This is a genomic window from Mycobacterium sp. NPDC049093 (assembly GCF_040704635.1).
GTDB lineage: Bacteria > Actinomycetota > Actinomycetes > Mycobacteriales > Mycobacteriaceae > Mycobacterium.
Genome location: NZ_JBEZJS010000004.1, coordinates 1 through 56,878 on the forward strand (window position 1 = coordinate 1; position 56,878 = coordinate 56,878).

At 66.0% G+C, this 56,878-nt stretch carries 57 protein-coding genes, 1 other RNA gene and 1 pseudogene (1 of these 59 cut by a window edge); 34 read left to right on the forward strand and 25 right to left on the reverse strand.

Translation table 11 applies throughout. The features are described 5' to 3' along the window. Window positions 1-406 precede the first annotated feature (406 nt). The 6 genes and pseudogenes from AB0876_RS15515 to AB0876_RS15540 all read right to left on the reverse strand — a co-directional run bounded on the left by AB0876_RS15515 (window position 407) and on the right by AB0876_RS15540 (window position 5,341). A complete protein-coding gene (locus AB0876_RS15515) occupies window positions 407-814 on the reverse strand; it encodes a hypothetical protein (protein ID WP_526042358.1) in 408 nt (135 codons plus the stop codon). A 116-nt stretch (window positions 815-930) separates the two neighbouring features. Continuing rightward, window positions 931-1,500 (reverse strand): annotated as a pseudogene (locus AB0876_RS15520) (hypothetical protein); the annotation flags it as partial. Between the two features lie 74 nt (window positions 1,501-1,574). Continuing rightward, a complete protein-coding gene (locus AB0876_RS15525) occupies window positions 1,575-2,129 on the reverse strand; it encodes a chorismate mutase (protein ID WP_526042359.1) in 555 nt (184 codons plus the stop codon). Further along, window positions 2,129-3,169: an LmeA family phospholipid-binding protein gene (locus AB0876_RS15530; protein WP_526042360.1), complete on the reverse strand. Its 1,041-nt coding sequence runs from the start codon at window positions 3,167-3,169 to the stop codon at window positions 2,129-2,131. The genes AB0876_RS15525 and AB0876_RS15530 overlap by 1 nt, the downstream gene beginning before the upstream one ends. A 62-nt stretch (window positions 3,170-3,231) precedes the next feature. Beyond that, window positions 3,232-4,398 (reverse strand): hypothetical protein, encoded by a 1,167-nt coding sequence (locus AB0876_RS15535; RefSeq protein WP_491838369.1) that lies wholly within the window; start codon window positions 4,396-4,398, stop codon window positions 3,232-3,234. After that, window positions 4,391-5,341 carry a metal-dependent hydrolase gene (locus AB0876_RS15540; protein WP_491838368.1) on the reverse strand — a complete coding sequence of 317 codons (951 nt, stop codon included), beginning with the start codon at window positions 5,339-5,341 and terminating at the stop codon, window positions 4,391-4,393. The genes AB0876_RS15535 and AB0876_RS15540 overlap by 8 nt, the downstream gene beginning before the upstream one ends. Window positions 5,342-5,474: 133 nt before the next feature. Between AB0876_RS15540 and AB0876_RS15545 the strand changes: the two genes are divergently transcribed. After that, the gene (locus AB0876_RS15545; RefSeq protein ID WP_526042361.1) at window positions 5,475-6,092 is read left to right on the forward strand and encodes a TetR/AcrR family transcriptional regulator; all 618 of its coding nucleotides are present in this window, start codon (window positions 5,475-5,477) and stop codon (window positions 6,090-6,092) included. Here AB0876_RS15545 and AB0876_RS15550 read toward each other — a convergent pair. Together AB0876_RS15550 and AB0876_RS15555 are read right to left on the reverse strand one after the other, a co-directional pair. Next, window positions 6,037-7,050: an alpha/beta fold hydrolase gene (locus AB0876_RS15550; protein WP_526042362.1), complete on the reverse strand. Its 1,014-nt coding sequence runs from the start codon at window positions 7,048-7,050 to the stop codon at window positions 6,037-6,039. The two genes, AB0876_RS15545 and AB0876_RS15550, sit on opposite strands and share 56 nt — an antisense overlap. 18 nt (window positions 7,051-7,068) lie before the next feature. Continuing rightward, a complete protein-coding gene (locus AB0876_RS15555; protein WP_526042363.1) occupies window positions 7,069-8,829 on the reverse strand; it encodes an N-acyl-D-amino-acid deacylase family protein in 1,761 nt (586 codons plus the stop codon). 98 nt (window positions 8,830-8,927) lie between these two features. On the opposite strand from AB0876_RS15555, the gene AB0876_RS15560 reads away from it, so the two are divergent. Further along, window positions 8,928-10,259 (forward strand): aromatic ring-hydroxylating oxygenase subunit alpha, encoded by a 1,332-nt coding sequence (locus AB0876_RS15560; protein WP_526042364.1) that lies wholly within the window; start codon window positions 8,928-8,930, stop codon window positions 10,257-10,259. Beyond that, complete coding sequence (locus AB0876_RS15565) at window positions 10,256-10,909, forward strand: TetR/AcrR family transcriptional regulator (protein WP_526042365.1); 654 nt, start codon at window positions 10,256-10,258, stop codon at window positions 10,907-10,909. Before AB0876_RS15560 ends, AB0876_RS15565 begins: the two co-directional genes overlap by 4 nt. On the opposite strand, the gene AB0876_RS15570 is transcribed toward AB0876_RS15565, so the two are convergent. The 12 genes from AB0876_RS15570 to prfB all read right to left on the reverse strand — a co-directional run bounded on the left by AB0876_RS15570 (window position 10,881) and on the right by prfB (window position 23,319). Next, window positions 10,881-12,290: a glycoside hydrolase family 183 protein gene (locus AB0876_RS15570; RefSeq protein ID WP_491838362.1), complete on the reverse strand. Its 1,410-nt coding sequence runs from the start codon at window positions 12,288-12,290 to the stop codon at window positions 10,881-10,883. The genes AB0876_RS15565 and AB0876_RS15570 overlap by 29 nt on opposite strands. Window positions 12,291-12,753: 463 nt before the next feature. Next, the gene (locus AB0876_RS15575; protein ID WP_491838361.1) at window positions 12,754-13,026 is read right to left on the reverse strand and encodes a hypothetical protein; all 273 of its coding nucleotides are present in this window, start codon (window positions 13,024-13,026) and stop codon (window positions 12,754-12,756) included. Between the two features lie 110 nt (window positions 13,027-13,136). Beyond that, window positions 13,137-16,010, reverse strand: a complete 2,874-nt coding sequence (locus AB0876_RS15580; protein WP_526042366.1) for an MMPL/RND family transporter — start codon at window positions 16,008-16,010, stop codon at window positions 13,137-13,139. Between the two features lie 132 nt (window positions 16,011-16,142). Then, a complete protein-coding gene (locus AB0876_RS15585) occupies window positions 16,143-16,877 on the reverse strand; it encodes a YwaF family protein (RefSeq protein WP_526042753.1) in 735 nt (244 codons plus the stop codon). Window positions 16,878-16,998: 121 nt separating this feature from the next. Then, complete coding sequence (locus AB0876_RS15590; protein ID WP_491838359.1) at window positions 16,999-17,973, reverse strand: cutinase family protein; 975 nt, start codon at window positions 17,971-17,973, stop codon at window positions 16,999-17,001. 129 nt (window positions 17,974-18,102) lie between these two features. Next, window positions 18,103-18,471, reverse strand: a transfer-messenger RNA (tmRNA) gene (gene ssrA, locus AB0876_RS15595). 102 nt (window positions 18,472-18,573) lie between these two features. Next, window positions 18,574-19,065, reverse strand: coding sequence for an SsrA-binding protein SmpB (gene smpB / locus AB0876_RS15600; protein WP_448442783.1), 492 nt, complete (start codon window positions 19,063-19,065; stop codon window positions 18,574-18,576). A 10-nt stretch (window positions 19,066-19,075) separates the two neighbouring features. Next, window positions 19,076-19,972 (reverse strand): permease-like cell division protein FtsX, encoded by an 897-nt coding sequence (ftsX, locus tag AB0876_RS15605; protein ID WP_064878993.1) that lies wholly within the window; start codon window positions 19,970-19,972, stop codon window positions 19,076-19,078. Beyond that, window positions 19,973-20,662, reverse strand: coding sequence for a cell division ATP-binding protein FtsE (gene ftsE / locus AB0876_RS15610; RefSeq protein ID WP_055112280.1), 690 nt, complete (start codon window positions 20,660-20,662; stop codon window positions 19,973-19,975). It abuts the gene before it with no gap. Window positions 20,663-20,707: 45 nt separating this feature from the next. Then, window positions 20,708-21,232, reverse strand: coding sequence for an Rv3103c family proline-rich protein (locus AB0876_RS15615; RefSeq protein ID WP_526042367.1), 525 nt, complete (start codon window positions 21,230-21,232; stop codon window positions 20,708-20,710). Further along, the gene (locus AB0876_RS15620) at window positions 21,229-22,203 is read right to left on the reverse strand and encodes a mechanosensitive ion channel family protein (RefSeq protein ID WP_491838358.1); all 975 of its coding nucleotides are present in this window, start codon (window positions 22,201-22,203) and stop codon (window positions 21,229-21,231) included. Before AB0876_RS15620 ends, AB0876_RS15615 begins: the two co-directional genes overlap by 4 nt. 6 nt (window positions 22,204-22,209) lie before the next feature. Further along, complete coding sequence (prfB, locus tag AB0876_RS15625; protein ID WP_418020089.1) at window positions 22,210-23,319, reverse strand: peptide chain release factor 2; 1,110 nt, start codon at window positions 23,317-23,319, stop codon at window positions 22,210-22,212. Window positions 23,320-23,469: 150 nt separating this feature from the next. Between prfB and AB0876_RS15630 the strand changes: the two genes are divergently transcribed. After that, a complete protein-coding gene (locus AB0876_RS15630) occupies window positions 23,470-24,840 on the forward strand; it encodes an FAD-dependent oxidoreductase (RefSeq protein WP_526042368.1) in 1,371 nt (456 codons plus the stop codon). Here AB0876_RS15630 and AB0876_RS15635 read toward each other — a convergent pair whose 3' ends face one another. Further along, window positions 24,841-25,173, reverse strand: coding sequence for a hypothetical protein (locus AB0876_RS15635; protein WP_064878978.1), 333 nt, complete (start codon window positions 25,171-25,173; stop codon window positions 24,841-24,843). Between the two features lie 23 nt (window positions 25,174-25,196). On the opposite strand from AB0876_RS15635, the gene hisN reads away from it, so the two are divergent. Beyond that, the gene (hisN, locus tag AB0876_RS15640) at window positions 25,197-25,979 is read left to right on the forward strand and encodes a histidinol-phosphatase (protein WP_526042369.1); all 783 of its coding nucleotides are present in this window, start codon (window positions 25,197-25,199) and stop codon (window positions 25,977-25,979) included. Between the two features lies 1 nt (window position 25,980). On the opposite strand, the gene AB0876_RS15645 is transcribed toward hisN, so the two are convergent. Next, complete coding sequence (locus AB0876_RS15645; RefSeq protein WP_526042370.1) at window positions 25,981-26,895, reverse strand: NADP-dependent oxidoreductase; 915 nt, start codon at window positions 26,893-26,895, stop codon at window positions 25,981-25,983. A gap of 124 nt (window positions 26,896-27,019) precedes the next feature. Between AB0876_RS15645 and AB0876_RS15650 the strand changes: the two genes are divergently transcribed. From AB0876_RS15650 to AB0876_RS15660, 3 genes are all read left to right on the forward strand, one after another. Then, window positions 27,020-27,469 (forward strand): winged helix-turn-helix transcriptional regulator, encoded by a 450-nt coding sequence (locus AB0876_RS15650; RefSeq protein WP_526042371.1) that lies wholly within the window; start codon window positions 27,020-27,022, stop codon window positions 27,467-27,469. 94 nt (window positions 27,470-27,563) lie between these two features. Further along, window positions 27,564-28,961 carry an acyl-CoA dehydrogenase family protein gene (locus AB0876_RS15655; protein ID WP_526042372.1) on the forward strand — a complete coding sequence of 466 codons (1,398 nt, stop codon included), beginning with the start codon at window positions 27,564-27,566 and terminating at the stop codon, window positions 28,959-28,961. Window positions 28,962-29,001: 40 nt separating this feature from the next. Further along, window positions 29,002-30,222 (forward strand): acyl-CoA dehydrogenase family protein, encoded by a 1,221-nt coding sequence (locus AB0876_RS15660; protein WP_491838351.1) that lies wholly within the window; start codon window positions 29,002-29,004, stop codon window positions 30,220-30,222. 168 nt (window positions 30,223-30,390) lie between these two features. On the opposite strand, the gene AB0876_RS15665 is transcribed toward AB0876_RS15660, so the two are convergent. After that, entirely contained in the window at window positions 30,391-31,368 is a 978-nt protein-coding gene (locus tag AB0876_RS15665; protein WP_491838350.1) for an esterase family protein, read from the reverse strand. Window positions 31,369-31,830: 462 nt separating this feature from the next. On the opposite strand from AB0876_RS15665, the gene AB0876_RS15670 reads away from it, so the two are divergent. Both AB0876_RS15670 and AB0876_RS15675 read left to right on the forward strand, forming a co-directional pair. Next, window positions 31,831-32,997, forward strand: a complete 1,167-nt coding sequence (locus AB0876_RS15670) for an acyl-CoA dehydrogenase family protein (RefSeq protein ID WP_491838349.1) — start codon at window positions 31,831-31,833, stop codon at window positions 32,995-32,997. A gap of 13 nt (window positions 32,998-33,010) precedes the next feature. Then, window positions 33,011-33,634 (forward strand): NAD(P)H-dependent oxidoreductase, encoded by a 624-nt coding sequence (locus AB0876_RS15675; protein WP_491838348.1) that lies wholly within the window; start codon window positions 33,011-33,013, stop codon window positions 33,632-33,634. Between the two features lie 7 nt (window positions 33,635-33,641). Here the strand turns inward: AB0876_RS15675 and AB0876_RS15680 are convergent, their stop codons facing one another. Then, window positions 33,642-34,199: a type 1 glutamine amidotransferase domain-containing protein gene (locus AB0876_RS15680; protein ID WP_491838347.1), complete on the reverse strand. Its 558-nt coding sequence runs from the start codon at window positions 34,197-34,199 to the stop codon at window positions 33,642-33,644. Window positions 34,200-34,373: 174 nt separating this feature from the next. Between AB0876_RS15680 and AB0876_RS15685 the strand changes: the two genes are divergently transcribed. Genes AB0876_RS15685 through AB0876_RS15720 form a run of 8 tightly spaced genes read left to right on the forward strand, consistent with a single transcriptional unit; the run spans window position 34,374 to window position 42,047 of the window. After that, the gene (locus AB0876_RS15685; protein ID WP_491838346.1) at window positions 34,374-35,465 is read left to right on the forward strand and encodes a homogentisate 1,2-dioxygenase; all 1,092 of its coding nucleotides are present in this window, start codon (window positions 34,374-34,376) and stop codon (window positions 35,463-35,465) included. 2 nt (window positions 35,466-35,467) lie between these two features. Then, window positions 35,468-36,727, forward strand: coding sequence for an alpha/beta hydrolase family protein (locus tag AB0876_RS15690; protein WP_526042373.1), 1,260 nt, complete (start codon window positions 35,468-35,470; stop codon window positions 36,725-36,727). Continuing rightward, window positions 36,724-37,926 (forward strand): CaiB/BaiF CoA transferase family protein, encoded by a 1,203-nt coding sequence (locus tag AB0876_RS15695; RefSeq protein WP_526042374.1) that lies wholly within the window; start codon window positions 36,724-36,726, stop codon window positions 37,924-37,926. Before AB0876_RS15690 ends, AB0876_RS15695 begins: the two co-directional genes overlap by 4 nt. Before the next feature lies 1 nt (window position 37,927). After that, a complete protein-coding gene (locus AB0876_RS15700; protein ID WP_526042375.1) occupies window positions 37,928-38,830 on the forward strand; it encodes a hydroxymethylglutaryl-CoA lyase in 903 nt (300 codons plus the stop codon). 7 nt (window positions 38,831-38,837) lie between these two features. Then, a complete protein-coding gene (locus AB0876_RS15705; protein WP_491838342.1) occupies window positions 38,838-39,449 on the forward strand; it encodes a TetR/AcrR family transcriptional regulator in 612 nt (203 codons plus the stop codon). Window positions 39,450-39,469: 20 nt separating this feature from the next. Continuing rightward, window positions 39,470-40,714 carry an acyl-CoA dehydrogenase family protein gene (locus tag AB0876_RS15710; protein WP_491838341.1) on the forward strand — a complete coding sequence of 415 codons (1,245 nt, stop codon included), beginning with the start codon at window positions 39,470-39,472 and terminating at the stop codon, window positions 40,712-40,714. After that, window positions 40,711-41,703, forward strand: coding sequence for a phosphotransferase family protein (locus AB0876_RS15715; RefSeq protein WP_491838340.1), 993 nt, complete (start codon window positions 40,711-40,713; stop codon window positions 41,701-41,703). Before AB0876_RS15710 ends, AB0876_RS15715 begins: the two co-directional genes overlap by 4 nt. Further along, window positions 41,700-42,047, forward strand: a complete 348-nt coding sequence (locus tag AB0876_RS15720) for a DUF6285 domain-containing protein (protein ID WP_526042376.1) — start codon at window positions 41,700-41,702, stop codon at window positions 42,045-42,047. The genes AB0876_RS15715 and AB0876_RS15720 overlap by 4 nt, the downstream gene beginning before the upstream one ends. Window positions 42,048-42,052: 5 nt before the next feature. Here the strand turns inward: AB0876_RS15720 and AB0876_RS15725 are convergent, their stop codons facing one another. Further along, entirely contained in the window at window positions 42,053-42,688 is a 636-nt protein-coding gene (locus AB0876_RS15725; protein ID WP_491838338.1) for a class I SAM-dependent methyltransferase, read from the reverse strand. Window positions 42,689-42,746: 58 nt separating this feature from the next. Here AB0876_RS15725 and AB0876_RS15730 point away from each other — a divergent pair, with 58 nt between their 5' ends. The 16 genes from AB0876_RS15730 to AB0876_RS15805 all read left to right on the forward strand — a co-directional run. Further along, the gene (locus AB0876_RS15730; RefSeq protein ID WP_491838337.1) at window positions 42,747-43,136 is read left to right on the forward strand and encodes a nuclear transport factor 2 family protein; all 390 of its coding nucleotides are present in this window, start codon (window positions 42,747-42,749) and stop codon (window positions 43,134-43,136) included. Between the two features lie 40 nt (window positions 43,137-43,176). After that, the gene (locus AB0876_RS15735) at window positions 43,177-43,692 is read left to right on the forward strand and encodes a YceI family protein (RefSeq protein ID WP_491838336.1); all 516 of its coding nucleotides are present in this window, start codon (window positions 43,177-43,179) and stop codon (window positions 43,690-43,692) included. A gap of 64 nt (window positions 43,693-43,756) precedes the next feature. Further along, entirely contained in the window at window positions 43,757-44,155 is a 399-nt protein-coding gene (locus AB0876_RS15740) for an Rv3143 family two-component system response regulator (RefSeq protein WP_491838335.1), read from the forward strand. 173 nt (window positions 44,156-44,328) lie between these two features. Continuing rightward, on the forward strand, window positions 44,329-44,697 hold the full coding sequence (locus tag AB0876_RS15745) for an NADH-quinone oxidoreductase subunit A (protein ID WP_003881436.1): 369 nt from the start codon (window positions 44,329-44,331) through the stop codon (window positions 44,695-44,697). Next, window positions 44,688-45,242, forward strand: coding sequence for a NuoB/complex I 20 kDa subunit family protein (locus tag AB0876_RS15750; protein WP_029106617.1), 555 nt, complete (start codon window positions 44,688-44,690; stop codon window positions 45,240-45,242). The genes AB0876_RS15745 and AB0876_RS15750 overlap by 10 nt, the downstream gene beginning before the upstream one ends. Further along, on the forward strand, window positions 45,239-45,928 hold the full coding sequence (locus AB0876_RS15755; RefSeq protein ID WP_491838334.1) for an NADH-quinone oxidoreductase subunit C: 690 nt from the start codon (window positions 45,239-45,241) through the stop codon (window positions 45,926-45,928). The genes AB0876_RS15750 and AB0876_RS15755 overlap by 4 nt, the downstream gene beginning before the upstream one ends. After that, window positions 45,928-47,232 carry an NADH dehydrogenase (quinone) subunit D gene (gene nuoD / locus AB0876_RS15760; protein WP_491838333.1) on the forward strand — a complete coding sequence of 435 codons (1,305 nt, stop codon included), beginning with the start codon at window positions 45,928-45,930 and terminating at the stop codon, window positions 47,230-47,232. The genes AB0876_RS15755 and nuoD overlap by 1 nt, the downstream gene beginning before the upstream one ends. A gap of 28 nt (window positions 47,233-47,260) precedes the next feature. Next, window positions 47,261-47,992, forward strand: a complete 732-nt coding sequence (gene nuoE / locus AB0876_RS15765; RefSeq protein WP_491838332.1) for an NADH-quinone oxidoreductase subunit NuoE — start codon at window positions 47,261-47,263, stop codon at window positions 47,990-47,992. After that, window positions 47,989-49,305, forward strand: a complete 1,317-nt coding sequence (nuoF, locus tag AB0876_RS15770) for an NADH-quinone oxidoreductase subunit NuoF (RefSeq protein WP_526042377.1) — start codon at window positions 47,989-47,991, stop codon at window positions 49,303-49,305. Before nuoE ends, nuoF begins: the two co-directional genes overlap by 4 nt. Before the next feature lie 32 nt (window positions 49,306-49,337). After that, window positions 49,338-51,725 carry an NADH-quinone oxidoreductase subunit G gene (locus AB0876_RS15775; protein ID WP_526042378.1) on the forward strand — a complete coding sequence of 796 codons (2,388 nt, stop codon included), beginning with the start codon at window positions 49,338-49,340 and terminating at the stop codon, window positions 51,723-51,725. Then, complete coding sequence (nuoH, locus tag AB0876_RS15780; RefSeq protein WP_418020110.1) at window positions 51,722-52,945, forward strand: NADH-quinone oxidoreductase subunit NuoH; 1,224 nt, start codon at window positions 51,722-51,724, stop codon at window positions 52,943-52,945. The genes AB0876_RS15775 and nuoH overlap by 4 nt, the downstream gene beginning before the upstream one ends. Further along, window positions 52,938-53,471, forward strand: coding sequence for an NADH-quinone oxidoreductase subunit NuoI (gene nuoI / locus AB0876_RS15785; protein WP_526042379.1), 534 nt, complete (start codon window positions 52,938-52,940; stop codon window positions 53,469-53,471). Before nuoH ends, nuoI begins: the two co-directional genes overlap by 8 nt. A gap of 14 nt (window positions 53,472-53,485) precedes the next feature. After that, on the forward strand, window positions 53,486-54,229 hold the full coding sequence (locus tag AB0876_RS15790; RefSeq protein ID WP_418022648.1) for an NADH-quinone oxidoreductase subunit J: 744 nt from the start codon (window positions 53,486-53,488) through the stop codon (window positions 54,227-54,229). 4 nt (window positions 54,230-54,233) lie between these two features. Beyond that, the gene (gene nuoK / locus AB0876_RS15795; protein WP_064878910.1) at window positions 54,234-54,533 is read left to right on the forward strand and encodes an NADH-quinone oxidoreductase subunit NuoK; all 300 of its coding nucleotides are present in this window, start codon (window positions 54,234-54,236) and stop codon (window positions 54,531-54,533) included. Window positions 54,534-54,540: 7 nt separating this feature from the next. Further along, window positions 54,541-56,421 (forward strand): NADH-quinone oxidoreductase subunit L, encoded by a 1,881-nt coding sequence (gene nuoL / locus AB0876_RS15800; RefSeq protein WP_526042380.1) that lies wholly within the window; start codon window positions 54,541-54,543, stop codon window positions 56,419-56,421. Next, window positions 56,415-56,878: the 5' end (the start) of an NADH-quinone oxidoreductase subunit M gene (locus AB0876_RS15805; protein WP_526042381.1), read on the forward strand. Its footprint extends 1,132 nt past the window's final position; 464 of the gene's 1,596 nt are visible here — the first part of the coding sequence; it begins with the start codon at window positions 56,415-56,417; the stop codon falls past the right edge of the window. The genes nuoL and AB0876_RS15805 overlap by 7 nt, the downstream gene beginning before the upstream one ends.

Below are 56,878 nucleotides of genomic sequence, written 5' to 3' on the forward strand. Positions count from 1 at the left end.
CTTGTTCGATGTCATGTCGTCGTCGATTCTTCCTGCCCGAACACTCGGGCAACAGAGTCCCACAACGACTGGACCACTACAGGGGGCTCACCTCACAGTCCGCAAACCGTGCAACCTGCCGGCCCAGATCCTGGCGTTGATCATGTGAAGACACCCGCGCATAGACGACTGTGCGACCGGCCTGCCCATTCTCTGGCGCATCGACCCAAATAGTCCCCGACTCCAACCGGCGAGCCGGCACCGGCATCCGGTCCTCACGAAACCACCGATACGCCGTCTGCGGATGCACACCATTCGCGCGCGCCCACTCAGACAACTTCACATACTCAATGAATCACACATTCGATCACGTTTACTCACACAACACCGAACAGGTCGCACCCTCAGTCCGTGGCCCTCCGGCACCTCACACCGACAACAGCCGGTTGAAGAAATCGCGGTAACGCGTCAGCGCCACGCGGAGATCCTCGGTGGAGGCCTCCTCGCCGCGAGACCACTGCGCCTCGAGTCGCGACCGGGTGTCGGCGAAGCTCGCGGTGAGCTCCTCGACGACTTCCGCCACAAGGTTGTCCGCTTTCTGCACACACTCTTTCGGATCGTCGACGAACGCCGCCTGAACATCATTCCAGCGCGAATGCAATCCGGACCGATGCTCGTCGGCGAACAACAGCGTGTTGTCGTCGTCCACCGGCTCGGCCTGGGCAGGCCTTGAATCTGGCTCGGGAGCGGGGCGCGCCGTACCGGCGTCACGGGTCTCGGGTACCTCCGCGTCCCGCGGCGGGGCGGTTGTCGTTTGTTCGTCGTGAGTGGTCATGCTCGCGCCTCCTTTGTCGAATCCGTGCCGGCTTGGTTCGTGCCGGTTTCACCCTCGGCTGGGGCGCCGCGCTCGCTCTGGGTCACGTGTTCGGCGGCCCGGGTATCGCGCCTGGTCCGCGTTTCGGGCCCCGCATGCGATTCCGGTGCATTGCCGACCAACTGCTCGAAGAGCGCGCGATAGTGCACGAGAGCCTCACGTTGCGCCTCGGTACCGATCTCCCCCTGCTCTTGAGCGAGGTGCAGGATGTGGGCGGAGCGGTAGTGCTCGACGACCTTGGGATGGTCGACCGAGATGTCAGCAGCACGCTGCTCGAAATCGTCTATCGGATAACCGCGTTCGCGCATCACCTCGGTCACCAGGCGATCTGCGTCGCCGACTGACTTCGCCGGATCGTCGACGAACCCGGCCTGGGTAACCCCCCACGCTTCGACGTACCGGGTCCGGGATTCGGGTGTCAACTCGTTGATCTTCAGTTTGTTGTGTTTGCGTTCGCGCGCAATCAGTTCCCGCTCCGCTGCGCGTTGACCGCCCGCTTTTTCGACGGCGTGCTCATACTCCGGCCCGAACTGTTCCCTGAGCCGCTCACTGCGCTTCTGACGCATCATCGACGCGCCCACGACCACCGCGAGCAACACGATGACCACGACGACTGCGGCGATGACGATCCAACTCCATGTAGGCATTTCCTGAACCTCCTGCGGCCAGGGATACCCGCCCACGGTCTACAGAAACGTCAATAGTGGGCTGTGCGCGGTAGTCAGCGGCAATAAGACCTGGTTGCGTGATCCAGCGCGCGCCGATACAACGGATCGAAATTTCGCGCTGTGGCCACGCTGTCGACAGCGCTCGCCAGGTCTGCCCGGCAGGCTGGTGAGTGCAAGGCCGGCCACTGGTCGGCGATCTCGTCGACCATCGTGTGGTTGAGCCCGTCGATCGTCGTCCTCGAGGCGGCCAGGTCGGGTGCGGTCACCGGCGCGGTCACCGGATCCAGTTTCCATTGCGAGAACAGGCCGTACTCCACGGCGACGGTCGCATCGATCTGATCCCGGAACACGTCCCGCACGTAGGCCGGGTCGAGGTGACGGCTGCCGGCCTCGGCGGTCGTGGCCTCGATGACCTGTTGTTCGCGTTTGGGGTCCTCGATCGGTCCACCGGTGCGGAACTTGTTGGCGGCCACCGGATCCGCCGTCTGCAGTCGCTGCGCGGCGGCATCGACGAGCGGCTGCAACGGGCTGGGCTCCTGCGCCCGGACCGGCGGCGCGGTGGACATGACTGCAAGTATCAGCGCTCCGGCCGCAGCGATTCGAAACATCAGAGCTTCGCGAAGCAGGCGTCGTCAGAACCGTCGTTGGGGATGGACGCGTTCTGGCTGGAGAACTTGCCGACCACGCCGGTGTCGGTCACCGAGACGCTGTCGGCGTGGATCCCCAGCGGGTAGGCGTCGTTGAGCTTCGTCATCAGGGCGTCGAGCGCCGTCTGCACGGTTTCCTTCTCGAACGGACCACTGACGTCGATGATCTGCAGGTCGAGGTTTCCGTCGTTCACCACCGGCTTGGCCGTCACCTTGGTATCCCCCACGGCCTCCATGGTGATGGTGCCCGCGGCCGGGTCCGTGCTCACGTCGGTCACCAAAGAGCCGACGCCCGGCAGGTTCTCGGCCACCGTGTCCTTGATCCCGGCCGCCGTCCAGGTCAAGGTGGCGCTCAACGATCCGATGGTGCCCTTGGAGTCCGCGGTGCCCTGCAACCTGATGTCGGACAGAGCCACGTCCGCGGTCATCCCCTTGGCAGCCTGCACCTGTTTGCCCCCGGTCTCCACCGAGATGTTGGTGTAGTGCCCGGTGATGTGCTGCCACAGGAACGGCGGGTTCACCCCGAAGGAAACCGAGGCGTTGTCCTCCACCACACATTCGGCGACGGCGACGAGCAGGGAGCTTGCCTTATGGCGGGCGAACAGTTCGCCGCCGGTCAGCCCGATCACCACAAGCGACACCGCGATGACGACGGCGAGGATGATCGCCTGCGGGCTACGCCATTGCGACGAGCGTTTCACCGGCTCGGGCTGCGGCTTCTCCGGTGCAGCTGGCGGCTTGGTCGGCGGTGGTCCCCCCGGACGGCCCGCGGCCGGTGGACGGGGCTTGGCGATCTTCTCGGTCGCGACCTCGGCGGGCTGCGGGCGCGCCCGGATCTTCTCGGTCGCAGCTTCGGGCGGTTGAGGACGGGCCCGGATCTGCTCCGTCGGCGCCTCGGGCCGGCCGGGACGGGGCAGCCGCCGGGTGGCCGGGTCGGGCGGCGGCACAGGGCCCCTGCCTCGCCGGCCGGGTTCGCCGGGGCGTTGCGGCGGTGTCGGCATCACCGCAATTCTGCCTCATCACCCACTGCGTCAGACGTGTGGCACGCCTGTGGGTTCGCTCCTCATTCCTGGCTCACTGCCATCCCGGGCGCCACCTCGTCGGGCTGTTGTTGCAGGTCAGCAGGATTTGCAGTGGCCGCTGCCGCGATCGACAGACCCGCGGTCACCAGGCAGGCCACTGTGTACCAGAGGCTCCCGGTGGGGTCGCCGGCGGCGGTGAGGCCGTCGACGGCGCCGAAGTAGGCCGGCAGCGCGGTCAGCCAGAGGACGGTCATGATGGCCAGGTACACCGCCGCATAGCGCAGGATGAGCGGATTGGAGTAACGCACGGTCGCAGGGTCGCGGTCCTTGCGCAGGCTCGACCATTGACCGAACAGCACCGGGATCGCCACCAGGACGAGCACCACGAGTTCGGCGGCGTAGATGAACCCACCGACGGTGGTGCTCCCGGAGATCGACGTGCCCACGGTGGCTGGCAGGGGCAGCACCGCGGTTCCGATCGAAGCCAGGACGCCGACGACGATGGTGCGGCCCAGGATCTGCAGCCCGGTGAAGGTCTTGCCGTCCTGGACGTGCCGGCCGACGAACAGCTGCACACAGAACGCCAGCGACATCGGCCACAGCGCGGCGAACACCACGACGCTGGGCAGCGGTACCGAATCGAAGAACGGCTGGTTCATCGGATGGTCCAGCGTCCACTCCCACCACCGGAGCTGCGGCCCGATGTGGTCGAAGATCTCGTAGAACGCGTGGTGGACGAACCCGACGCAGATCGCACCGATGAGCACGCCGCGGCGGCGGAAGACTCCGAGGATCCGGACGATCTCGTAGGCCACCGTCGCCATCATCGGATAGATCGCGACGATGTAGAGCGGCAGCCGGCCCCACAGGAAGTCGACGGTGAACACGTTGTGCGCGAACATCGTGTCGACGTGCTCGGCGATCCCGAATGCGCCGGGGAAATACAGCGGCGGCTCGATGATCAGCAGGTACGCGATGGCGCCGAACCACAGCACCAGGTTGGTCGGATCGTTGTGCCGACGCAGCCGCACGATCGCGTACACCAGGGCCAGCACCGCCCCGACGATCACGGTGAGCTCGAGCACCGGCAGGGTCCAGTTCTCTAGCCCGAACGGGTTGCGGAACTCGACCAGACCGCCTGCGGTGTCACAGGAAAAGCCCAGGCGCTGCGCCAAACCCGAGAATGTCGGAGTACACAGATCAGACATCGGCGGTGCTCGCTTTCTGCGCCGTGGCATCACCTGCGGTGTACCACTGGGTGACCTCGTAGCCGTCCTCGTAGCGCTGGAACCACTCGTCGGCCAGTGCCGGCAGTTTCTCGTGGGCCGGATTGTGGCCCGGGACCTGGCTGCGCACGACACCGGTCAGGGCGGTCAGCATCTCGCGCACCGGCAGATGCGCGAACGCGTTCTCCACCGGTCCGTCATACGGGGTCTTGGTGAACGGAAGCTTTTGCAGCAGAGCTTTTCTCCGTGCCTGCATACCGAACATCGACACCGCGTCGATCTGGCGCTCTTCCAGCGGAACGTGCTTGTTGAAGCCTTCGGTGGCGATCTTGAGCACCGCCCAGACGTGTTTGAAGATAGATGGCGCGACCCGCATCCGGTACCACGGATCGTCGGCCACTGCGTCATAGATGATCAACGCCGAGCTGCGGTGCTCGACCTCTTCGACGAAGTGCCACAGGAACAATGACGCCACCCGGTCGTCCCCCGGAGCGAACAGCGTGTCGTCATGGTCGAGCATCAGCTTGAAGACCGGGGTGAACGTCGCCTCCAGGTCGGCGGTGTAGGCCAACCGGTACTTCAGTGGTGTCTCGGCGGTGAGGTCGTCGTACGCCTTGACCACCTCGTCGAGGGTCTCCTTGAGACCCGGGTAGGTCTTGATCAGGCCCTTGGCGTGCTGGCGGTGGGCCATCGCGTGCTGGCCCTCCTGCCGCACGAAGGCCTGGGCCTCCTCGGCCACCTCCGGGTCGGTGATGAACGGCATGGCCTCGGTGATCATGTGGCCGATCATCTTCTCGAAGGCAATGGCCAGGAACGACACCGCGTTGGCCATCGACGAAAACGCCGGGTTGGCCTCGTTCCACAGGAAGGGGACGCGGTGGTCCGCGAACGCGAACCTCATCTTCCGCACGATCAGATCCGTCATCGGTGCCACCTCAGCTCATCCAAAGCAATCATACAAACAACGCGCTCTTTGTATGATTACTACACGCGGCCGCGGCCCGTCAACGGCGGGGGGCGATATCCTGCAGGAATGTTGCTGGCCAGGAATCCGGACCGTGGCGCGTAGACGCGGGTGGGACGGGCGACCGCCCGGCAGCGACGAAGAGGCTTCGGAACGCATCGTGGCCGCCGCCGTGCAACTGATCGCCGAGACGGGGACCGGGATCAGCATCGCCGACGTCGCGGCATCGCTCGGCGTCATCCGCCAGACCGTGTACCGCTACTTCCCCACCGCTGAAGCACTGATGCACGCGGCCGCGATCGCCGCGGTGGAAGGCTTTCTGGACCGGCTCGCCGAAAGCGTGCGAGGGATCACCGATCCCGCCGAGGCGATGACCGAGGGCGTCATGTTCACCCTGGAGGAAGTCACCCGGATACCGCACCTGCGGATCATGCTGTCCGGACCGCAGGCCGCCGCGAGTTCGGTCAACGTCGCCTCCGGCGAAGGTCAGGCCTTCGGCATGCGGATGATCACCCGGTTCGACGTCGACTGGGAGAAGTACGGATACGACGAATCCACGCTGCGCGAGCTGGTGGAATTCACCCTGCGCACGATGCTGTCGTTCTTCATCGCCCCCAACGAACCCGGCCGCAGCCGAGAAGAGCTGCGGCGCTTCCTCAGACGCTGGCTGGGCGGGGCAATTCTGGCTCAGCCGGCCGATGGCGCGCAATGACATCGCCGAACACCGCGGGGATCAGCCGGTTGAAGATATCGGCGCGCTCCCACTGCAGGAAGTGACCGGCACCCGGAACCACCAGCGGCCCAATGCGATTGAGAAACGCCCGCTCGGTGCGGGGTACAAAATCCTCTCCGACGACATGATCCTCGGGACCGTACAGCACCAGGGTGGGCACCTCGACCGCAGCCATCAGCGGGATCTCGGCCATGGCGCGGCCGTAGGCGAGTTGATACGACGCCCACCCCGCCCGTAGCCGCGCCTCGTCGGCAAAGGGCTCGGTCATGAAATCCACGTCGGACTGGGTGAACGCGTAGGCCGAGCCCCACAGCCGGTTGGTGTACATCGCCGCCACCCACTGTCTGCGCGCATCCGGAGTGGGCAGCATCTCTGCCAGTTCGTCAGGGAAGGCACCCTGCATCCAGCGGTAGTCCCCGGTGGGATCGGCTGCGCCGCCGACGAACCCCGGATGTTGCGTACCGATTCCCGAGTAGTCGACCCCCATGGGCGGCACGGTGTTGAAAACACAGAAGCGCGTGACGAATCCTGGATACCGGTGGATCAGGTCGGTGCTGACGACAGCACCGACATCGCTGGCCGCGATCAGGCAGGACTCGTGACCCAGATGTTCGTGGACCAACGCATACAGGTCGCGGGAGTACGTGACGATGTCGTGCTGATCGTCGGGCGGGATCGCACTGTCGCCCACGCCGCGCAGGTCCGGGACGATGACCTCGAAGCCGGCCGCGGCCAGTGCCTCGATGTTGCGCCACCAGATCCGCTTGGTTTCGGGGTATCCGTGTACCAGCAGGAGGGGCACACCGCCGATGCCCTCGCGGACGTACGCCAGCGAAACCCCTTCGGCGACAGCGGCAGTGTGGATCGTGAACGCGTCAGCGGCCGGCGCCGGAGGCTGGGCCGGACGCTGACGCGGGTCGTAACGGAAATCCGCCATGGCGAAAGACCCTACTGATCAGCGGGTCCCACGCACCAGACGACCCGGGCGGGCCCCGGTGTCCACTCCGTGCCGGCGGGTTACCGTGCCGCTGACGATCGTCGCCTCGTAACCGCTTGCCCCCTGCACCAACCGTTTTCCGCCGGCCGGCAGGTCATAGGCCATTCTCGGTGCATGCAAGGTCAGGCCATCCAGGTCGATCACGTTGACGTCGGCCTTCTTGCCCACACTGATCACGCCGCGGTCGGACATGCCGTAGAGCTGCGCGGTGTCGTGCGACTGCTTGCGGATCACGTACTCCAGCGGCAGCTTCTCGCCACGATGACGGTCACGAGCCCAGTGCGTCAGCAGGAACGTCGGGTAGGACGCATCACAGATCATGCTGCAGTGCGCGCCGCCGTCGGACAGACCCAGCACGCCGGCCGGATGCGTGAGCATCTCGCGGATCGCATCGTGATTGCCGTCGGAGTAGTTGAACATGGGGTACATCAACATGGCACCGGCATCGGCCTCGAGCATCAGGTCGTACATCGCGGCCAGCGGGTCCATGCCGCGCTGCTTGGCGATCGCCGCGACGGTGCGCTCGTCGGTCGGCTCATAGTCCGGCGGTTCACCGATGTGGTACAGGCGATTTGCCGCATTCTGCGCCAGCATGAACATGCCGTCGAACAGCTTGTTGGGATCGATCGGCAGGTCTTCTTCGGCCAGGATCGCCGCGCGTACCTTCGGGTCCGCGAGCCGCTCGGCGAGTTCCTCGCGCGTGCATTCGGCCTGCAGTCGCCGGTAGGTCGGGCGGTGGGTGAAGGCATGGTGACCGGGGAAGCCGAGCAGCATGCCGAACGGGCGCGCCGCCACCTGCGGGAACAGCCGGCTTCCCGCTTTGTGCGCCGCCGCCGACAGGTCGAGCTGCTCGCGCCACAGGTTGGGGTCGGCGTCGACCTGGATCAGGGCGAAGCTCAGCGCGCAGTCGATCTCCTCGCCGAGCCGACGCATCCAGTCCAGTTCCTTCTTGGGCGCGACGATGTCCTCGCCGGCGGCACCTTGGGGAGCCAGCTCGAAGACCGCGGCGCCACCGGCCGCGGTGGCCCGGCCCAGCGCGAACAACTCGTCCTCGGCGGCGAAGGTGCCGGGCACCGGCTCGCCGTCCATGGCAGTGTGCGCGATGGTGCGCGACGATGAAAACCCAAGCGCTCCAGCTTCGATGGCCTCCTGCACCAGTTTGGCCATGGCCTTGATGTCATCGGGTGTGGCCGCTTCGTTGCGGGCGCCGCGCTCCCCCATCGCGTAGGCCCGTATGGCACCGTGAGCGATCTGGGTGCCCATGTCGACGGCCAGTTCGCGCTTTCCGATCACGTCGAGGTATTCGCCGAAGGTTTCCCAACCCCAGGTGATGCCCTCGGTGAGCGCGGTGCCGGGGATGTCCTCGACACCCTCCATCAGGGAGATCAGCCATTCCTCCTGCCCGGGACGCACCGGCGCGAAGCCGACCCCGCAGTTGCCGGCCACCACGGTCGTGACGCCATGATTGCTGGACGGTTCGAGCACGGCGTCCCAGGAGACCTGGCCGTCATAGTGGGTGTGAATGTCGACGAAGCCGGGGGCGACGATCTTGCCTGTGGCGTCGATGGTTTCGGCGGCATCGCCGACCAGTGCCGGGTCGTCGGCGCCGCGCCGGTGCACCTCGACGATCTTTCCGTCCTTGATAGCAACGTCGGCGGTGAACCGGTCCGCACCGGTCCCGTCGACGACAGTACCGCCCGTGATTTTGAGATCGAACACGTTTTTGCTCCCTTGAGGCGTGGAGGCCGCTACGGTCGCAATGTAACACCGTTACATTGCGACGTCCCGAGATTCTCCTTCTCAGTGGGAGGTGCCCCATGACCCACAGCTCAACTGACACGCCCCGGCGGGCTGATGCGATCGGCGAACCGCCGGCGCGCCCCACCCGGGTCCCGGCCGAACGCTATACGTCGCCCGCGTTCGCGCGCCTCGAAGTGGAACGGATGTGGCCGCGGGTGTGGCAGCAGGCCTGCACGGTCGATCACGTGGCCGACCCCGGCGACTACTTCGAATACCGTTGCGGCCCCTACTCGGTGCTGATCGTCCGGGGGGACGACGGGGAGCTGCGCGCCTTCCAGAACGCCTGCCGGCACCGCGGCAACACCCTGTGTACCGGTGCCGGCTCCTCGCTGCGGGAACTGAAATGTGGGTATCACGGCTGGACGTGGGATCTGGCCGGGGCGCTCAAACGGATCCCGAACCGCAAAGGATTCGGGTCGGTGCACATGTCCGAGTTCCCACTGGCGCCGGTGCAGGTCGGCACCTGGGAACGGTTGGTCTTCGTCAACCTCGACCCTGCGGCGATGCCGCTGGCCGACTACCTGGAAGCGGTCCCCGGAGACATCGCCTGGTGCGGGCTCGGCGACTTCCGTTGCTACGCAACGATGACCATCGATGTCGAGGCCAACTGGAAGACCATCGCCGACGGCTACAGCGAGACGTACCACGTCCAGACCCTGCATCCCGAGCTGCACCGGTGCATGGACGACGTCTACGCACCCCAGACGATCTGGGGCCACACGGGCAAGTCCGAATCGTTGTACGGAGTGCCGAGTCCACGGCTGTCCGGCGCACTGAGTGACGAAGAGGTGTGGGACGCCTACGTGTACACCCAAGGTGCCCTGATGGGCGTCGCCGAGGGCACCCCGTTCCCGTCGGACCGGCAGTCCCCCGGGCAGTCGGTGGCCGACGTGATCGCCTCGCAGATCAGGGAATTCGCCGCCGGACGGGGCGTCGACATCAGCTGGGCCAGTACTGATCAGGTGATGTGCCTGCACCAGTACAACATCTTCCCCAACCTGACCCTGCTGGCCAGCGCCGACCATCTGACGGTGATGACGTCGTTACCCGGATCGGACCCCGACCGCGGGCAACTGGTGATGACGCTGATGGCCCGCATGCCGGCCCAGGCTCCGCGGGTGAACCCGACGGACGTCCGGATGGGTGCGGAGGAGGCGCACCCCGGCGTGGTGATGAGCCAGGACATCGCCGTGCTCACCGGCCTGCAGCGCGGATTGCACCAACCGGGCTTCACCGACCTGGTCCTGTCCGCTGAAGAGCGCAGAATCATCAACATGCACCGCAACCTTGAGCGCTACCTCGACCTACCCCGCTCCGAGCGCATCGCCGAGGCGGAAGCCGGCGAATGAGTCCGAAGCCGAAGCCGATCGACGCCGACATCATCCTCGATGCGGCGGCCGATCTCATCGAAAAAGATGGGGTGGAAGCGTTCTCGATGCGGGGGCTCGCCGAGCGCATCGGCGCGGCCGTCACGTCCATCTACTGGCACGTCGGGGGCCGTGACGCCCTGTTCGACAGCCTGGTCGACCGTCTGCTGACCGAGATGGCCGGCCTGCCCATGCACGGTGACCGCCCCGTGAATCGAATTGCCGCACTTGCCCGCAACCAGCGCAGCCTGCTGATCCGGCACCAGCATCTACTGGCGATCGCCCACGAGCGGGACCGCACCCCGACGTTGTTCCTGCCCGTACAACAGAGGCTCGCCGCCGAACTGGCTGAGATGGATGTGACCGGAACACGGGCCGCACTGGTGCTGCGGGCCGTGCAGGTGCACGTGATCTCCTCTGCGGTGATGCAGTTCTCGGCGGTGCGCGGCCCCCGGCATCAGGAGGAGGATCCGTCCCTGTGGACCGCCGACTGGCCGGATCAGGCGCTCGTCGCCGCCCTGCAGTCCCCCACCGACTACGACGCGGTGTTCGAGTACGGCCTCGACGCCCTGCTGGCGCCGCTGCGGCCGGTCAATGGCCGGGTCAGGGCAACACGGTCTTCATCAGCATGACGTTGTAGGCGGACCACAGCGACAGGTTGTAATACAGCTCCTTGCCCGTCGACCACGGATGCAGATACGGCGCGTAGATGCCGCCAGGGATCTGTGACGACGGCGCGATCAACTGCTCGGGCCCCCACGGGCCCTGCGGCGCCGGCGCGGTCCGCATCACCACGTCGTTCATCCCGTTGCCGTACAGCACCAGGTACTGCTTGAGATACGTGTTGTACTGGGCCGACATCTCGCTCACGGGACCCGGGATCACCGGCGTCGCCGCGGCCGGATTGCCCGGTACCCAGGCGTTGTTGTCCGCGTTCCAGTACTCGTACTTGGTGAGATCCGGGATGAGTCCCGGAGCCACCCGCGCGATGTAGGCCGACCCGCCGCGCCCGTTCGGCGTGCCGAACGTGTAGATGTACGGATCACCGGGGCCCGGTTTGAGGAACGCACCCATCTGGAAGTTCTCGTTACCTCCGCCGGGCGGCCGGATCGTCCCGGGGTACACGCCCCAGTTCTCACCGTTGTCCGGCGACATCGCGATCGCCGAGAAGTTGGTCGACCACGCACCGGGACTGTCCCAGTTCCGGATCGACATGAAGTTCAGATATTGATTGCGCCCGACCGAGATTCCCGCCGTCGGGATGATACCCGTCTCCTCGGGCGCCCGGCCGATGCTGTTGATGATCTGCTTGGAGATGCCCTGGCGCCACACCGGAGAACCGGAGTACTTGTTGGCCACCACACCATCGGGCACCGCGACGGTCTTCGACAGCGATCCGTCCTGACTGCGGAACAACGCGTTGTACCGCCACTGCTTTCCGGGAATCCCGCAGTAGCCGTTGGTGTCGCCGAAGGCCATCAGCACCTGACGGTTCACCGGATCCCCGTTGTCCCACATGATTCCGAGGTCAGTTCCGGTGATGGCGAAGCGTTTGATCGTCTGGTTGGGACTGTCGGGACCGGTCACCCAACCCACGATCGACGTGCCAGGAGGCGCACCCGGGGCCGGTTGGGCCGCCGGCGCCGGAGCCGGCTGAGGCGCCGCCGGAACCGGAGCAGGCTGAGCCGCATTCGGGACCGGCTGAGCACCACCAGGATTGGGTGCAGGCACGACGGCCGCTTTCTGCCTGACCTGTCCGGAGTTCGGCATCAGCGCCTTCAGCAGGGCCAGTGGCAACTGCCCGAGTTTGGGCAGGGGGGCCCGGTCGTTGGCCCCGGCGGGCATATGCCCGATCGGGCGGTTGAGCGGCGCGAGCCGGGACGGCTTCGGAATCTGGAAGGCCTGATTCGGGAGGGGTTGCGCGGCCGCAGCGGCGCCTTCGCAGGGTTCGGCCGATGCCGCCGGCGCCACCCCGACGGCGACGACAAGCCCGATTGCGGCCGCCGCTGCCATCGTCGAAGCACCTCGAGGACGTCGCGACATGTCACACCTTCCCAATGCAGGGACGTCGACATGACGTCACAGTTGGCTGATGTGACGTTAGTGATCAATGGTGTCGATGTGACCAGTGATGCACCGATAGGTATCGTCCCGTGACCGTGTCGCAACCGACGCGGCGTGTTGCCTTCGACCGGGAAATTCGATGTCAACCGCGTGGGACAGCTCAGCTCGCCCCACGAACGCTCCCCACGAACGAGCGTTCCGCACTACGGTGGGAAGTGGTGGAACTATCGAAACGAGCGAGAGGGATCACCATGGCAGGAACATTCGATCCGAAAAAGGGCGGCAAGTTCGAGCCGACCACGAAGGCCAAGCCGCCGCCACCTCCGCGGCCCGGCGGCAACAAGAAGTAATCTCCGCGAAACTGCCCACGTGCGAGCGTTTCAGCTCATACGTGGGCAGTTTCGTTTGCAGATCAGCTACAGACTTGCACCAACCGGAAAGGTCCGGTGGCACATACCGACGGCGGTCCGTATCCGCCATAACCCCAACCAGCCCCGTAGGAGGGAGGCGGGGGCGGCGGACCCCATGGGCCCGGGCCGTAACCCCAGCCGGGATGTTCGGCCCAACCAACTCCGGAGCCGACCACCGGCGACGGAGCAGCGTTAGCCACACCCGAGCCGATACCGAGGGCGGCCAATCCGAGCGCTCCGGCCGCTGCGGCGCTGATCGCGATGGACTTCAACATTTCGCAACACCTCTTGACTTGCAGAACCCACGACTGTGGATCGCCCCGTCGGTCCAGAGTCGGCGGAAGTGTTCGATTTCGACTTCCACCAATTATGTTAGATCTACTTATTAAGTCTGGGCTGTGTAGACGCTTTGTGTGTTTCGGTCCTGCTGCAGAGACGCCAGACGTCGCTTCGACGCAGCCGACTGGATGACCTGAGGCCACCAGAACCACCGGCCCAACAGAGCCGCGATCGCGGGGGTCATGAACGACCGCACGATCAGCGTGTCGAACAGCAGGCCGAGCGCGATCGTGGTGCCCACCTGCGCCATCACCTTGAGATCACTAAACGCGAATGACGCCATGGTGAAGGCGAACACCAGACCCGCCGAGGTCACCACCGAACCGGTGCCCGCCATCGCCCGGATGATGCCGGTCTTCAGGCCACCGGAGAGCTCTTCCTTGAAGCGGGACACCAGCAGCAGGTTGTAGTCGGACCCGACCGCCAGCAGCAGGATGACCGACATGGCCAACACCATCCAGTGCAATTCCAGGCCGAGGAGGTGCTGCCAAACGAGAACGGACAGGCCGAATGAGGCGCCGAGCGACAGCAGCACCGTGCCGACGATCACCGCTGCCGCCACCGCACTACGGGTGATCAGCAGCATGATGATGAAAATCAGTGACACCGCGGCGATTCCGGCGATCATCAGATCGTAGAACGACCCGTCCTTCATGTCTTTGTAGGTGGCCGCGGTACCCGCCAGATAGATCTTGGAACCTTCGAGCGGCGTGCCCTTGAGCGCTTCCTTGGCGGCCAGCTTGATCGGCTCCACATGGTTCACGCCCTCCGGCGTCGCGGGGTCGCCCTCGTGACTGATGATGAACCGCACCGACTTTCCGTCGGGTGAGATGAAGTTCTTCATGCCGCGCTTGAAGTCCTTGTTGTCGAAGGCTTCCGGCGGAAGATAGAACGTGTCGTCGTTGCGCGCCTCGTCGAAGGCCTTCCCCATCGCCGTCGAATTCTCTTGCATGGCAGCCATCTGATCCTGCTGACCGGCCTGGGTGGCCCGCTGCGTCAGCATCATGGTCTTCATGGACTTCATCGACTCGATCTGCTCTGGCATCAACGCGGCCAACTGCGGCATCAACGTGTCGAGGTGCTCCATGTCAGGCAGGAGTTCCTGAATGTCGTCGGTCAGAGGGTCGATCCCGTCGAGGGTGTCGAACATCGACCGGACCGACCAGCACAGCGGAACGCTGGCGCAGTGCGGTTCCCAGTAGAGGTAGTTGCGCAGTGGACGCAGCCAATCGTCGAAATCGCCCAGATGGTCCCGCAATTCGACGACGTCGAGAGTCATCGTCTTCATCTTGGTGACCATCGAATGGGTGATGTCGGCCATCTGCAGGGTCAGCTGCGACATCCGTTCCATCGTGTCGATGGTCTTCTGCATCTCGTCGGCCTGAACGAGCATGTCAGCCATCCGGTCCTGGTTGTACTTCCGGTTCATCGTGTTCGTCGTGCCCTGCCGGCTGAGCAGGAACGGGATCGACGTGTGCTCGATGGGCCGGCCGTTGGGCCGGGTGATGGCCTGCACGCGGGAGACTCCGGGGACCCGGACGATCCCCTTGGCGATCTTGTCGATGACGAGGAAGTCTGCGGGGTTTCGCAGGTCGCGGTCGGTCTCGATCATCAGCAGTTCCGGATTCATCCGCGCTGCGCTGAAATGCCGTTCGGCAGCCTGATATCCGACATTGGCGGCCAGATCTGACGGCAAATACTTGCGGGCGTCGTAATTGGTCTTGTAACCCGGCAGCGTGAGCAGGCCGATGAGGGCCAGGCCCAGCGTCGCGGCCAGAATCGGGCCGGGCCACCGGACCACCGCGATGCCGACCCGGCGCCAGCCGCGCGACCGGATACTGCGTTTGGGCTCGAAACGCCCGAACCGGCTGCCGATCACGATGACTGCCGGGCCCATCGTCAGCGCGGCGATGACCGCGACGAACGTGCCCACCGCGCATGGCACTCCCATGGTCTGGAAGTACGGCAGGCGGGTGAAGCTCAGACACAGCATCGCGCCGGCGATCGTCATGCCGGACCCGAGCACCACGTGGGAGGTACCGCGGAACATCGTGTAGTACGCGGTTTCCCGGTCTTCACCGGCACCGCGCGCCTCTTGATAGCGACCGATCGCGAAGATCGCATAGTCGGTTCCCGCGGCGATGACCATCAGCGTCAGGAGATTGACCGCGAAGGTGGACAAACCGATGATGTCGGTGTGCGCCAGGAAGGCCACGATGCCGCGCGCCGCACCGAGCTCCATGAACACCATCAGCAGCACCAGGATCATGGTGGCGATCGAGCGGTAGACGATCAGCAACATCACCGCGATCACGACGAGCGTGATGGCGGTGACCCGCGCGACGCTCTTGTCGCCCGCGTGGTGCTGATCGGAAACCAGTGGCGCCCCGCCGGTCACGTACACCTTGATCCCCGCCGGCGGCGACGACTGGTTGACGATGTCGCGCACCGCGGCCACCGAATCGTTGGCCAGCGTTTCGCCCTGGTTGCCCCGAAGGTAGACCTGGACGTAAGCCGACTTGCCGTCGTTGCTCTGTGCGCCCGAGGCCGTCAGCGGGTCGCCCCAGAAATCGGCCACGTGCTGCACGTGGGCGGTGTCAGCCTCGAGCTTGTCGACGATGCCGTCGTAGTAGTGGTGTGCGTCGTCACCCAGGGGTTGCTCGCCTTCCAGCACCACCATGGCGTTGCTGTCGGAGTCGAACTCCTGGAAGTCGCTGCCGATCTTGCGCATGGCGATCATCGCCGGAGCGTCTTTGGCGCTCAGTCCGACGGTGTGCTCCTCGCCGACCTTCTCCAGCGGCGGAACGAGAGCATTCGTCAGGACGGTCAGTGCCACCCAGCCGAGCAGGATCGGCACGGCCAGCACGCGGATGAAGCGAGCGATGCCCGACCTGTTCTGTGCGCCGCTGTGGCTACTCATCGCGTGCCCTTGGTGTACACACAACCCGCCCCTTCGATCAGGCCACTGTCGCCCAATGGGACAGGTCGCAAGCGATACACATTCGCAGTCGCGCGTAATATACCTAGCCTGTCAAAGTGTCAGTGTCAATAATCACTTCGCCGGTCCACTGACAGCTATTTCACAGCTGGAGCGCATCCGTTCCCACGGCCAGGTCATCAACGCCCACACGATCAGCACGATCACGACCTCGACCAGCAGATACACCGGCCACGGACCCAACACATCCAGCAGTGACGCGGTGGGCGGCTTCGCGTTCAGGTAGCCGTAATTGGCTCCGGTGATCGCGTTGAAAATGAAGGTCACGGCCCCCCACGTGAGCGTCGCGATGACCGCGAAGCGGTAGTCACGCCACCGCGGTCGCATCCCACGGCCCCAGGTGAGATAGATGGCCGCCCAGACAACGAGCACGTGGAGGGTGAAGAACGTGATGAACAGGTGGTGGGGGAAGTCCGGAGCTCCGTCTTTTGCCGTGCCGATGTCCGGCGTGATCAAAGCCTGCGAACTCAGGACGAGGCCCCAGTAATAGGTGAGGACGAAGGCCCAATGCCGTTGCGACCACAGGGCATACGCCGCTGCGAGCTCGGCGAGGTCGCACAACTGGAGCGGCACCGAGGTGTCGATGGTGGGGTCGACCAGCTTGTAGGCCAACGCCACGAGAAATGCCGCGATGAGCGCAACCGCCAGGACACGGCTCAGGATCCGGGCCTGCGGCTGTGTCTGCCGCCGGCCGATCACCACCAGCAGCGCCGCGCCGGCCGCGAACACCGCCAGCACCACCAGGTGTGACGGGCCGTATGCCGAGAACTCGCGTTGTGCAGCCAACAATTCGATCAACTCCCCCGTTTCAGCGCAGGGAACGATTACCCATGATCGCAGGTGGGGACGCGTCTCTGCGCTGAAAAACGAAGAAGGGCCGCATCTCTGCGGCCCCTGCCCCGTGGACTACCTAGACCCACCCGGTACCGGAGGACGGTGCGGAAGGACCGGGTGTCGACGTGCCCGACCCGGGTGGCTGCGTTCCGTACCCAGGTGCGTCCGGGCTGTACCCCGGCGCCGGGCCGTACCCCGGTTGCTGACCGTGCATCGACGTGTCCGGGCTGGAGCCCGGCAGTGGGCCATACACCGGCGTCGGACCGGACCCTGGCAATACGCCGAACTCAGGCAGCTGACCGTAATCCGGCAGCGCCGGGCCGTACCCGGGTACCGATTGGCCAGACCCGGCGAGCAGCTTCGACGCGATGAATGACGCCGCCTGGGTGGTGTACACGGGGACGTAGCCCTCGGTGTGCCCACTCCACTCGTTGCCCTGACCCTCGTGACAGATCGGATCCATGGGGTTGCACAGGTCGATCGCCTTGGACCCGTACAGCGCGCTCTGGGTTGCTATCGATTGCTTGGTACGAGTGCCGACGTCGCCGAAGGTGGTGATCGCCACGACGTTGTCGGCGTATTCACGCGGGAGCGAATCGCCCCACGTGATGTTGCCCAGCGGGTTGCCGGCCACGATGTTGATCACGCTCGCGCCCTGCGAGTATCCGCCCAGCACGATCTTGGTGTCAGGGCAGGAGGACAGCGTGGACTTGATGTGGGAAATCGCGTCTTTGGCGCCGTCGCCGCCGTGCAGCTGCAGCTTGCTGGCCTTGTAGTTGACCCCGTAACTGTCGATCTTCATGCCGGCGGTCTGCTTGCGCAGCGCATCGACGAGGGCATCGCCGACCCGGCCCATACCGGCCGGCTCATCGGTGCCACGCGCGAAGACGACCTCCGCATCGGCACAGTCGGCGGCCGCCGCTATCGGCGGCGCGGTGAAAGCGGCGAGCGGAGCTCCCGCGGTGAGAAGTGCAGCAGCGCCAAGCCCGACCCAGCGACCACCTGACCGCGCACTGCCCTGCTGAGGGCGACGTTTGCGGTGAGAAAACATGCCTCAATCTAACCCGTAACCAGGACGAGTGGACCCATGCGTGGGGATGGCCAGCCCAAGCGCCGTGGTCAAAGGGTGATGACAGAAAAGAAAACAGGCCAGGGATTAGATCCCTGACCTGCATCTTCTCGGTGGAGCTGCCGGGAATTGAACCCGGGTCCTACGGCATGTCCTCGAGGCTTCTCCGTGCGCAGTTCGCTGTGCCTCTACTCGGATCTCTCAGTCACGCGAACAAGCCGAGATGACGATCCCAGTCGCTGTTTGATGTCCCCACGGATTCCGCGACCGAACCCGTGGGTGGGTCCCTCTAGCTGATGCCAGGGTCCGGGCCGAGGGCGCTCCCGGTCTGACAGACACGCAGTCGCTTAGGCAGCGAGTGCGTAGTCGCGCTGATTGGAATCGGCGCTTAATTGGTTGCAACGACGCTTACGGTGGTCTCTTGCCTGCACCGGCACGCTTCCCTTGATTCGATGCGCGAAGTCGAAACCGATCAGCCCCTCGCATCCCTGCCGAATCTCGGCAGGACAGTCAATGGTACGCCAGACCCAACGGCGAACGCCAAGTGATTATTCCGGGGCCTTTTCGTGTCGGCCGCGGTGCTCAGGCCATGCCCTTGGCGCGGCGGCCCAACTCGCGGGTGATCTCACGGTCGGCGTCACGCTTGGCCAGATCGTGGCGTTTGTCGTGGGCCTGTTTACCGCGGGCCAGCGCCAGCTCCACCTTGACCTTGCCGTCGGAGAAGTACATCGACAGCGGTACCAGCGTCAGGTTGCCGTCGCGGATCTTGCCGATCAGGTTGTCGATCTCCTTGCGGTGCAACAGCAGTTTGCGGTTGCGCCGCGGCGCGTGATTGGTCCAGGTGCCGTGGTGATACTCCGCGATGTGCACGTTGCGCAGCCAGATCTCGCCGTCGTCGACCGTGGCGAACGCGTCGGCCAGTGAGGCCTGTCCTTCACGCAGACTCTTGACCTCGGTACCCATGAGCGCGATGCCCGCCTCATAGGTATCGAGGATCATGTAGTTGTGCCGCGCCTTGCGATTGCTGGCCACAATCTGCTTATTGCCGGCGGGGCTGGACTTCTTGGTCGCCACTAGTTCACGACTACCTTCGTATGTAGAGCCGCAGCGTCACGTACGCGGTAATCCCGGACATCGCCAGGCCGAGGAACAGCATCCATGGTGCGCTGAAGTAGAGCACGTCAGCGTAGTCGACCCTGGCAATCAAATTCGACTGATAAAACTGGTCGAGCGCCTTCTCCAGGAACACCGCTCGCACCACTATCAGGCCGACGATCGCGATCACCACACCGATCAGGGCCGCGATCATCGCCTCCACGAGGAACGGCAACTGGGTGTACCAGCGGGTCGCACCGACCAGGCGCATGATGCCGATCTCGGTCCGCCGCGTATACGCGGCCACCTGGACCATATTGGCGATCAGCAGCACGGCACCGACCGCCTGCACCAGCGCCACCGCGAACGCGACGCTACTGAGCCCGTCGAGCACGGCGAACAACCGGTCGATCAGGTCCTTCTGGTTGAGCACGTTGAGCACACCGGGCTGACCCTGCATCGCCTTGTCGAACGCCTCGTGCTGCTCCGGGTCGTTGAGCTTGACGATGAACGACGCCGGGAACGCGTCCTTGCCCGCGACGTCCTTGTACTGCGGGAACTTCTTGATCGCGTCGTCGTAGGCCTGCTCGCGGTTGAGGAAGCTCAGCGAGCGCACGTCGTCGCGGTCGTCGATCATGCGGTACAGCGCCTTGCACGCTTCTTCGTCGCAGTTCGGGTCGTTGGCCGAGATGTCGTCGGTCAGGAACACCTGGCTCTCGACGCGGTCCAGGTAGATGTCGCGGGACTGGTCGGCCAGCCGCACCACCAGCAGGCCGCCACCGAACAGGCCGATGGAGATGGCCGTGGTCAGGATCATCGCCACCGTCATCGTGACGTTGCGACGAAGTCCGGTCAGAACTTCATTGACAAGAAAGCCGAAGCGCACTTAGCGATCCATTCCGTAGACGCCGCGCTGCTCATCACGGATCAGCCGGCCGAGTTCGAGTTCGACGACCCGCTGGCGCATGGAGTCGACGATGTGATGGTCGTGGGTGGCCATCAGCACCGTGGTGCCGGTCCGGTTGATCCGTTCCAGCAGGTCCATGATGTCCTTGCTGGTCTCCGGATCCAAGTTTCCGGTGGGCTCGTCGGCGATCAGGACCAGTGGACGGTTGACGAAGGCGCGCGCGATGGCGACGCGCTGCTGCTCGCCGCCGGACAGTTCGCTCGGCAACCGATTGGCCTTACCGGACAGGCCGACCATCTCCAGCACGTCCGGGACCACCCGGTTGATCACCTCGCCACGCTTGCCGATCACCTCGAGCGCGAACGCCACGTTCTCGAACACCGTCTTCTGCTGCAACAGGCGGAAGTCCTGGAACACGCAGCCGATGACCTGACGCAGGCTCGGCACGTGCCGGCCGGCGAGCTTGTTGACGTGAAACTTGGACACCCGGATATCACCGGAGGTGGGCGTCTCGGCTGCCAGCAGCAGCCGCATGAACGTCGACTTGCCCGAACCCGACGGGCCGATCAGGAAGACGAACTCACCCTTGTCGATTTTCAACGAGACGTCATCGAGCGCTGGGCGCGCCGAAGACTTGTAGTGCTTAGTCACGCGGTCGAGGGTGATCATCACGGCACGCCAGTGTAGCGGGGCGGAAGTATCCGGCAGGTCAGGCTATCGCGGCAATGTCGGGGCCGCCGGTTCCTGGCCGGGTAGCGACTGCTCGGTAGGCGGGGCGGGTGCAGGCGCAGGCCCCAACGGCAACGTGATGGGCGGGATCAGTCCCGGGCCGTCCGGATCGAACACCGTCGTCCGCGGCGCCCCGGGCAACGGCGTGGTGGTGGGACTGGTCGACTCTCCGGGCACCGGCTCGGTCGGCGTCGTGGTCTCCGTCGGCGTCGTCGTCTCCGGTGTGGTGGTCTCGGTCGTCTCCGGCGTCTCCGTCGGCGTCGTCGAGCGAGGGGTCTGCAGCTTGGTGCGTGGCACCCAGGTGTAGTCGGGGTCGGGCACGAACCCGGGCGGGACCACCTGGGTGTCGGGCGATTGCGGCGCGGTCTGCTTGGGCCGGTACTCCTGCTGCACCCACGACAGCGCGATGAACGCCACGATCAGCACCACCGTCGAGGTGCGAACGCGGCCCAGCCTGCTACGCCAGAGCTTTTCGGCGGCGTCAGTCACCTTGCTGAAGTCGGGTTTCACTTCTTCGACTCCTGAGCCGATGCCGGGGGCGCCGCGACCGTCTCGGCGACCGCGGCCGGATGGATGACGTCCCCGGCCGCTGCGACCGATGCGTCTGACGAGGCCACGCCGGCCCGGCGCAGTGCGCGCACCACCCGTATTCGCAGCCGTCTGCCCACGTCGAACTGTTTGCCCGGCAGCGTGCGTGCGACCATTCGCAGGTTCACGGTGTCGACTCCGAGGCTCTCGATGCCCATCAACTGCGGCTTGTCGAGCAGAAGCTTGGACAGCTCGCCGTCTTCGGCCGCCTTCTCGGCGACGTCGTTGAGTACATCGTTGACCAGGTTGAGGTCGACCGTGGCCGGTATGGGGATGTCGACGACGGCGCGCGCCCAGTCCTTGGACAGGTTGAGCGCCTTGACGATCTGCCCGTTGGGCACGGTGTACATCTCGCCTTCGGAGGACCGCAACTTGGTGACCCGCAGCGTGACGTCCTCGACCGTGCCCTCGGCCTCATTGGCGGCGGCGATGGTCAGCCGTACCAGATCACCGAACCCGTACTGCTTCTCGGTGATGATGAAGAAGCCGGCGAGCAGGTCCTGCACGATGCGCTGCGCGCCGAAACCGAGGGCGGCACCGAGCACCGCGGCCGGGGCCACCAGCGAGGCGATCGGTACCGCGAGCGCATCGGTGACCTCGACGAGCACGATGATGAACAGGACGGCCACCGACACCCAGGAGATCACCGAGGCGACCGCTTGCCGATGCTTGGCGCTCTCCGAGCGCACCAGCTGGTCGCTCTCCTGATATTCGGCGTCGATCCGGCGCACCACCCGTTGGGCGGCCCAGTTGATGAACCGCGCGGCGAGCAGGCCCCCGATCAGCAACAGGGCGATGTGCAGGCCGGTGGTCAGGATCCACACGCCGATCTCGCCGACCCAGAAATCGTGCCAGCGGTCGGCGAGAGGAAGGGCAAGCACCGTATTAGTCATCGTCAATCAGTCGTCGTCGTCTTTTCGGTTGCGCCATCTGATTCCTGCTTCCAGGAATCCGTCGATGTCTCCATCCAGCACCGTGGCCGGGTTTCCGACCTCGTACTCGGTGCGCAGATCCTTCACCATCTGATAGGGGTGCAGCACATAGGACCGCATCTGGTTGCCCCACGAGCTGCCACCATCCCCCTTGAGCGCGTCCATCTCGGCGCGCTCCTCCAAACGCTTACGTTCCAGCAGGCGGGCCTGCAGCACGCGCATCGCCGCAACCTTGTTCTGCAGCTGCGACTTCTCGTTCTGACAGGTCACCACGATGCCGGTGGGAATGTGGGTGAGCCGGACTGCGGAGTCGGTGGTGTTGACCGACTGCCCGCCAGGACCGCTGGAGCGGTACACGTCGACGCGTAGGTCGCCTTCGGGGATCTCGATGTGGTCCGTGGTTTCCACCACCGGGAGCACCTCGACGTCGGCGAACGACGTCTGGCGGCGGCTCTGGTTGTCGAACGGGCTGATCCGCACCAGCCGGTGGGTGCCCTGCTCCACCGAGAGGGTGCCGTAGGCGAACGGGGCGTGCACGGCGAAGGTCGCGCTCTTGATCCCGGCTTCCTCGGCATAGGACGTGTCGAACACCTCGACCGGGTAGTCGTGCTTCTCGGCCCAGCGGATATACATCCGCATCAGCATCTCGGCCCAGTCCGCGGCGTCGACGCCACCGGCGCCGGAGCGGATGGTGACGACGGCCTCGCGCTCGTCGTATTCACCGGAGAGCAGGGTGCGGACCTCGAGGGTCTCGATCTCCTCGCGAAGCTTGACGAGTTCGGCGTCGGCCTCGGCGACTTCTTCGTCACCACCCTCTTCGGCGGCGAGCTCGAACAGCACCGGCAGGTCCTCGACACGCTGACGCAGGTCCTGCACCCGGCGCAATTCACTCTGCGCGTGCGAGAGCTCACTGGTGACCTTCTGGGCGCGCGACTGGTCGTCCCAGAGGTTCGGATCGGAGGCCTGCTGCTCGAGCATGTCGATCCGCTGGCGCAGGCCATCGATGTCGAGCACCCGCTCCACGGTCGTCAGGGTGGTGTCGAGTGCGGCTACGGCGGCTTGGCGGTCTGGATCCACGAATGTTCAGGGTACCCGGCGGCATTTCGGCGGCAGTTCTCTCCGACTGGCGGCAGCGCAGACGATCTGTGTTTAAAGTCGGTTGGTACCCGGCCCGGCACGCCATCGGCCGGGTCTGTGACGGTTTTTCCGCTCGTAAGAAGGCAGGGTATGCGCCCATATCACGTAGCGATCGTCGGCTCCGGCCCTTCGGGATTCTTTGCTGCCGCATCGTTGCTGAAGTTCGCCGATCTACCCGACTCCGATCGCGACGTGCGAGTCGACATGCTCGAGATGCTGCCGACCCCCTGGGGGCTGGTGCGCTCGGGGGTGGCGCCCGACCATCCGAAGATCAAGTCGATCAGCGCCCAGTTCGACAAGACCGCGGCCGATCCCCGGTTCCGGTTCTTCGGCAACATCAAGGTCGGTGAGCACGTCACCCCGGCCGAGTTGGCGCAGCGCTACGACGCGGTCGTCTACGCCATCGGAGCACAATCCGACCGGGCCCTGCACATCCCCGGCGAAGAGCTGCCCGGCAGCGTGGCCGCGGTCGATTTCGTCGGTTGGTACAACGCGCATCCCCACTTCGACGGCATGGCGCCCAACCTGGCGGGCGGGCGGGCCGTGGTCGTCGGCAACGGCAACGTCGCACTGGACGTGGCACGCATTCTGGTCAGCGACCCACAGGCCCTGGCCAACACCGACATCGCCGACCATGCGCTGGCCTCGCTGGACACCCGCGGGGTGGAAGAAGTGGTCGTGATCGGACGCCGGGGTCCGCTGCAGGCGACCTTCACCACCCTGGAACTGCGCGAGTTGGGCGACATGGAGGGACTGGGCGACGTCGACGTCATCCTCGACCCGGCCGATTTCGCCGACATCACCGACGAAGACCTCGAAGCGGCGGGCAAGACCGTCAAACAGAACATCAGGGTGCTGCGGAAGTACGTCGACGAGCCGCCACAAGAATCCAAGCGGCGCATCGTATTCCGCTTCTGCACCTCCCCCATCGAGTTGCACGGCGACGACCGGGTCGAGTCGATCGTGCTGGGCCGCAACGAACTTGTCCGCGACCCGAACGGACGCATGGTGGCCAAGGACACCGGCGAGCGCGAGGAGCTGCCGGCCCAGCTGGTGGTGCGGGCGGTCGGCTACCGCGGCGTGCCGACCCCGGGGCTGCCGTTCGACGAACGTTCCGGCACTATCCCGCACACCGACGGCCGAATCGACGGCAGCCGTAACGAATACGTGGTGGGCTGGATCAAGCGGGGACCGTCCGGGGTCATCGGCAGCAACAAGAAGGACTCACAGGACACCGTCGACACCCTGCTCGGCGATCTCGCGACGGCCGGCGTCGACGAGCGCGGTCCAGAGTACGACGTCGAACTGGCCGAATGGCTGTTGGAACATCAACCGAAGCTCGTCACCGGTGAACACTGGCAGCTGATCGACGCGCACGAGCGTTCCTCCGGCGAGTCGGTGGGCCGGCCCCGGGTGAAGCTGGCGAGTGTGGCCGAGTTGCTCCGGATCGCGCACGCCTGATCAGGCCGGGGGCGGCTCCGCAGGCGCAAATGCCCACTTGTCCGGGTTGCCCGGCGAATAGACGACGGGTAACAGCGCCCCCATGGTCGGCCACTCGTTGACGTCGACGGCCATGCGCTGATACACGACGTGCTCGTTGACCGTCGGGCCGGTGATGACACCGGTGATGGTGACGAACTGCTCCCCCGTCTCGTCAGGACGCGGGCTCACCCCGGTCACCAGCAACGTGCCGTGCGCCAGTTCACCGCGAATTCCCCGGCGCGCCATGATCCGTGGCGCCAGCAGCAGCACCAGCGCGCCGACGAGCAAGAGGAGTATGCCGATTTCCCACACCAGGCCATGGTAGGACTTCAGCCATGAGTTCCACCTCGGACGACATGGCATTGGCCCTCGAGTTGGCCGATCAGGCCGACACCCTGACCATGGACCGCTTCGGCGCCCTGGACCTGCGCATCGAGACGAAACCCGACCTGACCCCGGTCACCGACGCCGACCGCGGCGCCGAGGAGGCCTTGCGTGCATCGCTGGCCACGGCTCGCCCGGACGACACGGTGTTCGGTGAAGAGTTCGGTGGGACAACCACATTGACCGGACGCCAGTGGGTGATCGATCCGATCGACGGGACCAAGAACTTCGTCCGCGGCGTCCCGGTGTGGTGCACACTGATCGCCCTGCTCGAAGACGGCGTCCCGACCATTGGCGTGGTGAGTGCACCGGCCCTGGCCCGGCGCTGGTGGGCGGGCCAGGGGCAGGGCGCGTTCGGGTCGTTCGCCGGGACGACCCGCAAACTGTCGGTGTCAGGAGTCGCGGATCTCGCGTCGGCAAGCCTGTCGTACTCCGACCTCACCACCGGCTGGGACGACCGCCGGGACAACTTCGTCGCGCTGACCGACGCGGTGTGGCGGGTCCGCGCCTACGGCGACTTCTGGTCGTACTGCATGGTGGCCGAGGGGGCAGTGGACATCGCCTGCGAACCCGAGGTGAAGCTGTGGGACATCGCCCCGCTCGACATTCTCATCCGCGAGGCCGGCGGCACTTTCACCAGCATCGACGGCGCCCCCGGCCCACACGGCGGCAGCGCGTTGGCCACCAACGGCTTGGTGCACGCCGCGGTGCTGGACCGGCTCGCCGGCGCCTAGCTCACGGCCGGAGCACGTACCGGCCACGCACTCCCCCTTTGGCGAGTGCCCGGTGGGCATCAGCCACCTGATCGAGCGGCAGCACGGCATGCACCCGCGCCGGCAACTGGCCGGACGTCGTACGGGCGAGGAGGTCGCCGAGCCGGGTGCCATCGGGGTGGGCAACCACAGCCGCGACGGCGATGCCGCGTTCGACCGGCAGTTCGGAGCTCGGCTGCACCCCGACGAACTGCCCGCCGTCGCGGACCAGCGCGAGAGCCGCCTGCTGCATGGCCCCGGCGTCGGCGACCGCGTCCCACCCCGGCTCGGCCGCGGCGGTGAAGGCAGCTCCCAGGCCGCGGACGAACTCCTCATCGTGCTCGCGGGCCAGCCCGGTCACTTTCCAACCGCGCTCCTGGGCGAGCACGACGAGGTATCCCCCGACCGCGCCCGCGGCGCCGGTCACCAACAGCCGATCCCCTGCCGGTGCGTCGCCCAGCAGATCGAGGATCTGCGCCGCGGCTAATCCGTTGAGCGGCACCGTCGATGCCGTGATCAAGTCCAATTCGTCCGGCACGACAGCAACGTCGGCCGCCGACACCACCAGTTGCTCGGCGTAGGTGCCGTAGTCCCGGTCGAATCCGGCCAAGACACCCGCCACCCGCGTCCCCACAGCCAGATCTACATCTGGCCCGACGGCCTCGACGGTGCCCGCGAAATCCCAGCCGAGTCCGGTCCAGTTCGGTTGATCGACCAGACCGAGATCGTGGAACACACCGCCTGCGACACCGAGGTCGACGGGATTCACCGCCGCCGCGGCAACCTTGACCTGGACCTGGCCGGGACCAGGCTCGGTCAGCGCAACGTCGATGATCTCGATCGAATCCGGCCCATCCGGGGTACGGACGACTGCGGCGCGAAACGTGGCAACACACATGGAAACTCACTCCTTGTAGACCCTTGTGTGACCTGCTTTCCCACTCCACGATGGAGGGGTAGCTCTCCAATGGGAAGTACGCACTTCGAAGTGCGTAAGTCACCTCGGACGAAATGGAGCGGACGTGCCGACGACAACCGCGGCCCAGAAACGGGCCCGAGCAAAGATGGATTACGACGCCTTCCTGGCGAACTGCCCCAGCCGCCAGCTGCTCGACCGCATCAGCGACAAGTGGGTGGCGCTGATCCTGGCGGCCCTCGGTGGCGACGGGCTGCGACCCGGGAGCGCAAGCGCCGGCGAGCCATGCCAGATGCGCTATTCCGAACTCTCCCGGCGCCTGGCCGGGGTCAGCCAGAAGATGCTCACCCAGACGCTGCGATCCCTCGAACGCGACGGCCTGCTCACCCGGACGGTGACCGCAAGCGTGCCGGTCACAGTCACCTACGAGCTCACCGAACTGGGCGTTTCCTTGCAGCGATTGATGATCGGGGTGAAGTCATGGGCCGAGGCGCACATGGACGAGGTGCGCACAAATCGCGAGCGGTACGACCAGCTCTCGGCAGCCGAACCCTGATCTCCGGCGCTGTGAAGTTGGTAACAGATGCCGTACCTTACTCCGGAGTAAGATACGGTCAGATGCGTCGCCACGACCAGCAGAGGCAGCTGACATGACCAACACCCTGCCGTCCAAGAACGGCACCCCATCCCGTCCCTCCAGCTCCGGCCGGCAAAGCGCGGTCGGACTGCACAAGCACAAGCGGACAGCGACCGACATCGGGTTGGCGCTGATCACGCCCATCGTCGGTCAGGAATTCCTGGACCGTTACGGCCTGCGCGATCCGCTCAACCGCGGCCTGAAATACGGTGTGAAACAGGTGTTTTCCGCCGCCGGCGCCGCCAACCGGCAATTCCAGCGGGTCCAGGGCCTAGGCAAGGCACCGACCCGGTTGAAGGCCAGCGGGGCCGACTACTTCGACCTGACGCCCGACGAAGACCAGCAGATGATCGTCGAGACGGTCCGCGAGTTCGCCGCGGAGATCCTGCGCCCCGCCGCGCACGACGCCGACGAGGCCGCCGGCTACCCGGCCGACCTGATCGCCAAGGCCGCTGAACTGGGCATCACCGCCGTCAACGTGCCCGAGGACTTCGACGGCATCGCCGAGCACCGCAGCACCGTGACCAATGCACTCGTCGCCGAAGCGCTGGCCTACGGCGACATGGGTCTGGCCCTGCCGATCCTGGCTCCCGGCGGCGTCGCCTCGGCCCTGACCCACTGGGGCAGCGCCGACCAGCAGGCCACCTACCTCAAGGAATTCGCCGGCGAGAACGTGCCGCAGGCCTGCGTGGCGATCGCCGAACCGCACCCCCTGTTCGACCCCACCGCGCTCAAGACCACCGCGGTTCGCACCCCCAGCGGCTACCGCCTGTCCGGCGTCAAGTCACTGGTTCCGGCAGCTGCCGACGCCGAATTGTTCATCGTGGCAGCACAATTGGACGGTAAGCCGGCGTTGTTCATCGTCGAGGCCTCCTCGCCGGGGCTCACGGTCAAGGCCGATCCGAGCATGGGCATCCGTGCCGCCGCCCTCGGCCAGGTGGAACTCGACAACGTGGCGGTGCCGCTGGGCAACCGGCTCGGCGAGGACGAGGCCACCGACCAGGACTACAGCGAGGCCATCGCGCTGTCCCGCCTCGGCTGGGCCGCCCTGGCCGTCGGCACCTCGCATGCGGTGCTCGACTACGTCGTCCCCTACATCAAGGAACGCACGGCCTTCGGTGAGCCGATCGCACACCGCCAGTCGGTGGCCTTCATTACCGCCAACATCGCCATCGAACTCGACGGCCTGCGGCTGATCACCTGGCGCGGCGCCGCGCGTGCCGAACAGGGACTGCCGTTCGCCCGCGAGGCGGCACTGGCCCGCAAGCTCGGCACCGACAAGGGCATGCAGATCGGTCTGGACGGCGTCCAGCTGCTCGGCGGTCACGGTTACACCAAGGAACACCCGGTCGAGCGCTGGTACCGCGATCTGCGGGCCATCGGCGTCGCCGAGGGTGTCGTGGTGATTTAGTCCAGCCATCGTTCCGCTTATTTGAACCGAAAGACTAATCATGGCAATCAATCTGGAAATGCCCCGCAAGCTCCAGGCGGTCATCGAGAAGGGCCACCAGGGCGCTGCGGAGATGCTTCGCCCGATCTCACGCAAGTATGACCTCGCCGAGCACGCCTACCCGGTCGAGCTGGACACCCTGGCCACCTTGTTCGAAGGCATCTCGGAAGCCAAGACCATCTCGTTCGCCGGCGCCGAGGCGTTCCGCGACGACGCCAACACCAAGGGCGAGAAGGTCACCGTCAACGGCGCCAACATGTCCGCACTGCTCAACGCGCTGGAGATCAGCTGGGGCGATGTCGCCCTGCTGCTCTCGGTGCCGCGTCAGGGCCTGGGCAACGCCGCCATCTCCTCGGTGGCCACCCCCGAGCAGCTCGAGCGCCTCGGCAAGGACGTGTGGGCCGCCATGGCCATCACCGAGCCGTCCTTCGGATCGGATTCGGCGGCAGTCACCACGACCGCGGTGCTCGACGGCGACGAGTATGTGATCAACGGCGAGAAGATCTTCGTCACCGCGGGTTCGCGGGCCAGCCACATCGTGGTGTGGGCGACGCTGGACAAATCGTTGGGCCGGGCGGCGATCAAGTCGTTCATCGTGCCGCGCGAACATCCCGGAGTCACCGTCGAGCGCCTCGAGCACAAGCTGGGCATCAAGGCGTCCGACACCGCGGTGATCCGCTTCGACAACGCGCGTATCCCCAAGGACAACCTCCTTGGCGATCCGGAAGTCCACGTGGAGAAGGGTTTTGCCGGGGTCATGGAGACCTTCGACAACACCCGGCCGATCGTGGCGGCCATGGCGGTCGGTATTGCCCGCGCCGCGCTGGAGGACCTGCGGGCCATCCTGACCGACGCCGGCATCGAGATCTCCTACGACAAGCCCGCCCACGCTCAGAGCGCCGCCGCTGCGGAGTTCCTGCGCATGGAGGCCGACTGGGAGGCCGGCTACCTGTTGACGGTGCGCTCGGCATGGCAGGCCGACAACAGCATCCCCAACTCCAAGGAAGCCTCGATGGGTAAGGCCAAGGCCGCCCGCGTGGCCAGCGACATCACCCTCAAGGCTGTCGAAATGGCAGGCACCACCGGCTATTCCGAGCAGACCCTGCTGGAGAAGTGGGCCCGCGACTCGAAGATCCTCGACATCTTCGAAGGCACGCAGCAGATTCAGCAGCTGGTGGTCGCCCGCCGCCTGCTGGGCCTGTCCTCGGCCGAATTGAAGTAGTTCGTCCCCCTGCCGGTTTTCTCCCGGCGAGCAGACACGAAAGTGCCCGGTTTCCATGGAAACCGGGCCTTTTGCGTCTGCTCACCCAATTAGGCACTGCCCCCACATAGCGAAATCGCCCAGAACACTTGGTGTTCTGGGCGATTTCGTTATCGCGTGTTGTCCGGCTTAGCCGAGCACCCGCTGCAGGTCCGGAACCATGGCCTGCAACTGCTGGCCCCAGTAGGCCCAGTTGTGGGTACCGGAATCCGGGAAGTTGAACACACCGTTGGTGCCACCAGCAGCAATGTAGTTGTCCTGGAAGCTCCGGTTGGTCTTGATGGTCAGGCCTTCGAGGAAGGTGGCAGGCAGGTCGCCGCCGCCCAGCTCGTTGGGCTGGCCGTTACCGCAGTAGATCCACAGACGGGTGTTGTTGGCGACCAGCGTGGGGATCTGCACCATCGGATCGTTGCGCTTCCAGGCGCTGTTCGGATCCTCCGTCGGGCCCCACATGTCGTTGGCCTTGTAGCCGCCGGCGTCACCCATGGAGATGTTGATCAGGAACGGCCACCAGCCCTCGGAGGGGTTCAGGAAGCCCGACATCGAACCGGCGTAGATGAACCGGTCGGGGTGGTAGGTCGCCAGGATGAGCGCGGCGGAGCCGGCCATGGACAGGCCGATCGCTGCGTTACCGTTCGCTGCGACGTCGCGGTTCGCGGCCAGCCACTGCGGCAGCTCGCTGGTCAGGAAGGTCTCCCACTTGTACGTGGTGCAACCGGCCTTACCGCAGGCCTGGTTGTACCAGTCGCTGTAGAAGCTGGACTGACCGCCGACCGGCATGACCACCGACAGGCCGCTGTTGAGGAACATCTCGAACGCGTTGGTGTTGATGTCCCAGCCGTTGAAGTCGTCCTGAGCACGCAGGCCGTCGAGCAGGTACACCGCGTGCGAACCCGGCCCACCACTCTGGAACTGAATCTTGATGTCGCGGCCCATCGACGGCGACGGGACCATCAGGTACTCCACCGGCAGACCCGGCCGGGAGAATGCTCCCGCGGTCGCCGACCCGCCGGTCACTCCGATCAAGCCAGGCAGCATCAGCGCTGCCACAGCCGCCACCGTCATGCGGCGTGCCCAATGGCCACGAATCTTGTCAATGAAGGTCATACTGCGAATCCATCCGTTTCCGGTCAACTACGCCATTTGCGCGATCAGCGATAAGCATCGCCAAGCGACACCGCAGCGACCGAGTCACTGCACTGTCACGCCCGCTCGCCCGAGCCGGTGCCTCTGATGAGCGGACCGAAGAATTCAGTTGTTGCGCCATGAGTAAATCACGCGCCCACGACGGGGGAAAACCCGCGGCGCGCCGCCGAACTGCACGTCCGGGCATTTCAAAAAGTGATTCTGACTTTATCTATTACGCGCCGGCGGGCGATCTACCTGGGAAAACGGTTCGACACTCGCGACCGCGCGGACGCCGTTCGATGAACACCGATGCGCATCTGTTCACAACTGGTGTCCGGAGGGTTATCCGATCGTCGCCAACCAGTTTTCGAAATGCCCGACCGAGCACCTTCGGGTCGGCCCCAATCATGGCCATACAAAAAAGTATGGTAACTTTCGGCCATGACCTCGCCCCCCACCACGGACTGCGTCATCACCGCCGAATTCGTCGCTCGACTGGCCGAGCGGGCCGGTGAAGCCGAGGAGTTGCGCCGGCTTCCCGACGCGACGGTGACCGACCTCGTCGACTCCGGCTTCACCGAACTTTTGGTGCCCGCCCGCTACGGCGGTCAGCAGGCTGATTTTCCGGCCCTCCTGGATCCGGTACGCCGGATGGCCCACGGATGCACGTCGAGCGCCTGGACCATCGGCTTCCTGGCCCTGCACAACTGGATGCTCGCGCTGTTCGGCGAGCAGGCCCAGGAAGAGGCCTTCGCGAGCCGCCCGTTCCTGGCCCCCGCCCCACTCGCGCCGACCGGGCGCGGACTGCCGGCCGACGGCGGCATCCGCCTCACCGGCCGGTGGTCCTGGGCCACCGGCGTCATGCACGGAAACTGGATCATCGTCGCGGCGCTGTGCGGACCCGACGATGCGCTGTACCCAGCGCTCGCGCTGCTGCCGATCGGCGACGTGACCGTGGCCGACGTGTGGCACACCGACGGCATGCGGGCCACCGGTTCCAACGACGCCATCGCCACCGACGTATTCGTCCCGGAACACCGACTGGTGAAGGTGCTCGACATCTATTCCGGTACCGCCCCGGGCGCCGGGCTGCACGACAGCAGCGCCTACCGCTGGCCGATGGTGCCCGCACTGGCACTGCTGGCGGCGATGCCCGCACTCGGCAGCGCCGAGCGGGTCACCGAGATCTACGCGCAACGCCTCGGTGAACGCGTGCTGCCCTATGAGGGCGTCGTACAGAAGGACAAGCCGATCGCACAGGCCCACCTGGCCGGGGCGCAGGTCCGGGTGCGCGCTCTGCGCGCTCTGCTGGCCGACACGGTCGGCGAGATAGAGGCCATCGTGGCTACCGGCGACGCCGTGGACAAGCCGGTTCGCGCCCAAGCCCGTCTGGCAGCGGCGCATATCGTCTCCGAATCCAAGGCTGTGATCGGCGAATTGCTGGGCGCGGGCGGAGCCAGCATCCATTTCCTTTCCAGCCCGTTGCAGCGGTTCAAACGCGATGTCGACGTACTGTCCGGCCACGTGGTGTTCGACTACGACACCAGCCGCGAGTTGGCCGGTGCACTCGCGCTGGGGATGAAGATCCCTCGTACGTCGATGATCTGACAGGGCCGATCTGATGAAGACTCTGTGGATCGAGGCCAGCCCGAAGGGGGACGACGCGTTGTCCTCCCAGTTGGCGCAGGCCTATCTGGATGCCGCCGACACGGTCGGCGACGTGGAACGCCTCTCGGTGTGGGACGACGATGTGCTGCGGTTCGGCCGGGATGCGGCGATCGCCAAGTTCGCTCAGCTGTTCGGAGAGCCGATCACCGAGGATCAGCAGGCGGTGTGGCAGCAGGTGCTCGCCGAGATCGAGCGGGTGCGTGGCTTCGACCGTCTGGTCGTGTCCTCCCCTATGTGGAACTGGCATGTGCCACATGCCCTCAAGGCGTGGATCGACATCATCGTGCAGCCGGTGGCCAGCTTCACCCTCAACGAGCGTGGTGAACATGTGGGCACCCTCGGTGAGGGAAAACCGTTGCAGCTCATCCTGACCCGCAGCAGCGCCTACGACGGACGTCACCCCGAACTACAGGATTTCCAGAAGCCTTATCTGGAGTATGTGTTCGGGATGCTGGGCTACCGCGTCGACACCCTGGTGGTGGAACCCACCACCAGGTGGACTCCTGCCGAACGGGATCAGATGCGTGCCGATGCCGTCGCCCGGGCACGTGCAGCAGCGCATACCTCCGGGGCTTGACCCGCACTCAGGTCTGGGCGGGGCTACTCGCCAAAACCTCGGTGATGGCTTCACAAAACGCGGGCAGATCGCCGGGCGCGCGGCTGGTGATCAAGTTGCCGTCGACGCAGACCTGCCGATCCACCACTGTGGCCCCGGCATTGCCCAGATCTGTGCGGATACTCGGATAGCTGGTCAGCGTGCGGCCACGCACCACGTCCGCCTCCACGAGGGTCCACGGTCCGTGACAGATCGCCGCAACAGGCTTTCCGGATCGGACGAAATCGCGGACGAAGGCCACCGCCGTCTCGTCGAGCCTCAACTTGTCCGGGTTCACGGTGCCCCCGGGCAGGATCAGCGCGTCGAACTGGTCGACCTTCGCCTCGGCGACCGTGCGGTCCACCGGAAAGGTTCCTGCGGGCTCGAGGTCGTGATCACGGGCCTGGATTTCACCGGCCTTGAGCGACAACAGTTCGACGTGACCGCCCTCGTTCTCGACCGCCGCGCGCGGTTGTTCGAGTTCGATGCGCTCCACACCGTCGGCGGCAAGGATTCCCACCCTGCGGCCTTCCAATTCCTTTCGCATGCGAGTCCTTTCGTTGAGACCGACGGGCAGCAGCGGGCGTGGGCGCCCATGAAGGGCTACCCCGGGGAGCCGGACCCAAAACGCCACAGATCGTTGCTAGTCACCCCTTGTCAGCCGTCGTAACAAAAAGTAAAGTCACTTTCAGTTTTCGCCCCGCACCTTCAGGAGTCGAGCATGGAATCATTCGTCCACCTGCGTAAAGGCAAGACCCCGAAGCGGGTGCACGCCGACCTCGAGGGCCTCAAGGACGACGAACTCGGTCGCGGCGGCTTCGTCGGCCGCACCGCGAACATGTACCGGCGCAATGACCCCACCGCCTACCGCACCGTGGGCCCCCTACGCCCCACCGATGTCTTGTCCAGTGAGCTCAAGCCCAGCGACGCCACCGACGCGCACGGCGGCCCGCTGCTGATGTTCTCCAACGCGGACTGCCAGGTGCTGCTGAGCCGGCGTAGCGAGGAGATGCCGTTCTTCGTCCGCTACGTCGACGGCGACCTGCTGCTGTTCGTGCACAAGGGCTCAGGCCTGCTGGAGACCGAGTTCGGGCCACTGCGCTACCGCGAAGGCGACTGGGTGTACATCCCGAAGGCCTGCACGTTCCGCCAGGTGCCCGACAGCGAGAGTACGTGGCTGATGATCCAGGCCACCGACGATTTCCGGGTCCCGCCGGCCGGAACCCTGGGCCGCCACTTCCCCTTCGACCCGGCACAGGTCACCATCCCCGAGCCGGCACCGATCGACGATGACGGGCGGGAAGAGTACGAGGTGCGCCTGATACACGACGGTGGCCCGACTTCGCTGTTCTACCAACACAATCCCCTCGACGTGGAAGGCTGGCGGGGCGACAACTTCCCGTTCACCTTCAACATCGAGGACTACACCGTCATCACGTCCGAGAGCGTGCACCTGCCACCGACCGTGCACCTCTTCATGCAGGCCACCGGTGTGTACGTGATGAACTTCCTGCCCAAGCCAGCCGAGAGCGTGCCGGGCACCGAGCGCACCCCGTGGTACCACCGCAACGTCGACTACGACGAGATCGCGTTCTTCCACGGCGGAACCCTCTACGGCATCCCGATGCCGCCCGGCCTGGTTTCCCATGCGCCGCAGGGCGTTCACCATGGGGCGCCCGAGAAGGCGCGGGAACGCGCCCGCCGCAAGTTCGACGACTACGACCGCGTCGACTGGTCCGTGATCGCCATCGACACCCGTCGTCGTCTCATCCCGTCCGCCGAAATCCTCGCCAACGACCTGGGGCAGCACTAGAGATGACAACTGTTGAAGCACCTGTGAAGCACGAGTACGACCGCATCCCGTATCTGGTTGCCTACCAGAACAACTCGTCGGTGCGCGACGTGTACGGCGGAGTCGCCGAGCTCGTGGTGCTGGAGAGCTACCTGCTGCGCCCCAAATCGCCAGAGCCTTCCGCCGCCGGAGCCGCCCCGGCGGCGACATCAGATACGGTGCTGGTGTTCATGCACCCGATCGGCGGCGGTGCCTACCTGCCGATGATCAACGCCCTGGCCCGAGCCGGACACCACGTCATCTACTGCAATAGCCGGTTCCGTGGCACCGACTCGGCGCTGCTGATGGAGAAGGTGGTCGAGGATCTCGGCGAGTGCATCAAGGACGCCAAGAACCGGCTCGGCTACGACAAGGTGGTGCTGGCCGGCTGGAGCGGCGGCGGTTCACTGTCGGTGTTCTACCAACAGCAGGCGCAGAACCCCACCGTGACGGCGAGCCCGTCCGGCGACGGGCCGGACCTGACCAAGCTGCGCCTGATCCCGGCCGACGGAATCATGCTGCTGGCCGCGCACATCAGCCGGCACGGCACCATGACCGAATGGATGGACGCGTCGATTCTCGACGAGAACGATCCGTCAAAGCGGGATCCCGAACTCGACCTCTACAACCCGGACAACCCCAACCAGCCGCCGTACACGGCGGAATTCCTGGAGCGCTACCACGCGGCCCAGATCGCCCGGAACCGGCGGATCACCAAGTGGGTCAAAGAAAAGCTGGCCGAGCTCAAGGCCGCCGGGCGGCCGGATGACGAGTTCGCGTTCGTCGTGCACGGCACCATGGCCGACCCGCGCTGGCTGGACCCGACCGTCGATCCCAACGATCGTCAGCCCGGCACGTGTTATCTGGGTGATCCCCAGGTGGTCAACATGAGCCCGGTCGGGCTGGCACGGTTCTGCACCCTGCGCAGCTGGCTGTCGCAGTGGAGCTATGACGACGCCAACGGTGACGCCGTCAAGGCCGGCCCGGATATCGCGGTCCCCGCGCTGGTGATCGGCAACCTGGCCGATGACGCCTGCACGCCGAGCCACACCCGCCGGCTTTTTGAGGCGATCGGGCATCCCGACAAGGAGATGCACGAGATCCCCGGCGCCAACCACTACTACTCGGGCCCGGATCAGCGTGGGACCCTGCGCCAGGCCGTCGCGGTCTGCACGGACTGGCTGCACCGGCACGGATTCGGCGGGCAGGAGCGAAGCGACCGGGGATCGGGGCAGTCACTATGACGACCGGACCGCTGGACGGCATCAGGGTGATCGAGCTCGGCACTCTGATCTCGGGGCCGTTCGCCGGCCGGCTGCTGGGCGACATGGGCGCCGAGGTCATCAAGATCGAACTGCCGGCCACCCCGGATCCGCTGCGCACCTGGGGGCAGGCCGAGCTCGACGGGCACCACTTCTTCTGGACCGTGCACGCCCGCAACAAGAAGGCCGTCACCCTCGACCTCCGCACCGCCAAGGGCCGCGAGCTTTTTCTGGACCTGGTGGAGAAGTCCGACATCATCGTGGAGAATTTTCGGCCCGGCACCCTGGAGAAGTGGAATCTGGGCTACGACGTTCTGCGCGAACGAAATAAGGGCATCATCCTGGTGCGGGTGTCGGGGTACGGGCAGACCGGACCCGACGCCGGCAAGGCCGGTTACGCCTCGGTGGCCGAGGCCTCGAGCGGGCTGCGGCACATGAACGGGTTCCCCGGTGGTCCCCCACCGCGGCTGGCCCTGTCACTGGGCGACAGCCTCGCCGGCATGTTCGCCGCCCAAGGTGCGCTGGCTGCCCTGTGCCGGCGGACCGTCACCGGCGAGGGGCAGATCGTCGACACCGCGCTGACCGAAAGTTGCCTGGCGGTACAGGAATCCACGATCCCGGACTACGACGTCGGCGGTGTGGTCCGCGGACCGTCGGGCACCCGGCTGGAAGGCATCGCGCCGTCGAACATCTACCAGAGCGCCAACGGCAGCTGGGTGGTGATCGCGGCCAACCAGGACACCGTCTTCCGCCGGTTGTGCGCCGCGATGGGCAGCCCGGAGCTGGCGACCGACGACAGGTTCTCCAATCATGTTGCCCGGGGCCGCAATCAAGATGAGCTGGACAAGATCATCGGTGATTGGGCAGCCAGGCGCCAGCCGGAGGACATCATCGAGACCCTCTCACAAGCCGGGGTGATCAGTGGGCCGATCAACACCGTCGCCGAGGTCATGCAGGACCCGCAACTGCAGGCCCGCGGCATGCTCGCGGACCATTGGGACGAGCGCGTGCAGCGCAACGTCAAGGGTCCCGGCGTCGTCCCGGTGCTCTCCGAGTCACCTGGCACGATCCGCAACGCCGGTTCGGCCCGGCCCGGCCAGCACAACGACGAGGTGTACGGCGACCTGCTCGGGCGCAGTGCACAAGACCTGGAAACCCTGCGCGCCGAGGGGGTGCTGTGAGATGAACCTGCCCGACAAGGTCGACATTCGCGAGGTGTGCCTGCGCGACGGCCTGCAGATCGAGACGCCGATTCCGCTGTCCGCCAAAGTCGCGATCCTTGAGGCCATCGCCGCCACCGGGGTACGTGAGGTGGAGGCGACGGCATTTGTCTCACCCTCGAAAGTGCCCGCGTTGGCCGATGCGGCCGAACTCGCCGAGGAACTACACAGGTTCCCGGGCGTCGAGTTCTCCGCTCTGGTGGCCAGCCCCAACGGCGCCAAACGCGCCATTGCCGCGGGGCTGGGCTCGATCGAGTACGTGGTGTCCGCCTCCGACGCCCACTCCCAGGCCAACGTCGGACGCACCTCGGCCGAGGCCACGGCTCAGATCGCCGAGATCGTGGCCATCGCGGCAGACAGCAACACCTCGGTGGAGGTCATCATCGCCACCGCCTGGGACTGCCCGTTCGACGGTCCGACCGATCCGCAGCGGGTGCTCGACATCGTCTCGTCTGCAGTCGGTTTCGGTGTCAACCGGATCGCTATCGCCGACACCATCGGCACGACCACCCCGCGTCGGGTGAGCTCACTGATCGCTCAGGTCCGGCCGCTGGCCGGGGCCCTGCCACTGGGTGCGCACTTCCACAACACCCGCGGCGCGGGTCTGGCCAGTGCCTATGCGGCGGTGCAATCCGGGGTCACCCGCCTGGACGCATCGGTCGGCGGGCTGGGCGGCTGCCCGTTCGCCCCGGGCGCCAGCGGCAACATCGCCACCGAAGATCTGGTCTACCTGTTGCGCGACAGCGACATCGCCGTCGACGTCGACCTGACTGCCGCGATCGATGCGGCGCGTGTCGCCCAGGAGGCCGTGGGCCACGAGCTTCCCAGTGCGCTGCTGCGCGCGGGTGACCGGATCTTGAGCTGAGGCGTCGATGACCGCTGCCGAGCTGGGCACCAAAGGCCGCCAGACGCGGTCGGCGATCGAGCTCGCCGCGCGGAAGCTTTTTGCCGAGCGCGGTTTTCACGGCACCACGCTGTCCGATATCACCTCGGCTGCGGGCAAGAGTCCAGCGGTGTTCTACCGGTATTTCACCGACAAGGAGGATCTGCTGGCGGCACTGGCCGAATCCTTCCTGCACGACGTCGTCGAGCCGTCCGGGCTGAACCTGCACCTGCCGGATTCTCCGGAGGACACCGTGTTCTTCACCACGGTGGTCACCGGCTACTGGAACATCTTCAAACAGAACATCGGCATCATGATCGCGGTGGCCCAGCTGGCCGCGACGCAGCAGCGATTTGCCGATGTGCAGAACAAGTTCCGGCGGTTCGGGGTCGACATCGTCATCGCCTCGGTACACCACGCGCAGGCACAGGGCCACGCTCAGGGGCTGGAGCCCGAACACGTGGGCGCGGCCATTGCCTTGCTGTTCGAGAACTTCACCACCGTATTCGTCGGTCATACCGGGCTTGGCATCGAGATGAGCGACGCCGAGGCCATCACCACCCTGTCCACCATCTGGAAGAGAACCCTGTACGGCTTCTGATCCGAGAAGGAGAGATCTCAGTGGATTTCGCTTTACCCGAACACCTTTCAAACGTGCTTGCCGAGATGGACGAGTTCATCGAGGCCGAGATCAAGCCGCTTGAGCGCGAGCACATCCAGTATTTCGACCAGCGCCGCGAGTATGCCCGCACCGACTGGGAGAACGGCGGGGTGCCGGCCAGGGCGTGGGAAGATCTGCTCGACGAGATGCGACGACGGGCCGACGCCGCCGGCTGGCTGCGGTATGGGCTGCCCGCCCGCTTCGGCGGGCGCGACGGCAGCAACCTGGACATGGCGGTGATCCGGGAACACCTGGCGCACAAGGGCCTGGGGCTGCACAACGACCTGCAGGACGAGTCCTCGATCGTCGGGAACTTTCCGCAGGTGATCATGATGGACCGCTTCGGCACCGAGGACCAGAAGGCCGATTGGGTCGAGGCGATGCTCACCGGCAAGCGTTCCATGGCGTTCGGATTGACCGAGCCCGACCACGGTTCGGATGCCACCTGGCTCGAGACGACCGCAGTCCAAGACGCGGACGGCTGGATCATCAACGGGCGCAAGCGGTGGAACACCGGAGTGCACCGGGCCACCCACGATCTGATCTTCGCCCGGACCTCCGGTGAACCCGGGCAGGCCCGTGGGATCACCGCATTCCTGGTGCCCACCGACGCGCCGGGATTCACCGTCCCGTTCTACTGGTGGACGTTCAACATGCCCACCGATCACGGTGAGGTCGAACTGAAGGAAGTACGCGTACCGGCCGATGCGGTGCTCGGTGAGGTCGACCGCGGCCTCGAGGTCGGCCAGACCTTCCTGCACGAGAACCGGATTCGCCAGGCTGCCAGCAGCCTGGGCGCCGCCCAGTTCTGTATCGACCGTGCCGTGGACTACGCCAACCGGCGGATGGTGTTCGGCAAGCCGCTGGCGGTGAACCAGGCCGTGCAGTGGCCGCTGGTGGAATTGCAGACCGAGGCGCAGATGGTCAGGCTGCTCGTCCGTTATGCCGCAACACAGTTGGACCAGAACCACCACATGGAGGTGTCCGACAAGGTCTCGATGGCCAATTACCGCGCCAATCGGCTGGTGTGTGAGGCCGCCGACCGGGCCATGCAGGTACACGGCGGCATCGGCTACAGCCGTCACGAACCGTTCGAACACATCTACCGCCACCACCGGCGCTACCGGATCACCGAGGGCGCCGAGGAGATCCAGATGCGTCGAGTCGCACAGCGGCTGTTCGGGTTCGGCAAGGCCAAGCGGTGACCAGCCCGTCCCGGCCCGCCGACCTGCTCGCTCCCCGACTGGTCGACGTCCTCACCCCGGTGCTCGGCACCGAGGTCGCCGTCGAGGACCTGCGCGAGCTGACCGGTGGCGCCAGCCGCACCACGTGGTCGTTCGATGCGGTCACCGACTCGGCCCGGCGCGCCCTGATCCTGCGAACCGGTGCACCTGACGAGGTACACGCCGGCATGGAGCTGGAGGCCGGCGCCCAACAGGCTGCGGCCCGGGCCGGGGCGCCGGTCCCCCACGTGATCGTCGCCGACAATTCCGTTGCCGCCCTGGGTGATCCGTTCCTGATCTGCGACTTCATCGGCGGCGAGACCATCGTGCGGCGCATTCAGCGCATGCTCGACGACGCCGGCCGGGCCCGGCTGCTCACCCAGTGCGCGCAGGCGCTGGCCGCCATCCACCGGGCCGAACCGCCGGCGCTGCCGGGCCTCGTGGAGCTGGACCAGATTTCCCAGTGGCGCGGGCAACTCGACGAGATGGGCGACACCACCGCCACTTTCGAGTGGGTGTTTCGCTGGCTGGAGTCCAACCGGCCACCCGCGTCACCGCTGCGGCTGGTGCACGGTGACTTCCGGATGGGCAACCTGATCGTGGACGACTCGGGTCTGGCCGCGGTGCTGGACTGGGAGTTGGTGCACCTCGGCGAGGTGTACGAGGATCTGGCCTGGTTCTGCATCCGGGCCTGGCGGTTCGGCGCGCCGGCCGACCTCGGAGCCGGTGGGCTGGGCAGCATCGAGAACTTCCTCAGCGCCTACGAGCAAGCCGGCGGGCAGACACTGGACCGGTCGGCGATCCGCTGGTGGCTCGTGCTCGCCACCCTGCGCTGGGGCGTGATCTGCCGCTATCAGGCCGAGCGCCATCTGAGCGGGCAGACCCGATCGGTGGAGCTGGCGACCATCGGCCGTCGGGTCTGCGAGACGGAGTGGGACCTGTTGGGTCTGCTGGACGGGAGCAGCTGGTGAGCAACCTGTACGGACGGCCCACCGCGGCCGAGCTGGTGGCCGCGGTCGCGGAGTTCCTCGACACCGAGGTGCGCGACAGCGAGTCGGTGGCCGCTCCGGTCAAATTTCAGGCCCGGGTGGCGGCCAATGCGCTGCGCATGGTCGAACGCGAACTGCTGGCCGGCGAAGCCGGACAGGTCGCCGAAGCCGCGCTGGCCGGCGTCGGGTTCGCGGACGAGGCCTCACTAGCGGCGGCGATCCGCTCCGGGCAACTCGACGACCGGGCCGACGACGTCGCCGCCTGCCTGCGTGTCCTGGTGCGCCAGCGGCTCGCCGCCGCACACCCGGGCTACGACGAGCCGTGAGCCCGTCAGAGTCTGCGGACCCGGACCAGCCACGCCGGCTCGTCGACCCGGGCCCCGACGAGCTCGCCGATCGCCTCGGCATGCGCCGAACCCACTACACCGCGGTATGTCGTGGTCTCCAGCGACTCCATTTCCCAGCCTTCGGAGAAAGCCTGGCGAATGGTCTCCTCGCTGACCTGGGGTCCGAAACCACGGCCCGCGTCGGACAGCGCCAATACGTGCACCCTCGCACCCGGTCGGCACACCCGGTGCAGGGCGGCCACATACCCGGGCCGGTCGGCATCGTCGAAGACATGGAACAGCGCGCTGTCGACGATGGTGTCGTAACGCGGGCCCGGCGACTCTCCGAGGCGGGTCGCGTCGGCCACCGCGAAGTGGGCGTCGATTCCCCGCCGCGCGGCGTTCTCGCGGGCCTGGGCGACGGCATGTTCGGAGAAGTCGATGCCCAGCACGTCGTACCCCAGGCGGGTCAGCAGCATGGTGTGTTCACCGGCTCCGCAACCGGCGTCCAGCACCTTGCCGCCCAGGCGGCCGGTGCGTTCCAACTCGACGATGGCCGGTTGCGGCTCGCCGATGACCCATGGCGCGGTGCCGGACTCGTAGGCTTCGTCGAACAGCGAATGTGCGGGCGTGGAGTTCATGATTCGAGTCTGAAACCTGAATGACTGTTGAGGTCAAGCCCTACCCGAGGAGCCGATGATGTCCCCTACCGAAGTCGAAGTCGTCGACGGCGTCGCGCACCGCTTGTTCGATGCGATCGAGCGCGGCGACAAGGCCGCAGTGGCCCAGCTGTGGGCCGACGATGTGGCGGTATGGCACGCCGGTGACGCCAAGGACAACGACCGCATCCGCGCATTGAAGGTCATCGACTGGTTCATCAACGCGACCAGCGAGCGGCGCTACGAGGTGCTCGATCGACAGTTCTTCGACGGCGGATTCGTCCAGCAGCACGTCTTGCACGCCGCCGCGCCTGACGGGACGTTGATCGCATTGCGGGTGTGCATCGTGATCAAAGTGGGTACCGACGGTCTCATCGACCGCATCGATGAATACTTCGATCCGAAGGACATCGCACCCTTGTTCGCCTGACCCGAGCCGCTTACCCGATCCGAGCGAAAATGGAGGTCTCATGGCTACGACCAGCGACATCCTCACCGTCAGCGCAGGAAACTGGATCCTCGTCCCGGACCGCTCCAAGGTGACATTCAGGAACAAGACGATGTGGGGCCTGGCCACCGTCACCGGGCAGTTCACCGAATTCCATGGTGAGGGCACCGCCGGTGCCGGGGTGAACGGCCAGGTGGTGATCGAAGCGGCGTCTGTGCGCACCGGCATCGGGAAGCGGGACAACCATCTGCGGTCTGCAGATTTCTTCGATGTCGAGGGTCATCCGGAGATCACGGTGCAGGTGACAGGTTTGGAGCCATCCGACGACCGGGTGCGGCTGACGGCGGTCCTGACCGTCCGCGGAGTGTCGAAGCCCATCGAATTGCCCGTCGATGTGCAGGCGCTCGACGACGGCGCGCTGCGGTTGTCAGGTCAGTGCGAGGTCCAACGAGACGACTTCGGCGTGTCGGGCGACATGCTCGGGATGGTGGGTCCGACGACAAACCTGTCGGGTGAACTCGTGTTCACCCGAGTTTGATGCCCTGCAACAGAATTCGCTGAGTTGACCGGCCTACGGCACCGCGCGCAGTAGCATCGGCAGCATGGCCGGCCCCGCGCCGCTGCGCATCCTGGTGTACAGCGACAACCCGCGCATCCGCGAACAGGTACGACTCGCACTGGGCAAACGCGTGCACCCCGAACTGCCCGAACTGGAATACGTCGAGATTGCCACCGCACCGATGGTGGTCGCCCAGATGGACGCCGGCGGCATCGACCTGGCCATCCTCGACGGGGAGGCCACGCCGGCCGGCGGCATGGGAGTGGCCAAACAGCTCAAGGACGAGGTCTCAGATTGCCCACCGGTCCTGGTGTTGACCGGACGACCCGACGACGCCTGGCTGGCTAGCTGGTCACAGGCCGAAGCGGCCGTCCCTCACCCGATCGATCCGATTCGGTTGGGCGATGCGGTGGTGTCGTTGCTGCGCGCTCCGGTCCGGTAACTTTTCCGCGAATTGCCCTGTTGCCGTTGACTTTCGCGGCATGGCTGCGGCCGCAGCGACACGCTGCCCCGATATGAAACGATACTAACCAAAATGTGTGGCACAGGCCGCAAACCTCGCTAGGCTGTGGGTTAGCTCACATCGACAGCCCACCCGAGGGAGCGATAAGTGGCATGAATTTATACACGCCCATCCTGGTTCTCGGAGCGATCGCGGCCGCGTTCGCCGTGGTTTCCGTGGGAATCGCGCTCGTGATCGGTCCGCGCCGCTACAACCGATCCAAACTTGAGGCCTACGAATGCGGTATCGAACCGATGCAACCCGGGGCCGCAGGGGTGACCGGGCAGCGCATGCCGATCCGGTACTACCTCACGGCGATGTTGTTCATCGTGTTCGACATCGAGATCGTCTTCCTCTACCCGTGGGCCGTGGCCTTCGACAGTCTCGGGCTGTTTGCACTGGTGGAGATGTTGCTGTTCATGCTCACGGTGTTCGTGGCTTACGCCTATGTCTGGCGGCGAGGAGGCCTGAATTGGGATTAGAGGAGCGTCTGCCCGGTGGAATCCTGCTGTCGACGGTGGAGGCCGTCGCGGGTTACGTACGTAAGGGGTCGTTGTGGCCGGCCACCTTCGGTCTGGCCTGCTGCGCAATCGAGATGATGTCCACAGCCGGGCCGCGTTTCGACATCGCCCGGTTCGGGATGGAGCGGTTCTCGGCGACACCGCGGCAGGCCGACCTGATGATCGTGGCGGGCCGGGTCAGCCAGAAGATGGCACCCGTACTGCGCCAGATCTACGACCAGATGGCCGAGCCGAAATGGGTGCTGGCCATGGGGGTTTGCGCTTCCTCCGGCGGCATGTTCAACAACTACGCGGTGGTACAGGGCGTCGATCACGTGGTGCCGGTGGATATCTACCTGCCCGGCTGCCCTCCGCGGCCGGAGATGCTCCTGCACGCAATCCTCAAGTTGCACGACAAGATTCAGCAGATGCCGCTCGGCGTCAACCGCGAGGAGGCCATCCGAGAGGCCGAGAAGGCAGCGTTGGCCGTCACACCGACCATCGAGCTCAAGGGACTGTTGCGGTGAGCACAGCCAACGGTAGCGGCCCAGGCGACACACCCGAGGTGATAGGGACGCGTCGAGGCATGTTCGGCGCCTCGGGCACGGGCGACACGTCAGGCTACGGCCGGCTCGTGCGATCGGTGGAACTACCCGGCAGCTCCCCGCGGCCCTACGGCCAGTACTTCGACGAGGTCGTGGACCGGCTCGCCGAGATCCTCGGTGAGGAACGCTATGCGGTGTCGATCGAACGCGTGGTGGTGCATCGTGATGAGCTCACCCTGGAGGTCAGCCGGGTCCAGCTGCCCGCGGTGGCCAGTGTGCTGCGCGACGATCCCCAATTGCGGTTCGAGCTGTGCCTGGGCGTGAGCGGCGTGCACTACCCCGACGACACCGACCGTGAGCTACACGCCGTCTACCCGCTGATGTCGATCACCCACAACCGCCGGATTCGGTTGGAAGTCGCAGCGCCCGATGCCGATCCGCACGTGCCGTCGCTGTTCACCATCTATCCGACCACCGACTGGCACGAACGCGAGACCTACGACTTCTTCGGCATCGTGTTCGACGGTCACCCGGCCCTGACCCGCATCGAGATGCCCGACGACTGGGTCGGCCACCCTCAGCGCAAGGACTATCCGCTGGGCGGAATTCCGGTCGAATACCACGGCGCGCAGATCCCGCCGCCCGATCAGCGGAGGTCCTACAACTGATGAGTACCGAATCCCCCGTCGTGGTGGTCGGCGGTCAGGACTGGGACGACGTCGTGGCGGCGGCCCGTGAGCATGCCGGTGAACGCATCGTGGTGAACATGGGTCCCCAGCATCCGTCGACCCACGGTGTGCTGCGGCTGATCCTGGAGATCGAGGGCGAGATCATCACCGAAGCCCGTTGCGGCATCGGCTATCTGCATACCGGCATCGAGAAGAACCTGGAATACCGCAACTGGACGCAGGGCGTCACCTTCGTCACCCGGATGGACTACCTCTCGCCGTTCTTCAACGAGACCGCGTACTGCCTGGGCGTGGAGAAGCTGCTCGGCGTCACCGACGCTATCCCCGAGCGCGCCAGCGTGATCCGGGTGATGCTGATGGAACTCAACCGGATCACATCGCATCTGGTGGCCCTGGCCACCGGCGGTATGGAACTCGGCGCGATGAGCGCGATGTTCTACGGGTTCCGGGAACGCGAAGAGATTCTGCGCGTGTTCGAGTCGATCACCGGGCTGCGGATGAACCATGCCTACATCCGTCCGGGCGGGCTGGCTGCCGATCTGCCCGACGGCGCGCTCGGTGAGGTCAGGGCGTTGCTCGACCTGTTACCGAACCGCTTGCAGGACCTGGAGGATCTGCTCAACGAGAACTACATCTGGAAGGCCCGCACCGTCGGCGTCGGCTACCTCGACCTGACCGGGTGCATCGCACTGGGGATCACCGGTCCGGTGTTGCGCTCCACCGGGCTTCCCCACGATCTGCGCCGCGCGCAGCCGTACTGCGGATACGAGAACTACGAATTCGACGTCATCACCGATGACCGCTGTGATTCCTACGGCCGGTACATCATCCGGGTCAAGGAGATGCGGGAGTCGCTCAAGATCGTCGAACAGTGTGTGGACCGGCTCGAGAAGATGGGCGACGGTCCCGTGATGATCGACGACAAGAAACTGGCCTGGCCCGCCGATCTCAAGGTCGGCCCGGACGGACTGGGCAACTCCCCCGAGCACATCGCCAAGATCATGGGCCACTCGATGGAGGGGCTGATCCATCACTTCAAGCTCGTCACCGAGGGTATCCGGGTACCGGCCGGGCAGGTCTATGTCGCGGTCGAGTCCCCGCGCGGCGAGCTCGGAGTGCACATGGTGTCCGACGGTGGCACCCGGCCGTACCGGGTGCACTACCGCGACCCCTCGTTCACGAATCTGCAAGCGGTGGCGGCGATGTGCGAGGGCGGGATGGTCGCCGATGCGATCGCCGCGGTGGCGTCGATTGATCCGGTCATGGGCGGTGTGGACCGATGAGCGCTTGCGCGAAGAGGAGACAGCACGGATGAGCGACGTCTTTCTTGAACTGGGGCAGCGCCCCGATGAAGCGGGCCCGCCGATCAACGGGCCCGCGGCATATCCGGATGAGGTGACGGCGCGGCTCACCGCCGACGCCGAGCAGATCATCGCCCGATATCCCGAAGCCCGCTCCGCTCTGTTGTCATTGCTGCATCTGGTGCAGGCCGAGGATGGTTGCCTGACTCCAGCTGGAATCGGTTTCTGTGCCACGCTGTTGGGCCTGACCGATGCCGAGGTGGCCGCGGTGGCCACGTTCTACTCGATGTACCGGCGCACCCCGACGGGCGACTACCTCGTCGGGGTGTGCACCAACACGCTGTGCGCGATCATGGGCGGCGACGCGATCCTCGATGCGCTGCAAGATCATCTCGGCATCCATGCCGGGGACACGACGGCCGATCGCCGGGTCACGCTCGAACACATAGAGTGCAATGCTGCGTGCGATTACGCGCCGGTGGTGATGGTCAACTGGGAGTTCTACGACAACCAGACCCCGTCGTCGGCGCGGGATCTCGTCGACGGCCTGCGCGGCGGGACCCCGCCGGCCCCGACCCGCGGTGCACCACTGTGCACCTTCCGGGAAACCGCCCGCACCCTGGCCGGTCTGACCAACCCGAACACCCCGGGAGCCGCCCCCGGCACAGCAACGCTGGCCGGCCTGCGCGAAGCCCGGAAACGCGACATGGCCACTCCCGAAGCGGGAGGTTCGATCTCGTGACTGCGCTGACCCCGGTGCTGAGCCGATACTGGGATGAACCAGAACCATGGACGCTGGACACCTACCTCCGCCATGACGGTTACCGCGGGCTGCAGCGCGCCCTGGCCATGGGGCCGGACGATGTGATTGCACTGGTCAAGGATTCCGGGCTGCGCGGGCGTGGCGGCGCGGGATTCCCGACCGGAACCAAGTGGTCGTTCATCCCGCAGGGCGATGACGGCGCCGGGGCCAAACCGCACTACCTCGTCGTCAACGCCGACGAATCGGAACCCGGTACGTGCAAAGATATTCCGCTCCTGCTGACCACGCCGCACTTCCTGATCGAGGGCATCATCATCGCGGCATACGCGATCCGGGCCCGTCACGCGTTCATCTATGTCCGCGGCGAGGTGGTGCCGGTGTTGCGCCGGTTGCAGGCCGCAGTAGCCGAGGCGTATGCGGCGGGATATCTGGGCACCGACATCCTCGGCTCCGGATTCGACCTGGAACTGACCGTGCACGCCGGCGCCGGTGCCTACATCTGCGGCGAGGAAACCGCCCTGCTGGACTCCCTGGAAGGCCGCCGCGGCCAACCACGACTACGCCCACCGTTTCCCGCGGTCGCCGGTCTCTACGCATGCCCCACCGTCGTCAACAATGTCGAGTCCATCGCCAGCGTTCCTCCGATCCTGGTCAACGGCGTGGATTGGTTCCGGTCGATGGGATCGGAGAAATCCCCTGGCTTCACGCTGTATTCGCTGTCGGGCCACGTCAACCGGCCCGGCCAGTACGAGGCGCCGCTGGGCATCACCCTGCGCGAACTGCTCGACTACGCCGGCGGCGTCCGTGATGGGCACACCCTGAAATTCTGGACTCCGGGCGGCTCGTCGACACCGCTGCTGACGACCGAACACATCGATGTGCCCCTCGATTACGAGGGCATGGCCTCGGTCGGATCCATGCTGGGCACCAAGGCGCTGCAGATCTTCGACGAGACCACCTGTGTGGTCCGGGCGGTACGACGCTGGACACAGTTCTACGCGCACGAGTCCTGCGGTAAGTGCACGCCGTGCCGCGAAGGCACCTACTGGCTGGCCCAGATCTACGCCCGGCTGGAAACCGGTGCGGGCACTCGGGCCGATATCGACAAGCTGCTCGACATCGCCGACGGCATCTTCGGAAAGTCGTTCTGCGCGTTGGGTGATGGTGCGGCAAGCCCGATCATATCCTCGATCAAGTACTTCCGTGACGAGTACGAGGCGCATCTGGACGGGGGCTGTCCGTTCGATCCGCACGCCTCGACGCTGATGGCGACCGAAGGGGCGGGTGCCTGAATGTTTCTCACCGCGAGCAGAGGAGGCCGTGCATGACGCTGGCCGAGCCGACCAAGGACACCCCGCCGGTGGAGATGGTGTCGCTCACCATCGACGGTGAACAGATCAGTGTCCCCAAGGGCACGTTGGTGATCCGCGCCGCCGAACTGATGGGCGTCCAGATCCCGCGGTTCTGCGATCACCCGCTGCTCGATCCGGTGGGGGCCTGCCGGCAGTGCCTCGTCGAGGTCGAGGGCCAGCGCAAGCCGATGGCCTCGTGTACCACTGCGGTCAGCCCGGACATGGTGGTGCACACCCAGTTCAGCTCCGAAGCGGCCGACAAGGCCCAGCGCGGTGTGATGGAACTGCTGTTGATCAACCACCCGCTGGACTGCCCGATCTGCGACAAGGGCGGCGAATGCCCCCTGCAGAACCAGGCAATGTCCAACGGCCGCCCGGAAACCCGGTTCGAGGACGTCAAGCGGACCTTTCCGAAGCCGATCAGTATCTCCGCGCAGGTGCTCCTGGATCGCGAACGGTGCGTGCTGTGCGCCCGCTGCACCCGGTTCTCCGCACAGATCGCCGGCGACCCGTTCATCGAACTGTTGGAACGCGGTGCGCTGCAACAGGTGGGCATCGCCCCGGGCGAGCCGTTCCAGTCCTACTTCTCCGGCAATACCGTGCAGATCTGCCCGGTGGGCGCACTGACCGGGACGGCCTACCGCTTCCGGGCCCGACCCTTCGACCTGGTGTCCAGCCCCAGCGTCTGCGAGCACTGCGCCTCGGGATGCGCCCAGCGCACCGATCACCGCCGCGGAAAAGTCATGCGGCGCCTGGCCGGCGACGATCCCGAGGTCAACGAGGAGTGGAACTGCGACAAGGGCCGGTGGGCCTTCACCTATGCCACGATCGGAGATCGGATCACCACGCCGTTGATCCGGGAGGACGGCGCGTTGCGCCCGGCATCGTGGTCAGAAGCGCTGACCGTGGCCGGCGCGGGCCTGCTGGCCGCCGCGTCGAGCACCGGTGTGCTGGTGGGCGGGCGGTGCACCGTACAGGACGCCTATGCCTACTCGAAGTTCGCCCGAATGGTGCTGGGCACCAATGACATCGACTTCCGCGCCCGGCCGCACTCCGGCGAGGAGGCCGATTTCCTGGCCGCCCGCATCGCCGGACAACCGATGACATTGCGTTATGCCGAACTGGAAAAGGCACCGACCGTGCTGCTGGTCGGGTTGGAGCCCGAAGAGGAATCACCGATCGTCTTCCTGCGACTGCGCAAGGCCGCCCGCAAGCACGGCCAGCAGGTGCTCTCGGTGGCACCGTTCACCAGCCGGGGGCTCACCAAGATGGCGGGCACGCTGATCCCCACGGTCCCCGGGGCCGAGGCGGATGCACTGGCCGCACTGGAGACCGATGAGCGGCTGCGAGGCCCCGGCGCGGTGATCCTGGTCGGTGAGCGACTGGCCACCTCACCCGGTGCACTGTCGGCCGCGCAGCGCCTGGCCATGGCGACCGGAGCCCGGCTGGCGTGGGTCCCCCGCCGGGCCGGAGAGCGCGGCGCCGTGGAGGCGGGTGCCCTGCCGAACCTGCTGCCCGGCGGCCGCCCCGTCACCGACGCCGACGCACGGGCCCAGACGGCCACGGTGTGGAACACCGCCGACCTGCCCGGTCACTCCGGGCGCGACACGAACGCCATCCTGGCCGCGGCGGCCGACGGAGAACTCGCCGCACTTCTGGTCGGCGGCGTCGAGGTCACCGATCTGCCCGATCCGGCCATCGCGCTGGAGGCACTGCGCGCCACCCCGTTCGTGGTGAGTCTCGAACTGCGCGAGAGCGAGGTCACCGAACTGGCCGATGTGGTGTTCCCCGTCGCGCCGGTGGTGGAGAAGGGCGGCGCATACCTCAACTGGGAAGGCCGGATTCGCCCGTTCAAGCCGGCATTGCAGACGAACGCGATTCCCGACCTGCGGGTGCTGCACTACCTCGCCGACGAGATCGGCGTCGACCTCGGGCTGACCGGCCCCGACGCCGCGGACGACGAGCTGGCCCGGCTCGGCACCTGGACCGGACCCCGCGCCGCACAGCCGTCAGCGACACCCGAGCCACGTCGGGCCCCCGGACCCGGCCAGGCGGTGCTGGCCAGCTGGCGTCTGCTGCTCGACGCCGGACGCCTGCAGGACGGTGAACCCTATCTGGCTGGCACCGCTGTCAGCCCGGTGGTGCGGCTCTCTCCCGGCACGGCCACTGAACTCGGTGTGGCAGCGGGAGATCCGGTGACCGTGAGCACCGAACGCGGATCGGTCACCTTGCCGCTGTCGGTCACCGAGATGCCCGACCAGGTGGTGTGGCTGCCCACCAATTCCCCGGGATCGGCGATCCATCGTCAACTCGGAGTGACCGCGGGTGCCCTGGTCTCGATCGGGCAGGCCGCCTCATGACCTACCCCGACCCCACCCTGTTCGGTCACGACCCGTGGTGGCTGATCCTGGCCAAGGCACTCGGGGTGTTCGTCTTCCTGCTGCTGACCGTGCTGGCGGCGATCCTCATCGAACGGAAGGTGCTGGGCCGCATGCAGATGCGGCCAGGCCCCAACCGCGTCGGCCCCTGGGGCCTGCTGCAGTCGCTGGCCGACGGCGTGAAACTCGCTCTCAAAGAGGGCCTCACTCCGGCGGGTATCGACAAGCCCATCTACCTCCTGGCCCCGATAATCTCGGTGATCCCGGCGTTCTTGGCCTTCGCGGTGATCCCGATGGGTGGCGAGGTTTCGGTGTTCGGTCACCGCACGGCGCTGCAGTTGACCGATCTGCCCGTGGCGGTGCTCTACATCCTGGCTGTCACCTCGATCGGGGTGTACGGCATCGTGTTGGCCGGCTGGGCGTCGGGGTCCACGTATCCCCTGCTGGGCGGTCTGCGTTCCAGTGCCCAGGTGATCTCCTACGAGGTCGCGATGGCCCTGTCGTTCGCCGCGGTGTTCCTCTACGCGGGCACCATGTCCACCTCGGGCATCGTGGCGGCCCAGGACCGCACCTGGTATGTGTTCCTGCTGCTGCCCTCGTTCGTGGTGTACGTGACGTCGATGGTAGGTGAAACCAACCGGGCGCCTTTCGATCTGCCCGAGGCCGAGGGCGAACTGGTCGGCGGGTTCCACACCGAGTACTCGTCGTTGAAGTTCGCCATGTTCATGCTCGCCGAGTACGTGAACATGACCACCGTGTCGGCCCTGGCCACCACGATGTTCCTCGGCGGCTGGCACGCGCCGTTCCCGTTCAACCTGATCGACGGCGCCAACAGTGGTTGGTGGCCGCTGCTGTGGTTCACCGCCAAGGTGTGGACCTTCATGTTCTTGTACTTCTGGCTTCGGGCCACCCTGCCCCGGTTGCGCTACGACCAGTTCATGGCATTGGGCTGGAAGGTGCTCATCCCGGTCTCGCTGGTCTGGATCATGGTCGTCGCCGTCACCCACAGCCTGCGTGAGCATGGTTACCACAACTGGGCCACCGGCCTGGTGACCACCGCGGTCGTGGTGGTGGCGGTCCTGGCCGCCGCACTGTGGAAAGCACTGCGGGGCAAAACTGTTCAGCCGATACCGCAGCAGAGCGCCGGTGCCTATCCGGTACCTCCGCTGCCGAATGCTGGAAAGGAGGCCATCGATGCCTAAGAAGCCCAAGTTCCTCGATGCCCTGGCCGGATTCGCGGTCACCTTCGGATCGATGTTCAAAAAGCCGATCACCGAAGGGTATCCGGAGAAGCCGGGACCGGTCGCGCCGCGCTATCACGGCCGTCATCAACTCAACCGCTACGCCGACGGCCTGGAGAAGTGCATCGGCTGCGAATTATGTGCCTGGGCCTGCCCAGCAGACGCCATCTTCGTCGAAGGCGCCGAAAACACTGCCGACGAACGCTTCTCGCCGGGCGAACGCTACGGCCGGGTGTATCAGATCAACTATCTGCGCTGCATCGGGTGCGGATTGTGCATCGAGGCCTGCCCGACCCGGGCGTTGACGATGACCAACCAATACGAGATGGCCGACGACAACCGGGCCGATCTGATCTGGGGCAAGGACAAGCTGCTGGCCCCGATGCAACCCGGGATGCAGGCGCCACCCCATGACATGGCGCCGGGCAGTACCGACGACGACTACTACCTCGGCCGGATCACCCCGCTTTCCCAGGACGCTCGGTGAACCCCGACGTCCTGATGCTCGCCGCTGAACATTCTGTGCGGACGTCGACAACGGAAGCCGTGCTGTTCTGGATCCTCGGGACGGTCGCGGTGCTCGGCGCCATCGGCGTGGTCGCCGCACCGAAAGCGGTGTACTCCGCGGTATTTCTGGCCTGCACCATGATCGCGCTGGCGGTGCTCTACATCGCCCAGGACGCTTTGTTCCTCGGCGTGGTGCAGGTGGTGGTCTACACCGGCGCGGTGATGATGCTGTTCCTGTTCGTGCTGATGCTCATCGGTGTGGACCTGGCCGAATCATTCGCCGAAACGATACGCGGCCAACGTATTGCGGCACTCGCGGCGGGCACCGGGTTCGGCATCCTGTTGATCGCCGGGATCGGCAGCGTGTCTGTCAGCGGGTTCACCGGGCTGGCCCAGGCCAACAGCGGTGGCAACGTGGAAGGATTGGCGGCCCTGATCTTCACGCGGTACCTGTGGGCATTCGAGCTGACCAGCACGCTGCTCATCACCGCCGCACTCGGCGCGATGGTGCTGGCCCACCGGGAGCGCTTCGAGCGCCGCAAAACCCAGCGTGAACTGGCTGTCGAAAGGTTCCAGGGCGGCGGCCATCCGACGCCGTTGCCCAATCCCGGTGTGTATGCACGGCATAACGCCGTCGACGTACCGGCCCGGCTGCCAGATGGCTCCGACGCGGCGTTGTCGGTCAGCGCCATCCTGCCGCAGCGCTCGATCAGTAACTCGGCCAACGGGGAGGGGTGATGCGATGAATCCGGACAACTATCTCTACCTGTCGGCGCTGCTGTTCACCATCGGCGCTTCGGGAGTGCTGTTGCGGCGCAACGCCATCGTGATGTTCATGTGCGTCGAGCTCATGCTCAACGCCGCCAATCTCGCGTTCGTGGCGTTCTCCCGCATGCACGGTCATCTCGATGGTCAGGTGGTGGCGTTCTTCACCATGGTGGTGGCCGCCTGCGAGGTGGTGATCGGCCTGGCCATCATCATGACCATCTTCCGTACCCGCCATTCGGCCTCGGTCGACGACGCCAGCCTGCTGAAGCACTAAGGGCGACATGACACTACCTGTGTGGCTTCTGATCGCACTCCCCGCCGCCGGAGCAGCGGTGCTGCTGTTGAGCGGCCGACGGTCCGACCGGTGGGGGCATCTGCTGGGTTGCGCGACCGCGCTGAGCGCCTTCGCCGTCGGAGCGGTGCAGTTCACCCAGATGCTGGGCCGCTCCGGCGAGGGCCGGGCAGTCGCGGAGTCCCTGTTCTCCTGGGTGCCGGTGGCCGGACTGCAGGTGGATTTCGGGCTGCAGCTGGACCAGTTGTCGGTGTGCTTCGTGCTGCTGATCACCGGTGTGGGCTCGCTGATCCACATCTATTCGATCGGTTACATGGCTGAGGATCCCGACCGGAGAAGGTTTTTCGCCTACCTCAACCTGTTCCTCGCGGCGATGCTGCTGCTCGTACTCGCGGACAACTACCTGGGCCTGTATGCCGGGTGGGAAGGCGTGGGCCTGGCCTCATATCTGCTCATCGGCTTCTGGTCGCACAAACCCTCGGCGGCCGCCGCAGCCAAGAAGGCATTCGTCGTCAACCGAGTCGGCGACATGGGACTGGCGATCGCGCTGATGATCATGTTCGCCGCCGTGGGGTCCATCTCGTTCGCCGGGGTTTTCAGCGCCGCACCGGCAATGGGCGAAGCCACCCTGACCGCGATCGGCCTACTCCTGTTGTTGGGTGCGTGCGGCAAATCTGCCCAGGTGCCGCTGCAGTCGTGGCTCGGCGACGCGATGGAGGGCCCGACCCCGGTGTCGGCGCTGATCCACGCTGCGACGATGGTGACCGCCGGCGTCTACCTCATCGTGCGGTCGGGCCCGATCTTCGACCTGGCGCCGGGGGCTCAGACCGGCGTAGTCATCGTCGGCGCGGTCACGCTGCTGTTCGGCGCGATCATCGGCTGCGCCAAGGACGACATCAAGAAGGCGCTGGCCGCGTCGACCATGAGCCAGATCGGCTACATGGTGCTGGCCGCCGGACTCGGGCCCGCCGGGTACGCGTTCGCGATCATGCACCTGCTCACGCACGGATTCTTCAAGGCGGGTCTGTTCCTCGGGGCGGGGTCGGTGATGCACGCGATGGACGACGAGGTCAACATGCGTCGCTACGGCGGGCTGCGCAAGGTCCTGCCGATCACGTTCGCCACGTTCGGACTCGGCTACCTGGCCATCATCGGAGTCCCGCCGCTGGCCGGCTTCTTCTCCAAAGACAGCATCATCGAGGCGGCGCTGGGCGCCGGCGGCGTCCGCGGCGTGATCCTCGGTGGCGCGGCCATCCTGGGTGCCGGGATCACCGCGTTCTACATGACCCGGGTGATGCTGATGACGTTCTTCGGTGAAAAGCGTTGGGACGACGGGGTTCACCCACACGAGGCCCCTGCCGTGATGACCTGGCCGATGATCCTGCTCGCGGTCGGCTCGGTGGTCTCCGGCGGCGCGCTGGCGATCGGCGGCACGCTGTCGCACTGGCTGGAGCCGGTGGTCGGCGCTCACGAGCCGCACCACGCGATCCCCGCGTGGGTGGTCACCGTGGTGGTGCTTGTGGTCGTCGCAGTCGGCATCGCGGTGTCCTACCGGATGTATGCACAGCGACCGGTTCCGGCCGAGGTGCCCGACGGCTCGGCGCTGACGGTGGCGGCTCGGCGCGACCTGTACGGCGACGCATTCAACGAGGCGGTGTTCATGCGAGGTGGCCAGACGTTGACCGCAGCCCTGGTGACCGTCGATGACAAGGTGGTCGACGGCACCGCGGGCGGCCTGGCCGCGCTGGTCAGCCGAACATCGGATGGGTTGCGCCAGTTGCAGACCGGCTTCGCCCGCTCCTATGCGCTCTCCATGCTGGGCGGAGCGGCCCTGGTGGTGGCGACGATCCTGGCGGTGCGACTGTGGTGAGCGCATTTCCGTGGCTGACGGCGTTGTGGGTTACCCCGACGGTGGGAGCCGCCGTGGTGATGCTGCTGCCCGCAGCGCAGCGGGCACTGGCCAAATGGCTCGCGCTGGTGGTCTCGCTGGCCGCGCTCGGTCTGGCCGCCGTGCTCGCCGTCGGCTTCGATCCCACCGGTGAGCAGTATCAGTTCGTCGAATCACACCGCTGGATCCCGTCATTCGGCACCGGCTACATCCTCGGGGTCGACGGAATCGCCCTGGCCCTGGTGGTCCTGACCGCGGTGCTGCTGCCGCTGCTCATCGTCGCCGGCTGGAATGACGCCACCCACCAGACCGGGCTGGGCGGCCGGGGCGTGCAGGCCTACCTGGCACTGACGCTGGCCGTCGAGGGCATGGTGTTCATGTCCCTGGTGGCGCTGGACATCCTGCTGTTCTACGTGTTCTTCGAAGCCATGCTGATCCC

Coding starts and splice junctions, on each gene's coding strand:
- AB0876_RS15515 (WP_526042358.1), bottom strand. CDS start 814: ATGACCACTCACGACGAACAAACGACAACCGCCCCGCCGCGGGACGCG.
- AB0876_RS15525 (WP_526042359.1), bottom strand. CDS start 2,129: ATGTTTCGAATCGCTGCGGCCGGAGCGCTGATACTTGCAGTCATGTCC.
- AB0876_RS15530 (WP_526042360.1), bottom strand. CDS start 3,169: ATGCCGACACCGCCGCAACGCCCCGGCGAACCCGGCCGGCGAGGCAGG.
- AB0876_RS15535 (WP_491838369.1), bottom strand. CDS start 4,398: ATGTCTGATCTGTGTACTCCGACATTCTCGGGTTTGGCGCAGCGCCTG.
- AB0876_RS15540 (WP_491838368.1), bottom strand. CDS start 5,341: ATGACGGATCTGATCGTGCGGAAGATGAGGTTCGCGTTCGCGGACCAC.
- AB0876_RS15550 (WP_526042362.1), bottom strand. CDS start 7,050: ATGGCGGATTTCCGTTACGACCCGCGTCAGCGTCCGGCCCAGCCTCCG.
- AB0876_RS15560 (WP_526042364.1), top strand. CDS start 8,928: ATGACCCACAGCTCAACTGACACGCCCCGGCGGGCTGATGCGATCGGC.
- AB0876_RS15565 (WP_526042365.1), top strand. CDS start 10,256: ATGAGTCCGAAGCCGAAGCCGATCGACGCCGACATCATCCTCGATGCG.
- AB0876_RS15570 (WP_491838362.1), bottom strand. CDS start 12,290: ATGGCAGCGGCGGCCGCAATCGGGCTTGTCGTCGCCGTCGGGGTGGCG.
- AB0876_RS15575 (WP_491838361.1), bottom strand. CDS start 13,026: ATGTTGAAGTCCATCGCGATCAGCGCCGCAGCGGCCGGAGCGCTCGGA.
- AB0876_RS15580 (WP_526042366.1), bottom strand. CDS start 16,010: ATGAGTAGCCACAGCGGCGCACAGAACAGGTCGGGCATCGCTCGCTTC.
- AB0876_RS15590 (WP_491838359.1), bottom strand. CDS start 17,973: ATGTTTTCTCACCGCAAACGTCGCCCTCAGCAGGGCAGTGCGCGGTCA.
- ftsE (WP_055112280.1), bottom strand. CDS start 20,662: ATGATCACCCTCGACCGCGTGACTAAGCACTACAAGTCTTCGGCGCGC.
- AB0876_RS15620 (WP_491838358.1), bottom strand. CDS start 22,203: ATGACTAATACGGTGCTTGCCCTTCCTCTCGCCGACCGCTGGCACGAT.
- AB0876_RS15630 (WP_526042368.1), top strand. CDS start 23,470: ATGCGCCCATATCACGTAGCGATCGTCGGCTCCGGCCCTTCGGGATTC.
- hisN (WP_526042369.1), top strand. CDS start 25,197: ATGAGTTCCACCTCGGACGACATGGCATTGGCCCTCGAGTTGGCCGAT.
- AB0876_RS15645 (WP_526042370.1), bottom strand. CDS start 26,895: ATGTGTGTTGCCACGTTTCGCGCCGCAGTCGTCCGTACCCCGGATGGG.
- AB0876_RS15655 (WP_526042372.1), top strand. CDS start 27,564: ATGACCAACACCCTGCCGTCCAAGAACGGCACCCCATCCCGTCCCTCC.
- AB0876_RS15660 (WP_491838351.1), top strand. CDS start 29,002: ATGGCAATCAATCTGGAAATGCCCCGCAAGCTCCAGGCGGTCATCGAG.
- AB0876_RS15665 (WP_491838350.1), bottom strand. CDS start 31,368: ATGACCTTCATTGACAAGATTCGTGGCCATTGGGCACGCCGCATGACG.
- AB0876_RS15670 (WP_491838349.1), top strand. CDS start 31,831: ATGACCTCGCCCCCCACCACGGACTGCGTCATCACCGCCGAATTCGTC.
- AB0876_RS15675 (WP_491838348.1), top strand. CDS start 33,011: ATGAAGACTCTGTGGATCGAGGCCAGCCCGAAGGGGGACGACGCGTTG.
- AB0876_RS15680 (WP_491838347.1), bottom strand. CDS start 34,199: ATGCGAAAGGAATTGGAAGGCCGCAGGGTGGGAATCCTTGCCGCCGAC.
- AB0876_RS15685 (WP_491838346.1), top strand. CDS start 34,374: ATGGAATCATTCGTCCACCTGCGTAAAGGCAAGACCCCGAAGCGGGTG.
- AB0876_RS15690 (WP_526042373.1), top strand. CDS start 35,468: ATGACAACTGTTGAAGCACCTGTGAAGCACGAGTACGACCGCATCCCG.
- AB0876_RS15695 (WP_526042374.1), top strand. CDS start 36,724: ATGACGACCGGACCGCTGGACGGCATCAGGGTGATCGAGCTCGGCACT.
- AB0876_RS15700 (WP_526042375.1), top strand. CDS start 37,928: ATGAACCTGCCCGACAAGGTCGACATTCGCGAGGTGTGCCTGCGCGAC.
- AB0876_RS15705 (WP_491838342.1), top strand. CDS start 38,838: ATGACCGCTGCCGAGCTGGGCACCAAAGGCCGCCAGACGCGGTCGGCG.
- AB0876_RS15725 (WP_491838338.1), bottom strand. CDS start 42,688: ATGAACTCCACGCCCGCACATTCGCTGTTCGACGAAGCCTACGAGTCC.
- AB0876_RS15730 (WP_491838337.1), top strand. CDS start 42,747: ATGTCCCCTACCGAAGTCGAAGTCGTCGACGGCGTCGCGCACCGCTTG.
- AB0876_RS15735 (WP_491838336.1), top strand. CDS start 43,177: ATGGCTACGACCAGCGACATCCTCACCGTCAGCGCAGGAAACTGGATC.
- AB0876_RS15740 (WP_491838335.1), top strand. CDS start 43,757: ATGGCCGGCCCCGCGCCGCTGCGCATCCTGGTGTACAGCGACAACCCG.
- AB0876_RS15745 (WP_003881436.1), top strand. CDS start 44,329: ATGAATTTATACACGCCCATCCTGGTTCTCGGAGCGATCGCGGCCGCG.
- nuoD (WP_491838333.1), top strand. CDS start 45,928: ATGAGTACCGAATCCCCCGTCGTGGTGGTCGGCGGTCAGGACTGGGAC.
- nuoE (WP_491838332.1), top strand. CDS start 47,261: ATGAGCGACGTCTTTCTTGAACTGGGGCAGCGCCCCGATGAAGCGGGC.
- AB0876_RS15775 (WP_526042378.1), top strand. CDS start 49,338: ATGACGCTGGCCGAGCCGACCAAGGACACCCCGCCGGTGGAGATGGTG.
- nuoH (WP_418020110.1), top strand. CDS start 51,722: ATGACCTACCCCGACCCCACCCTGTTCGGTCACGACCCGTGGTGGCTG.
- nuoI (WP_526042379.1), top strand. CDS start 52,938: ATGCCTAAGAAGCCCAAGTTCCTCGATGCCCTGGCCGGATTCGCGGTC.
- AB0876_RS15790 (WP_418022648.1), top strand. CDS start 53,486: ATGCTCGCCGCTGAACATTCTGTGCGGACGTCGACAACGGAAGCCGTG.
- nuoK (WP_064878910.1), top strand. CDS start 54,234: ATGAATCCGGACAACTATCTCTACCTGTCGGCGCTGCTGTTCACCATC.
- nuoL (WP_526042380.1), top strand. CDS start 54,541: ATGACACTACCTGTGTGGCTTCTGATCGCACTCCCCGCCGCCGGAGCA.